At 67.6% G+C, this 57,281-nt stretch carries 48 protein-coding genes, 1 other RNA gene and 1 riboswitch (1 of these 50 running past the window's edge); of the genes, 35 read left to right on the forward strand and 14 right to left on the reverse strand.

What is annotated here, in order from left to right; all coding sequences use genetic code 11:
* Nucleotides 1–304 precede the first annotated feature (304 nt).
* The 10 genes from RTY46_RS02815 to bcsZ (RTY46_RS02860) all read left to right on the forward strand — a co-directional run bounded on the left by RTY46_RS02815 (nt 305) and on the right by bcsZ (RTY46_RS02860) (nt 15,646).
* The gene (locus tag RTY46_RS02815; protein WP_312706577.1) at nt 305–1,159 is read left to right on the forward strand and encodes a glycosyltransferase; all 855 of its coding nucleotides are present in this window, start codon (nt 305–307) and stop codon (nt 1,157–1,159) included.
* Entirely contained in the window at nt 1,156–1,995 is an 840-nt protein-coding gene (locus RTY46_RS02820) for a glycosyltransferase family 2 protein (protein ID WP_312706578.1), read from the forward strand. The genes RTY46_RS02815 and RTY46_RS02820 overlap by 4 nt, the downstream gene beginning before the upstream one ends.
* 69 nt (nt 1,996–2,064) lie before the next feature.
* Complete coding sequence (pncB, locus tag RTY46_RS02825; RefSeq protein ID WP_312706579.1) at nt 2,065–3,246, forward strand: nicotinate phosphoribosyltransferase; 1,182 nt, start codon at nt 2,065–2,067, stop codon at nt 3,244–3,246.
* Between the two features lie 215 nt (nt 3,247–3,461).
* A complete protein-coding gene (locus RTY46_RS02830; protein WP_312706580.1) occupies nt 3,462–3,920 on the forward strand; it encodes a cellulose synthase in 459 nt (152 codons plus the stop codon).
* A 39-nt stretch (nt 3,921–3,959) separates the two neighbouring features.
* Entirely contained in the window at nt 3,960–4,283 is a 324-nt protein-coding gene (locus RTY46_RS02835; RefSeq protein WP_312706581.1) for a hypothetical protein, read from the forward strand.
* Between the two features lie 87 nt (nt 4,284–4,370).
* Nucleotides 4,371–6,521, forward strand: a complete 2,151-nt coding sequence (gene bcsA, locus RTY46_RS02840) for a UDP-forming cellulose synthase catalytic subunit (RefSeq protein WP_312706582.1) — start codon at nt 4,371–4,373, stop codon at nt 6,519–6,521.
* Complete coding sequence (gene bcsB / locus RTY46_RS02845) at nt 6,518–8,842, forward strand: cellulose biosynthesis cyclic di-GMP-binding regulatory protein BcsB (protein WP_312706583.1); 2,325 nt, start codon at nt 6,518–6,520, stop codon at nt 8,840–8,842. The genes bcsA and bcsB overlap by 4 nt, the downstream gene beginning before the upstream one ends.
* Nucleotides 8,842–10,008, forward strand: a complete 1,167-nt coding sequence (gene bcsZ / locus RTY46_RS02850) for a cellulose synthase complex periplasmic endoglucanase BcsZ (protein ID WP_312706584.1) — start codon at nt 8,842–8,844, stop codon at nt 10,006–10,008. Before bcsB ends, bcsZ (RTY46_RS02850) begins: the two co-directional genes overlap by 1 nt.
* Nucleotides 9,990–14,417: a cellulose synthase subunit BcsC-related outer membrane protein gene (locus RTY46_RS02855; RefSeq protein WP_312706585.1), complete on the forward strand. Its 4,428-nt coding sequence runs from the start codon at nt 9,990–9,992 to the stop codon at nt 14,415–14,417. Before bcsZ (RTY46_RS02850) ends, RTY46_RS02855 begins: the two co-directional genes overlap by 19 nt.
* Before the next feature lie 95 nt (nt 14,418–14,512).
* Nucleotides 14,513–15,646 (forward strand): cellulose synthase complex periplasmic endoglucanase BcsZ, encoded by a 1,134-nt coding sequence (gene bcsZ, locus RTY46_RS02860; RefSeq protein WP_312706586.1) that lies wholly within the window; start codon nt 14,513–14,515, stop codon nt 15,644–15,646.
* Nucleotides 15,647–15,756: 110 nt separating this feature from the next.
* On the opposite strand, the gene RTY46_RS02865 is transcribed toward bcsZ (RTY46_RS02860), so the two are convergent.
* Both RTY46_RS02865 and ettA read right to left on the reverse strand, forming a co-directional pair.
* A complete protein-coding gene (locus tag RTY46_RS02865; protein WP_312706587.1) occupies nt 15,757–17,073 on the reverse strand; it encodes an NCS2 family permease in 1,317 nt (438 codons plus the stop codon).
* Between the two features lie 92 nt (nt 17,074–17,165).
* Nucleotides 17,166–18,830, reverse strand: a complete 1,665-nt coding sequence (gene ettA, locus RTY46_RS02870) for an energy-dependent translational throttle protein EttA (protein WP_108748493.1) — start codon at nt 18,828–18,830, stop codon at nt 17,166–17,168.
* A 254-nt stretch (nt 18,831–19,084) separates the two neighbouring features.
* On the opposite strand from ettA, the gene RTY46_RS02875 reads away from it, so the two are divergent.
* Nucleotides 19,085–19,567 carry an RcnB family protein gene (locus tag RTY46_RS02875; protein WP_312706588.1) on the forward strand — a complete coding sequence of 161 codons (483 nt, stop codon included), beginning with the start codon at nt 19,085–19,087 and terminating at the stop codon, nt 19,565–19,567.
* A 103-nt stretch (nt 19,568–19,670) separates the two neighbouring features.
* Here the strand turns inward: RTY46_RS02875 and RTY46_RS02880 are convergent, their stop codons facing one another.
* Nucleotides 19,671–23,243 (reverse strand): autotransporter domain-containing protein, encoded by a 3,573-nt coding sequence (locus RTY46_RS02880; RefSeq protein WP_312706589.1) that lies wholly within the window; start codon nt 23,241–23,243, stop codon nt 19,671–19,673.
* 285 nt (nt 23,244–23,528) lie between these two features.
* Here RTY46_RS02880 and glyA point away from each other — a divergent pair, with 285 nt between their 5' ends.
* From glyA to ribD, 5 genes are all read left to right on the forward strand, one after another.
* Nucleotides 23,529–24,782 (forward strand): serine hydroxymethyltransferase, encoded by a 1,254-nt coding sequence (gene glyA / locus RTY46_RS02885; protein WP_108748496.1) that lies wholly within the window; start codon nt 23,529–23,531, stop codon nt 24,780–24,782.
* A gap of 125 nt (nt 24,783–24,907) precedes the next feature.
* Complete coding sequence (locus RTY46_RS02890; RefSeq protein ID WP_312706590.1) at nt 24,908–25,375, forward strand: hypothetical protein; 468 nt, start codon at nt 24,908–24,910, stop codon at nt 25,373–25,375.
* Nucleotides 25,368–25,802, forward strand: coding sequence for a hypothetical protein (locus tag RTY46_RS02895; protein WP_312706591.1), 435 nt, complete (start codon nt 25,368–25,370; stop codon nt 25,800–25,802). The genes RTY46_RS02890 and RTY46_RS02895 overlap by 8 nt, the downstream gene beginning before the upstream one ends.
* Before the next feature lie 95 nt (nt 25,803–25,897).
* Nucleotides 25,898–26,419, forward strand: coding sequence for a transcriptional regulator NrdR (gene nrdR, locus RTY46_RS02900; protein WP_108748499.1), 522 nt, complete (start codon nt 25,898–25,900; stop codon nt 26,417–26,419).
* A gap of 96 nt (nt 26,420–26,515) precedes the next feature.
* On the forward strand, nt 26,516–27,601 hold the full coding sequence (ribD, locus tag RTY46_RS02905; RefSeq protein ID WP_312706592.1) for a bifunctional diaminohydroxyphosphoribosylaminopyrimidine deaminase/5-amino-6-(5-phosphoribosylamino)uracil reductase RibD: 1,086 nt from the start codon (nt 26,516–26,518) through the stop codon (nt 27,599–27,601).
* An 84-nt stretch (nt 27,602–27,685) separates the two neighbouring features.
* On the opposite strand, the gene RTY46_RS02910 is transcribed toward ribD, so the two are convergent.
* The 3 genes from RTY46_RS02910 to RTY46_RS02920 form a co-directional block, all read right to left on the reverse strand.
* Nucleotides 27,686–28,420 (reverse strand): hypothetical protein, encoded by a 735-nt coding sequence (locus tag RTY46_RS02910; RefSeq protein WP_312706593.1) that lies wholly within the window; start codon nt 28,418–28,420, stop codon nt 27,686–27,688.
* Nucleotides 28,421–28,932: 512 nt separating this feature from the next.
* A complete protein-coding gene (locus tag RTY46_RS02915) occupies nt 28,933–29,814 on the reverse strand; it encodes a hypothetical protein (RefSeq protein ID WP_312706594.1) in 882 nt (293 codons plus the stop codon).
* A 102-nt stretch (nt 29,815–29,916) separates the two neighbouring features.
* Entirely contained in the window at nt 29,917–30,540 is a 624-nt protein-coding gene (locus tag RTY46_RS02920) for an outer membrane beta-barrel protein (RefSeq protein ID WP_312706595.1), read from the reverse strand.
* Nucleotides 30,541–30,787: 247 nt separating this feature from the next.
* Nucleotides 30,788–30,932, forward strand: a riboswitch (FMN riboswitch).
* A 77-nt stretch (nt 30,933–31,009) separates the two neighbouring features.
* On the opposite strand from RTY46_RS02920, the gene RTY46_RS02925 reads away from it, so the two are divergent.
* The 6 genes from RTY46_RS02925 (at nt 31,010) to RTY46_RS02950 (ending at nt 36,042) form a co-directional block, all read left to right on the forward strand.
* A complete protein-coding gene (locus tag RTY46_RS02925) occupies nt 31,010–31,636 on the forward strand; it encodes a riboflavin synthase (RefSeq protein WP_312706596.1) in 627 nt (208 codons plus the stop codon).
* On the forward strand, nt 31,633–32,733 hold the full coding sequence (gene ribB, locus RTY46_RS02930) for a 3,4-dihydroxy-2-butanone-4-phosphate synthase (protein WP_312706597.1): 1,101 nt from the start codon (nt 31,633–31,635) through the stop codon (nt 32,731–32,733). The genes RTY46_RS02925 and ribB overlap by 4 nt, the downstream gene beginning before the upstream one ends.
* Before the next feature lie 146 nt (nt 32,734–32,879).
* Nucleotides 32,880–33,347, forward strand: coding sequence for a 6,7-dimethyl-8-ribityllumazine synthase (gene ribH, locus RTY46_RS02935; protein WP_004143439.1), 468 nt, complete (start codon nt 32,880–32,882; stop codon nt 33,345–33,347).
* A complete protein-coding gene (gene nusB, locus RTY46_RS02940; RefSeq protein WP_108748505.1) occupies nt 33,344–33,823 on the forward strand; it encodes a transcription antitermination factor NusB in 480 nt (159 codons plus the stop codon). The genes ribH and nusB overlap by 4 nt, the downstream gene beginning before the upstream one ends.
* 106 nt (nt 33,824–33,929) lie before the next feature.
* Nucleotides 33,930–34,886, forward strand: a complete 957-nt coding sequence (thiL, locus tag RTY46_RS02945; RefSeq protein ID WP_312706804.1) for a thiamine-phosphate kinase — start codon at nt 33,930–33,932, stop codon at nt 34,884–34,886.
* A gap of 187 nt (nt 34,887–35,073) precedes the next feature.
* Entirely contained in the window at nt 35,074–36,042 is a 969-nt protein-coding gene (locus RTY46_RS02950; protein WP_312706598.1) for a fimbrial protein, read from the forward strand.
* 62 nt (nt 36,043–36,104) lie between these two features.
* Here RTY46_RS02950 and RTY46_RS02955 read toward each other — a convergent pair whose 3' ends face one another.
* Together RTY46_RS02955 and RTY46_RS02960 are read right to left on the reverse strand one after the other, a co-directional pair.
* Nucleotides 36,105–36,812 carry a fimbria/pilus periplasmic chaperone gene (locus RTY46_RS02955; protein ID WP_312706805.1) on the reverse strand — a complete coding sequence of 236 codons (708 nt, stop codon included), beginning with the start codon at nt 36,810–36,812 and terminating at the stop codon, nt 36,105–36,107.
* Nucleotides 36,813–36,882: 70 nt separating this feature from the next.
* Entirely contained in the window at nt 36,883–37,392 is a 510-nt protein-coding gene (locus RTY46_RS02960) for a fimbrial protein (protein ID WP_312706599.1), read from the reverse strand.
* A gap of 254 nt (nt 37,393–37,646) precedes the next feature.
* Here RTY46_RS02960 and RTY46_RS02965 point away from each other — a divergent pair, with 254 nt between their 5' ends.
* Together RTY46_RS02965 and RTY46_RS02970 are read left to right on the forward strand one after the other, a co-directional pair.
* Complete coding sequence (locus tag RTY46_RS02965) at nt 37,647–40,091, forward strand: fimbria/pilus outer membrane usher protein (RefSeq protein ID WP_312706600.1); 2,445 nt, start codon at nt 37,647–37,649, stop codon at nt 40,089–40,091.
* Nucleotides 40,091–40,597, forward strand: a complete 507-nt coding sequence (locus RTY46_RS02970) for a fimbrial protein (protein WP_312706601.1) — start codon at nt 40,091–40,093, stop codon at nt 40,595–40,597. The genes RTY46_RS02965 and RTY46_RS02970 overlap by 1 nt, the downstream gene beginning before the upstream one ends.
* Before the next feature lie 61 nt (nt 40,598–40,658).
* Here the strand turns inward: RTY46_RS02970 and RTY46_RS02975 are convergent, their stop codons facing one another.
* The 5 genes from RTY46_RS02975 to RTY46_RS02995 form a co-directional block, all read right to left on the reverse strand.
* Nucleotides 40,659–41,081: a hypothetical protein gene (locus RTY46_RS02975; RefSeq protein WP_312706602.1), complete on the reverse strand. Its 423-nt coding sequence runs from the start codon at nt 41,079–41,081 to the stop codon at nt 40,659–40,661.
* A gap of 458 nt (nt 41,082–41,539) precedes the next feature.
* Nucleotides 41,540–42,925, reverse strand: coding sequence for an FAD-linked oxidase C-terminal domain-containing protein (locus RTY46_RS02980; protein WP_312706603.1), 1,386 nt, complete (start codon nt 42,923–42,925; stop codon nt 41,540–41,542).
* Entirely contained in the window at nt 42,922–43,530 is a 609-nt protein-coding gene (locus RTY46_RS02985; RefSeq protein WP_312706604.1) for a metal-dependent hydrolase, read from the reverse strand. Before RTY46_RS02985 ends, RTY46_RS02980 begins: the two co-directional genes overlap by 4 nt.
* A complete protein-coding gene (locus RTY46_RS02990) occupies nt 43,530–43,925 on the reverse strand; it encodes a YraN family protein (protein WP_312706605.1) in 396 nt (131 codons plus the stop codon). Before RTY46_RS02990 ends, RTY46_RS02985 begins: the two co-directional genes overlap by 1 nt.
* Nucleotides 43,888–45,609 carry a penicillin-binding protein activator gene (locus RTY46_RS02995; protein WP_312706606.1) on the reverse strand — a complete coding sequence of 574 codons (1,722 nt, stop codon included), beginning with the start codon at nt 45,607–45,609 and terminating at the stop codon, nt 43,888–43,890. The genes RTY46_RS02990 and RTY46_RS02995 overlap by 38 nt, the downstream gene beginning before the upstream one ends.
* Before the next feature lie 81 nt (nt 45,610–45,690).
* Here RTY46_RS02995 and rsmI point away from each other — a divergent pair, with 81 nt between their 5' ends.
* The 4 genes from rsmI to rnpB all read left to right on the forward strand — a co-directional run bounded on the left by rsmI (nt 45,691) and on the right by rnpB (nt 48,737).
* Complete coding sequence (rsmI, locus tag RTY46_RS03000) at nt 45,691–46,509, forward strand: 16S rRNA (cytidine(1402)-2'-O)-methyltransferase (RefSeq protein WP_199932236.1); 819 nt, start codon at nt 45,691–45,693, stop codon at nt 46,507–46,509.
* Between the two features lie 227 nt (nt 46,510–46,736).
* Entirely contained in the window at nt 46,737–47,372 is a 636-nt protein-coding gene (locus RTY46_RS03005; protein ID WP_312706607.1) for a DUF6058 family natural product biosynthesis protein, read from the forward strand.
* A gap of 119 nt (nt 47,373–47,491) precedes the next feature.
* Nucleotides 47,492–48,301, forward strand: coding sequence for a PDZ domain-containing protein (locus tag RTY46_RS03010; protein ID WP_312706608.1), 810 nt, complete (start codon nt 47,492–47,494; stop codon nt 48,299–48,301).
* A gap of 84 nt (nt 48,302–48,385) precedes the next feature.
* Nucleotides 48,386–48,737, forward strand: an RNA gene (gene rnpB / locus RTY46_RS03015) — RNase P RNA component class A.
* A 107-nt stretch (nt 48,738–48,844) separates the two neighbouring features.
* Here rnpB and RTY46_RS03020 read toward each other — a convergent pair.
* Complete coding sequence (locus tag RTY46_RS03020; protein WP_312706609.1) at nt 48,845–49,633, reverse strand: NRDE family protein; 789 nt, start codon at nt 49,631–49,633, stop codon at nt 48,845–48,847.
* Nucleotides 49,634–49,956: 323 nt separating this feature from the next.
* Between RTY46_RS03020 and mraZ the strand changes: the two genes are divergently transcribed.
* The 7 genes in view from mraZ to mraY are tightly spaced (at most 14 nt apart) and all read left to right on the forward strand, a layout consistent with a single transcriptional unit that may run on beyond the window.
* Entirely contained in the window at nt 49,957–50,403 is a 447-nt protein-coding gene (mraZ, locus tag RTY46_RS03025) for a division/cell wall cluster transcriptional repressor MraZ (RefSeq protein ID WP_004143635.1), read from the forward strand.
* Nucleotides 50,404–50,417: 14 nt separating this feature from the next.
* Nucleotides 50,418–51,386, forward strand: coding sequence for a 16S rRNA (cytosine(1402)-N(4))-methyltransferase RsmH (rsmH, locus tag RTY46_RS03030; protein WP_312706610.1), 969 nt, complete (start codon nt 50,418–50,420; stop codon nt 51,384–51,386).
* Nucleotides 51,383–51,646 (forward strand): cell division protein FtsL, encoded by a 264-nt coding sequence (gene ftsL / locus RTY46_RS03035; protein WP_312706611.1) that lies wholly within the window; start codon nt 51,383–51,385, stop codon nt 51,644–51,646. Before rsmH ends, ftsL begins: the two co-directional genes overlap by 4 nt.
* Nucleotides 51,643–53,490: a penicillin-binding protein 2 gene (locus RTY46_RS03040; RefSeq protein WP_312706612.1), complete on the forward strand. Its 1,848-nt coding sequence runs from the start codon at nt 51,643–51,645 to the stop codon at nt 53,488–53,490. The genes ftsL and RTY46_RS03040 overlap by 4 nt, the downstream gene beginning before the upstream one ends.
* Nucleotides 53,487–54,986, forward strand: a complete 1,500-nt coding sequence (locus RTY46_RS03045; protein ID WP_312706613.1) for a UDP-N-acetylmuramoyl-L-alanyl-D-glutamate--2,6-diaminopimelate ligase — start codon at nt 53,487–53,489, stop codon at nt 54,984–54,986. The genes RTY46_RS03040 and RTY46_RS03045 overlap by 4 nt, the downstream gene beginning before the upstream one ends.
* Entirely contained in the window at nt 54,983–56,377 is a 1,395-nt protein-coding gene (murF, locus tag RTY46_RS03050; RefSeq protein ID WP_312706614.1) for a UDP-N-acetylmuramoyl-tripeptide--D-alanyl-D-alanine ligase, read from the forward strand. Before RTY46_RS03045 ends, murF begins: the two co-directional genes overlap by 4 nt.
* A protein-coding gene (mraY, locus tag RTY46_RS03055; protein WP_108752178.1) for a phospho-N-acetylmuramoyl-pentapeptide-transferase crosses the window boundary here: on the forward strand, nt 56,367–57,281 show its 5' portion. 171 nt of this gene lie beyond the right edge of the window; the window shows 915 of its 1,086 coding nt (coding positions 1–915); the start codon lies at nt 56,367–56,369; the stop codon falls past the right edge of the window. Before murF ends, mraY begins: the two co-directional genes overlap by 11 nt.

Consider the following 57,281-nt stretch of genomic DNA (forward strand, 5'->3'; position numbering starts at 1 on the left):
ACGCCCAACCCCGGTCTTGCCGTGTGCGCAGGAAAGCGCACACGAGCAAGCCGCGGCCGAGCCTACAGGGGTGAGGGCGCTTTGCTGGCGAAGCACTGCTTCGCAAGCGCCCGAACGCACAGCCGCCAGCGGCTGGGCCGGGCCCCGGAGGGGGATTTACGGCGTCCCCCGCAACCGGACCCACCCCGCCAACCCCCAGCAACCCAGCTTCTGCTGTTGCTCCGGCTCCGGCTCTGGTTTCTGCGGGTGCCGGGTGCAACCCGGCCAGTGCTACCCTTCGCGCAACGACAACCACGGAGGCGGGATGGGGGCGATCGTGTTGTTGCCGCTGGGCGTGGACGATGCCGTGCTGGACCGCTGCCTGGCCGCGCTGGATGCCGGTACGGCACCCGGCACCGCCGTCTGGTTGGCCGACGATGCACAGGCCGGGCCGCGTGCGCAGGCCGTGGTTGAACACTGGTTGGCGCACACCCCGCTGCAGGCCGAATACACGCGCCGCGCGCGGCCACTGGGCGAGGTCGCCCACCTGGATGAAATGCTGCGTGCCTGCGAGGGCCTGGATGTGGCCGTGCTGGCCCCCGACTGCGTGCCGGCGCCGGGCTGGCTGCAGCAGCTGCAGGCCTGCTTCGCCCGCGATGCCGCTATCGCCACCGCTACGCCGTGGTGCAACGCCGGCGAAACCGCGGCGTGGCCGCGGCTGGGCGAGATCAACCCGGCGCCGCTCGATCCGGCAGTGTTGGCCCATACCTGTGCCACCCTGCCCAGCCTGCATCCGGAACTGCCTTCGGCCGTGACCCATGCGGTGCTGGTGCGTGGCAATGCCCGCCGCCGTGCCGGTGGCCTGGACGTGGACAGCTACCTGGGCTGGAACGCCGCGCTGGTGGACCTGAGCCTGCGCATGGCCGGCCTGGGGTGGCGCAACGTGCTGTGCGAGAACGCCTTTGTCAGTCGCGCCGGCGAAGCGCCCAGCCGCGAGGGGGACCTGGATGCACTGGCGACGCGCTGGCCCGGCTGGATGCCACGATTGGCCGACTTCCTGATGCATGACCCGCTGCACGCATTGCGCCAGGATCTGCAACAGCACCTGCAGCAGGCGATAATGCCGCGCGGGCAGGGTGATCTGTTCGCGCAGCCATCGCCGCCGGAGTCGCCCGCTTGAAGTCCGCCATCGCCGCCATCGTTGTGACCTACCAGAGCGGCAGCACCATCGACGCGTGCCTGTCGCGGCTTCGCCAGGCGCAGGACGTGGCCGAGATCCGGGTGATCGACAACGGCTCGCAGGACGACACGCTGGATATCATCCAGCGCCACGCCAGCCACGATGCGCGCGTGCGCTTCATCGGCAATCCGGACAACCCCGGGTTCGCTGCGGCCAACAACCAGGGCGTGGCCGATTCACACAGCCCCTGGCTGGCCTTCATCAACCCGGACCTGATGGTCGAGCCCGATACCCTGGCCGCCCTGCGCGAGCATGCCGCGGCTGTCGGTGATGCCCTGCTGGGCGTCGAACAAGTGGACGAGCAGGGCCACGCCGATGAAGCGGTGCGCCGGCGCGATCCCGACTTCCTGGCCATGCTGCGCTCGCCCGGCCGTGGTGGGCGGCTGGCCATCCCGCGCGATCGGCAGCAGACCCTGCAGCGGGTACCGGCGCTGTCTGGCGCGCTGCTGTTGATGCCGCGTTCCCTGTTCGACCGCATCGGTGGCTGGGATGCGGGATACCGCCTGCATGCCGAAGACCTGGACCTGTGCCGCCGCGTGCGCGATGCCGGCGGGGTAGTGGCCATCGCCAACGATCTGCAGGTCACCCATGTGCGTGGGGTCTCCAGCCGCTCGCGGCCGTTCTTCGTGGAATGGCACAAGCACCGCGGCCTGTGGCGTTACTTCAGCAAGTTCGAGGCGAAGCAGCGTTCGTGGCCGGTGCGGGTGATGGTATGGGGCGCGATCTGGGCGCATGCGCTGATGCTGGTGCCGAGGCTGCTGCGCAAGGCGTTGTGACCGCCGGGTTGGGGCGCGCTCCCCACGATACGGGAACGCGATTCACCCCATCGGGCGCATAATGGCGGCATGGCCATCATCCAGTCCCTGCTCGACACCGACCTGTACAAGTTCACCATGATGCAGGCGGTGCTGCACCAGTACCCCGGCGCCCAGGTGCAGTACCGGTTCAAGTGCCGCAACCCCGGCATCGACCTGGCGCGCTACATCGACCAGATCGACGAGGAAATCGACCACCTGTGCAGCCTGCGCTTCACCGATGCAGAGCTGGACTACATGCGTGGCCTGCGCTTCGTGAAGCCGGACTTCGCCGATTTCCTCGGCCTGTTCCACCTGGACCGCAAGTACATCCGGCTGCGGCCGTCGCAGACCGTGCCAGGCGAGATCGACCTGGACATCACCGGGCCCTGGCTGCACACCATCCTGTTTGAAGTGCCACTGCTGGCCATCATCAACGAAGTCTGGTTCCGCAACACCACCACCGCCGATTTCGCCGAGGGCGAGCGCCGCCTGCAGGCCAAGGCCGCGCTGTTGCGCGACACCCCGGGCTTCGAGCAGTGCCGCATTGCCGATTACGGCAGCCGACGCCGCTACTCGCGCGATTGGCATGCGCGCCTGCTGCCCTTGCTGCGCGATGCGCTGGGCCCGCAGCTGGTGGGCACCAGCAACGTGCACTTCGCCCGGCTGTACGGCATGACCCCGCACGGCACCATGGCCCACGAGTATCTGCAGGCATTCCAGGCACTGGGGCCGCGCCTGCGCGATTCGCAGGTGACCGCGCTGGAATCGTGGGCACGCGAGTACCGCGGGGACCTGGGCATCGCGCTCTCCGACGTGGTCGGCCTGGACGCGTTCCTGCGCGACTTCGACATGTACTTCTGCAAGCTGTTTGACGGCGTGCGCCATGACTCGGGTGACCCGTTCGACTGGGGCGACCGCATGCTGGCCCATTTCCAGCAGCGCCGCGTGGATGCGCGCAGCAAGGTACTGGTATTCAGCGATGGCCTGGATATCACCAAGGTCATGCGCCTGTACGACTACTTCCGCGGTCGCTGCCAGGTGGCGTTCGGGGTCGGTACGCACCTGACCAACGATCTTGGCCCGACCCCGCTCAACATCGTCATCAAGATGGTCCGCTGCAATGGCCAGCCGGTGGCCAAGCTCAGCGATTCACCGGGCAAGAGCATGTGCGACGACCCCGGTTACCTGGCCTATCTGCGCCAGGTGTTTGAGCTTCCCGCCGAGGCCTGAAAACAGCGGGCGACCAGTCAACCGTGAAAAGCATCACGATCCTATCAGTCCAAACTGTTTCAAAAATAGCCAATGAATCCATGGGGTTGCGGATTGCCCGACGGTGCAATCCCCCCCTTGATGTGCCACAATCAGTGAGGCATCGATCACACTTTTGACTGCTGGCAGGCCTGAACAGGCATCTGCCTGCGGCGCCTCGCTGTCCGGGAACATGCATGAGTGCACTTGAGTTGTTGGATCACTATCGCCTGCAGGCGTGTTCGTCCCAGTGGCGGGGGTTCGTGCTGGCCATGGCTGAAGAGTTCATGGAGGCCTTGCCCGAGGCCGACCTGGCCCGGCTGATGGCACGGATCGGCGAGCGTTTTGCGCGGGCTCACCCGTTGCCGCAGGCCGTCTCGCTGGAAGACCTGGAGACGTCTGCGAACGTGCTCTGGTCGACTCTGACCTGGGGCCAGGTGCGGTTCCAGGACCAGGGCGACGGCGTGCGCATCGAACACCTGGCCGCGCCGCTGACCGCACTGCTGGCGGGCCAGGCAGGCTGGGCGCCTGCGTTCCTGCAGGGGGTGTACCGCCAATGGTTCAGCCAGGCCGGCATGCTGCCTGCGCTGGATGTGCAACCTGCGGCGGGCGGGTCGGCCGACGTGTCCTGCTACGTGCTGGCACGGGTAAGTTGAGTTCGAAGTTCCTGTCCATGCTTTCAGAGAACCATTCCAATGCCTGTTGATTTTGCCGGCCACGACGATGTCGCCGGACTGTTCAAGCGGCTGGGCGCCAACGCCGGGTCGGGGAGTTACCACGATTTTTCCGAAGCGGTGGACGACCTCGCACCGCTGCCGGCGCCGCAGGCGCTGAATCCAGCCAGGGCGGTGGAGGTGCCGGTTCCGTCGGCGGCCATGCCAGACCCCGTTGCGCCGCCCGCGCCGGCGCAGGATGAGCTGGCCGCAACCACGCCGCTGCAGCAGTTGTTCCTGCGCCTGGCCCAGGTGCCGCTGCCCACTGCAACGGCAAGCCCATTGGCCCGCCTGCGCCAGCGCTGACCCCCGCCGCACGCCCCCCACCGGGCAGGGCGCCGCTGCTTCCTCCCCCCGTATGATGCCGCGCCCGCGCGGCTGGAATGAATCCGCATGAGCGCAGTTTCCGCAGTACCCCCGGGCCGCTTCCTGGCACGGCTGAGTCTGGCTGCGTTGGTGGCCGGCGCCGTGGCCCTGATGGCTTTCGTGGCGACCGTGCCCCTGGATGTGGTGCATCAGTTGCTGTTCTCTGCGGTGGTGTTCGGCATCGCGCTGTGCCTGCGCAACCGCGAAGGCCGCCTGGTGCCGCTGGTGCTCATGGGCCTGTCGCTGGTCATGTCCACCCGTTACATGTGGTGGCGGCTGACCGAGACGCTGGGTTTTGGCAATGTGGTCGATCTGGTGCTGGGGTCGGGTCTGGTACTGGCCGAGATCTACGCATACGTGGTGCTGGTGCTGGGCTATTTCCAGGTGGCGTGGCCGCTGAACCGCGCCCCGGTACCGCTGCCGGACAACCGCGCGCTGTGGCCAAGCGTGGATGTCTTCATTCCGACCTACAACGAGCCACTGTCGGTGGTGCGCACCACCGTGCTGGCGGCGACGGTGCTGGACTGGCCGGCTGACAAGCTCAACATCTATCTGCTTGATGACGGCCGCCGCGACGATTTCCGCGAGTTCTGTGAACAGGTCGGCGTGCACTACGTCACCCGTACCAACAACAACCACGCCAAGGCCGGCAACATCAATGCCGCGCTGAAAAAGACCCACGGCGAGTTCGTTGCTGTGTTCGATTGCGACCACGTTCCCACCCGGTCGTTCCTGCAGATGTCGATGGGGGGCTTCCTGCGCGATGCGAAGCTGGCGGTGGTGCAGACGCCGCACTATTTCTTCTCGGCCGACCCCTTCGAGCGCAACCTGGGCACGTTCGGCAAGGTGCCCAATGAAGGTGAGCTGTTCTACGGGCTGCTGCAGGATGGCAACGACCTGTGGGATGCCACGTTCTTCTGCGGCTCATGCACGGTGATCCGCCGCGCGCCGCTGGAAGCCATTGGCGGCGTGGCAGTGGAGACGGTGACCGAGGATGCGCACACGGCCATCCGCCTGCACAAGCAGGGCTGGCGCAGCGCCTACATTCCCATTCCGCAGGCGGCCGGCCTGGCCACCGAGAGCCTGTCGGCGCACGTCGGCCAGCGTATCCGCTGGGCACGTGGCATGGCGCAGATCCTGCGCGTGGACAACCCGATCCTGACCAAGGGCCTGCGGCTGGTGCAGCGCATCTGCTACACCAACGCGATGCTGCACTTCTTCTACGGCCTGCCGCGCATCATCTTCCTGACCGCACCGCTGGCCTATCTGTTCTTCGGCGCACATGTCATCCACGCCTCGGCGCTGATGATCCTTTCCTATGCACTGCCGCACATCCTCCAGGCCAACCTGACCAACGTGCGCGTGCAGGGCCGCCACCGCCACCTGCTGTGGAACGAGGTGTACGAAACCACCCTGGCCTGGTACATCCTGCGCCCCACGCTGATGGCGGTGATCAATCCGCGGCTGGGCAAGTTCAACGTCACCGCCAAGGGCGGCCTGGTCGAGCGCAGCTACTTCGACGCGCAGATCGCCCGTCCCTACCTGTTGCTGCTGCTGTTGAACATCATCGGCATCGCCGTGGGTGTGGTGCGCCTGGTGATGGCCGATACCGGTGGCGAGAGCAATACCATCTGGTTGAACCTGGGCTGGACGGCCTACAACACCATCATGCTTGGGGCGGTGATCGCCACGTCCGGCGAGCAGAAGCAGGTGCGGCGCTCGCACCGCGTGCCGCTGTCACTGCCGGTGGTGCTGCACCTGGCCGACGGGCGCGCGCTGCACAGCCGTACCCTGAATTTCTCGACCGGCGGCATGGCCATCCGCCTGGACCAGCCCGAACCCCTGCAACCGGGTACCGAGGCCGAAATCGAAATCAGCAACCGCAACCGCAGCAGGCGGCTGCCGGTGGTGATCCGGCACGACCGCGATGCACAAGGCGTCAGTCTGCAGTTCCTGCCGCTGGACCTGGAGCAGGAGCGGTGGCTGGTGACCTGCACCTTCGCGCGCGCCGATATCTGGGTGCAGCTGTGGGGCCGGCATGACCGCGACACCCTGCTGCGTTCATTCGGCGATGTTTTCAAGGCCAGCCTGCGCGGTTTCCACCGCCTGGGCCGGTTCATTACTACTGCCGGCCGTCGTACCGACGCCGCTGCCCCGCGTAACGGAGATTCCGCATGACCCGTCGTGTTCTCGGCCTTCGCCCCGGCGTTGCCGTTGCTGCCTTTGCTCTGGCGCTGCCGTGGATGGCGGTGCAGGCGCAGGATGTGCCGACGGCGCCCGCGCCGGTTGCACCCGGCACCGATGCGGCCATGGCAGGGCCGGCCCCCGTGGCGTCCCTGCTGCCGGCACCGGCCAGCCTGCGGCAGAGCCGGTCGACGCTGAAGCAGTTGGGCATCGACTACGAAGTCACGCTGCGTGGCGTGCAGGGAACGGCGGGCATCCCGTTTTCGGTGCGCAACGACCAGGTCGTTGACCGCGCCTCGCTGCACCTGAAGTACAGCTATTCGCCGGCGTTGCTGCCGGACCTGTCCCACCTGCGGGTCACGGTGAACGATGTGACCGTGGCGACGCTGCCGGTGGACACCGCACAGGCCGGGCGCCTGATCGAGCGCGACATCGACATCGATCCGCGGATGATCATCGATTACAACCGCATCAACCTGCAGTTGATCGGCCACTACACCCGTGAGTGCGAAGACCCCGACCACAGCAGCCTGTGGGCCAACATCGATGCGGGCAGCTACCTGCAGCTGGGCTGGCTGCCGCTGGAGCTGAACAACGATCTGTCGTTGCTGCCGGTGCCGTTCTTCGACGCGCGCGATACCCGGCGCCTTGAGCTGCCCTTTGTCTACGCGGGCCAGCCCTCGGCCGGTACGCTGCAGGCCGCTGGCATCGTGTCGTCGTGGTTCGGTGCCCTGGCCGGGTATCGGGGCGCGCGTTTCAGCGCCAGCCCGGACACGCTGCCACTGCAGGGCAATGCGGTGGTGATGGCCACCCGGGGTGCCAGCATTCCGGGCCTCAACCTGCCCGATGTCGCCGGCCCCACGGTGGCGGTGGTGAACCACCCCAGTGATCCGGGCAGCAAGCTGTTGCTGGTGCTGGGCCGTGACGACGCCGAGCTGCGCACGGCGGCCTCCGCGTTGGCCCTGGGGGCGCCGCTGTCCGGCGCCAGCGCGACCATCAGCAGCTTCAAGCCGGCTGCCACCCGCAAGCCCTATGACGCGCCGAACTGGATTCCCAGCGATCGTCCGGTGCGCATGGATGAACTGGTCAGCCGCAGCAGCGAACTGAATGTCACTGGCTACCATCCCGACCTGATCCGCATCGGCCTGCAGTTGCCGCCGGATCTGTTCGTCTGGCAGAAGCAGGGCATCCCGCTGAACCTGCGCTACCGCTACACCCTGCCCGAAGGCGCCGATCATTCGGCGCTGAACATCAACATCAACGACGCCTTCGTCACGACGCTGCCGCTGAATGGCCTGCCGCGTGCGGAAAGCACGCCGGGTCGCTTGTGGAACCAGTTGAAGACGCGCGGGCAGATGCCCATCGAGCAGCACGTGATGCTGCCGACCGGGCCGTTCTCCTCCACCAGCCAGCTGCGCTTCCACTTCTCGTTCGACCGCCCGCAGGCCGCCGAATGCAAGAGCACCTTCCCGGACGTCGCCGCGGCCATCGATGGCGATTCCACGATCGACCTTCGCGGCTTCCACCACTACATGGCGATGCCCAACCTGGCCGCCTTCGGCAATGCCGGCTTCCCATTCACGCGCATGGCCGACCTGTCCGAATCGGCGGTGGTGCTGCCCGACGGCTTCAGCGCCGACGATGTCAGCAACGCGTTGACCGTGCTGGGCCGCATGGGGGCCGCGACCGGGTATCCGGCGCTGGGCAACCGTTTCCTGCGTGCTTCCGAAGTAGCCGAACATTCCGATCTGGATCTGCTGGTGCTGGGCTCGCGCAACAACCAGCCGTTGTTCGGCCAGTGGGCGCAGCACATGCCCATCGGCGAGGGGGCGCAACAACGCACGTTCGCGCTGTCGGACTGGCTGTCGCGGCATCTGCCCAGCTTCCTGTCGCCCGACGCACGCCGGACCGATCTGCCGTCGGTAGCCGACGTTGGTCTGCGTCCGGACCCGGATGATGTGGTGCTGCTGGGGTTCCAGTCGCCGCTGCAGGCCGGTCGCAGCGTCGTGGCCATCGTGGCGGACAATCCCAGCCGGGTCGGGCGCCTGTTCGATGCCTGGTTCGAACCGGACACGCTGCGCAGCTTCCAGGGCAGTGCGGTGCTGCTGCACGGTACCAAGGTGCGCAGCATGGCCGGCAACCAGACCTACTATGTAGGCGAACTGCCGCCACTGACCTGGCTGCGCTGGTACTTCTCGCACAACCCGCTGTGGCTGGGCCTGCTGGTTGGCGTGGCGTGCCTGTTGCTGGCACTGCTGGCCCGTGTCCTGCTGCGTTGGCAGGCACGCCGGCGCCTGGCGCAGGGTGGCGGCTGATGAGCACGCCTGCTGCACAGGATCCCGGCCGCCGGCGTCTGCTGCACTGGCTTGCTGCCAGTGCCACGCTGGCGCTGCTGCCCACCGCCGCGCAGGCCGTCAACCTGCCGCGTTGCGCAGGTCCGTGGCGCGAGTGGCGCAGCTTCGTGCAGCGCCATATCCAGGCCGACGGGCGGGTGATCGATTTCCTCAATGCCGATCTGCGCAGTACGTCCGAATCGCAGTCCTATGCGTTGTTCTTCGCGCTGGCCGACAACGACCAGGTGCTGTTCGACCGTGTGCTGGGCTGGACCCGCCGCCACCTGAGCGGCGGACGTCCGGACCTGAACCTGCCCGCTTGGCTGTGGGGGCGTGATCCTTCGGGTGCCTATCGCGTGCTGGATGCCAACACGGCCTCCGACGGCGAGTTGTGGATCGCCTACGCGCTGCTGGAGGCTGGACGACTGTGGAAGCGTCCAGGCCTGCAGGCATCGGGCAAGCAGATCCTGACACTGATGCAGCAGGCCGAAGTGGCGGAGCTGCCCGGGTTTGGCAGCATGCTGATGCCGGCGCGCAGCGGTTTCATCGGCCAGGGGCGCTGGACGCTCAATGCCAGCTATCTGCCGCTGTTCGTGCTGCGCCGTTTCGCCGCGGTCGATCCGAAGGGACCCTGGGCGCGCATCGCCGAGCGCAGCGTGGCCATGCTCGAAGCTGGTGCGCCGCTGGGTTTCGCGCCGGATTGGCAGGCCTGGAACGGCAAGACCTTCGTGACCGCACCGGACAAGGGCGACATTGGCAGCTACGACGCGATCCGCTGCTACCTGTGGGCCGGCATGGTCGATCCGGCCGACCCGTTGCGGCGCCGCCTGCTGCAGACGCTGTCAGGACCGGCTGCGATGCTGCGTGCAGAAGGGCGTTTTGCCGAAAAGATCCAGGTCCGCAGTGGGGTGGGCAACGGCACCGCGCCGGTGGGTTTTGCCGCAGCGCTGCTGCCCTATCTGTCCGCCCTTGGGCAATCGGCAACCCTGCGCTCGCAACAGGCGCGCGTGGCTGCCGCGGGTGATCTGAACTACTACGAACGCGTGCTGGTCCTGTTCGGCAAAGGCTGGATGGACCGCCGTTTCCGCTTTTCCGCCGACGGGCGCCTGCTGCCTGCCTGGAGTACCCCATGTTCCGCAAACACCTGAAGCCGCTGTGCCTGGTCGGGCTGATCGATCTGTGCGTACTGACCACGCCGGCATGGGCGCAGAGCGCGTCGGTGCAGCAGCTGGTCAACCAGGGCAACTACTGGCACGACCAGGGCCGCGAGGACCTGGCCGCCGACACCTGGCGCAAGCTGTTGGCGACCGATGCCAGTCAGCCCGACGCGCTTCTTGGCCTGGGCATGATCGACCTCAACCAGGGCCGCCGTGCTGACGCGCAGAAGCGCCTGCAACAGTTGCAGCAGCGCCACCCGCAGGCACCGCAGACGGCCCGGCTGCGGCTGGCACTGGGCGGCGCCGCGGCGGGCGCCGACAACCCGCTGCAGGCGGCGCGCAGTGCCGCCGCTGCCGGGCGTTACGTGGAGGCCGTGCGCAGCTACGACCGCGCGTTTGCCGGTAGTGCGCCGCCGGATGATCTGGCGCTGGAGTATTACCAGGTTCTGGCCGGTACGCCGGACGGCTGGAGCCGGGCCCGCGACGGCCTGCAGAAACTGGTGGCCCGCAACGATTCACCGTCGGCCCGGCTGGCGCTGGGCCAGGTGCTGACCTACCGCGAACCCAGCCGCCGCCAGGGCATCGCCCAGCTCAGCGCGCTCAGCCAGCGCCAGGACACTGGCGGTCCCGCCCGCGCGGCGTGGCGGCAGGCGCTGCTGTGGCTCAATGGCGGGCCGGCCGACGCGCCGTTGTACCAGGCCTTCCTGGCCGCGCAGCCGAATGATCGCGAGGTGGCCGCCAAGGCCGCGCAGCTGCGCGAACAGGCCAGCACCGCTGCCGCGCCCGTTGATCCCAACCAGCGGCTGCTGGGCGAAGGCTTCCGTGCATTGGACAACAACCAGCTGGCGCAGGCGGAAAGCCGCTTCAGCCAAGTGCTGCGTGCGCGCCCGCGCGATGCCGGTGCGCTGGGGGGCCTGGGTTCGGTGCGGCTGCGCCAGGAGCGCTTCGAAGAAGCCAATGAGCTGCTGCGCCAGGCGGCCGCACGTGATGGCAAATGGCGCAGCGCCGCCGACAGTGCGCGCTACTGGCTGACCCTGCAGCAGGTACGGGGCCAGGCCGGTGCCGACGCCGTTGCACGTGTGCAGCAGGTGATCGCGCTGCAGCCGAAGGAACCTGCCGGCCATGTGGCACTGGCCCAGTTGCAGGAAGCCAGCGACCCGGCCGCGGCCGAACGCAACTATCGCAAGGCACTGGAACTGGATGCAGGCAACGCAGGTGCGCTGCAGGGCCTGGTGGGTCTGCTCGGCCGCCAGGGCCGTGCCGAAGAAGCCGCGGTCATGATGGAGCGGATGACGCCGGCACAGCAGGAAAAAGCGGGGGGGCGCGCGGTCCTGCGCGCCAACCTGGCCCGCGCCCGTGCCCAGGAAGCCATTGCCGGCGGCAGCCTGCAGATGGCGCAGGTGGAACTGGAAGACGCGTTGCTGGCCCAGCCCAGCGACCCTTGGCTGCGGTTGGAGCTGGCGCGCCTGTACCGGCGCATGGGGCAGCCCGCCGAGGCTGACCGGGTAATGGCCGAGCTGGCCGGGCAGGGCGATGCCGCGTCGGTGGAATCACTGCAGGCCCAGGCACTGTTCGCTCAGGAACGGCAGCAGTGGCCGCAGATGCTGGCGCTGCTGGACCAGGTGCCCGCCACTGCACGCACGCCCAGCATCGAGGCACTGCGCACCGTCGCGCTGGTGCAGGCGCAGGGGGCGCAGGCGCGCAGCCTGGCCCAGCGCCAACGCACCGGTGAAGCGCAGTTGCTCCTCGCACGCACCGAGGCCGCGCTGGGCAGCCAGGCGCAGAATCCGGAACTGGTGGCAGCACTGGCCGGTGCCTATGCGGATATCGGCAGCAGCGAACGCGCGATGAGTCTGGCGCGCACGTTGCTGCAGGGCGATCCGCCCAGCGCCGAAGCACGTCTGCAGTATGCATCGGTGCTGCTGCGCGCCGGCCGCGATGGCGAAGTGGCAGCGGTACTGCGGCAGCTCGGGCAGGTGCCGCTGGACGCCGCCCAGCAGGCCCGGCTGCAGGACCTGCGCGCGGGCTACGTGCTGCGCCAGGTGGACGCGCTGCGCGAACAGGGCAATCTGGAAGCCGCCTACAGCGTGCTGGCCCCGGCCCTGGCCGAGCACCCGGATGACCCGCGCAACATCGCAGCCTTGGCGCGCCTGTACGCCGCTGCCGGTGACCACGGGCAGGCGTTGGCGTTGTACCAGCAGCAACTGCAGCGCAGCCCGGGCGATGTCGATGCGCTGGTGGCCGCGGCCGGCAGTGCCGCATCGCTGCGCGACATGGATACCGCCGAAGCCTATCTGCAGCAGGCCCTGGCCAAGGCGCCGGATTCGCCGGAGGTCCTGGCCGGCGCCGGCCGCGTGTACCGTGCGGCCGGCAAGAACCGTCGTGCTGAAAGCTATTTCAAGGCATCGTTGGCGGCATCTGCTCGCCAGTCAGGCTACGCCGATGCGGGCATGCCGCGTTCGCGCAACGCCGCACTGGCCGGCGGCGCCGGCGCGTTCAATCCGTTCGCTGGCCTGAACCGTGGCGTTGGGACGCGTGCACTGCGAGGGGACGATGCCGCGCTGCCGCCATCGGTGGAAATGCTGGCCGCGGCGCCGTCCGGCACGCGCCTTTCCGGCGCCGCACACGAAGCGCTGTTCGATGCCTCGGGCCTGCCTGAGCCGGTGGCCGCGCGCGGCCAGGCCAGCGTCGAGACGTTGCCGGTGCCGGGCCAGTCCGTGCGCCCCCGACGTTCCGCATCGGCGGTCGCGAGTGCAGGCAACACGGGCGTGCTGGCGGAGCTGCGTGATCTGAAGGCGGAGAACAGCAGCAGCGTGGCGATCGGCGCCAGCTACCGCAGCCGCGACGGTGAGCCGGGCCTGGGTCAGCTGGACGACCTGCAGGTGCCGCTGGAAGCGCGTTTTGCCGTGGGCGATGGCAAGTTGATCGTGGCGGTCACCCCCACCGTGCTGGATGCGGGCCGACCGGATACGGACTACGCTTCGGGCAGCCGTTTCGGCGGGGGCCCGCAGGCTGCGCTGGCCGGTGCCCTGGCCGCTGATCGGACACCCGTGGATTCGCTGGTGGGATCGTCGCTGTACCAGACCCTACTGACCCGCGGCGAGAGCAATGCCACCCGCAACCTGATCGAAGAACGCGCGCTGGACAATGGCCGCTACCAGGAACTGTACAACCAGACCGATGGCGCGCTGACCGCCGCCGAGCGGCGGACGGCCGCCCTGGCGCTGCTGTTTGCCGATCCATTGCCGTCGTACCTGCTGTCGCGTGATGTCGCCAATACGCCGATCAGCCAGATCGCCAGCCAGCTGCTGAACAACGGCGGCCTGTCGCGCGGCCTGACCCCTGAGGAACAGGCACAGTTGAAGGCACTGGCCAGCGGTGCCAACGCCGGGCAGAGCCCCATCACCTTCCAGGACACGTTGTACGCGATGGTGGCCAATGCCGCCGGCGCACGCCGGCTGTCTGCGCAGGATGCAACCGGTGCGGGCATTTCCGTGGGTTACCAGCGCGGGGGCTTCCGTGCCGATATCGGCAGCTCGCCGCTGGGCTTCGACCAGAGCCAGGTGGTGGGTGGTGCGGGCTATGAGGGCCGCATCGGCGACACCTTTACCTGGTCGGGCGAAGCGTCGCGGCGCGCGGTCACCGACAGCGTGCTGGCGTTTTCCGGCGTGCAGGACGAACGTACCGGGCAGCGTTGGGGCGGGGTGACCGCCACCGGCGCCAAGCTGGGGGGCACGCTCGACAACGGATTGCTGGGCGGTTACGCCAGTGCGTCCTGGCACCGCCTGGAAGGCGAGAACGTAGCCAACAACGAGCGCAGTGAACTGGGCCTGGGCGTGTACGTACACGCGCTGGAAACCGACAACCAGTCGCTGACTGCCGGGTTGAACATCACCGCGCTGCAGTACAAGCGCAACCTCAGCGGCTTCACCTACGGCCACGGTGGCTACTTCAGCCCGCAGCGCTATGTCGATGTGGGTTTCCCGGTGCACTGGAACGGCCGCAACGAGCGCGCGCGTCTGGCTTGGCAGATCGACGGCAGCGTGGGTGTGCAGCACTTCGAAGAAAAGGCCGCCGATTACTTCCCGACCGATCCAGCACTGCAGCAGGCTGCCTACGACGCGGCGTCGATGGCGGCCCTGCTGGGCCTGACCGACGCATACGTGGCCCCGGTCTACGCCGGCCAGACCAAGACCGGTGTGTCCTACAACCTCAGTGCTGCCGCCGAATGGCAGTTGTCCAGCCAGCTCTTCCTGGGGGGGCGCATGGAGCTTAACAACGCACGCGATTACCAGCAGTTCGGCACCACGCTTTACCTGCGCTTCCTGCTGGATCGCCTGGGCGCAGGACTGGGTACCCGGCCGCAGGTGCTGCGCTCGCCCTACGCCAGCGGACTGTGAATCGCGGGTAGGCCGCGGCCGTGTGCTGTACACGGCCGCGGCGCGGGTTGCGGTATACCTGCCGTCACGCCAGCCCTGCACAGGAGCCGTTGTTGATGCCGCACCCTGCCGATCCCTCGCGCCGTCGCCTGCTGCAGACGGTGGCCGCGCTGCCGCTGCTGGGCCTGGCCGGTGCCGCACCCGCCGCAGCACCGCGCTGGCCGGCCTGGCAGCTGCTGCAGGCCAGCAGCCTGAGCGAAGACGGTCGCATGATCGACCGTAGCCATGACGACCAGCGCAGTACTTCGGAAGGGCAGTCCTACGCATTGTTCTTCGCCCTGGTGGACAACGACCCGGCCCTGTTCGATCGGGTGCTGGCCTGGACCCAGGACAATCTGGCAGGCGGGGACATGGCCGCACGCTTGCCGGCCTGGCTGTGGGGGCGCGATGGCAAGGGCGCCTGGCGCGTGCTGGACGACAACCCCGCCTCCGACTCGGATCTGTGGCTGGCCTACGCCCTGCTGGAAGCTGCGCGGCTGTGGCGGCGGCCGGCGCTGCAGGTGATCGGCCAAGGCATGCTGGCGCAGATCCGTGCGCGCGAAATCATTGAACTGGACGGGCTTGGACCGATGCTGTTGCCCGGCCCGCAGGGGTTCATTGAAAACGAGACAACGCGGGTCAATCCCAGCTATCTGCCGCTGCCGCTGCTGCGCCGCTTCGCCGCCGTGGACCGGCAGGGGCCGTGGCAGGTGTTGGCCAGCAACACCGTAGCACTGCTGCAGCAGTGCAGCCCGCACGGCTTCGTGCCGGACTGGGCGGCCTGGCGCAAGGGCGGGTTCGTGGTGGATCCAGTGCAGGGGCCGGTGGGCAGCTACGATGCCATCCGGTGTTATGCCTGGGCTGGCATGACAGCGCCGCGCGACCCATTGTTCCGGCCGCAGTTGCAGGCGTTGTCCGGCCCGTTGAAGCGCCTGCGCAGCGGCGCGGCGATGTGGGAAAAAGTGGATACGCGCAGTGGCGAGGGGCAGGGCGAGGGCAACGACGGCTTCCGTGCCGCGCTGCTGCCCTACCTGCAGGCACAGGGGGAATCACAACAGGCGCAGGCGCTGCTGGCCACCCTGCCCAGCGTCGAACAGCAGCGCGCGGCCAAACCGGTCTACTACACGCAGATGCTTACCCTGTTCGGCCGTGGCTGGATGGAAGGCCGCTGGCGCTTCGCCGCCGACGGCCGCCTGCAGCCGCGCGGGTAGGGGGCCCATGTGGGGTCAGAGCCCTTTGCGTTGCAAAGGGATCTGACCCCAACCGCAGCCACGGGGTCGGATCCCTTCGCAACGCAAAGGGCTCTGACCCCAGACAACGGTCATTCCAACGCGTAGCGCAGCACGAACAGCACTGCCACCAGCCACACCGCCGGGTGCACTTCGCGCCAGCGCCCGGTACCGGCCTTCAGCGCGGCATAGGCAATGAAACCAAACGCCAGGCCATTGGCGATGGAATAGGTGAACGGCATGGCCAGCGCACACAACGCCGCCGGCACCGATTCAGTCAGATCGCTCCAGTCCACTTCCACCAGCTCGCGCAGCATCAGCCCGGCCACGAACAGCAGGGCAGGGGCGGTGGCATAGCCGGGCACCATCGCCGCCAGCGGCGAGAACAGCAACGCGGCCAGGAACAGCGCCGACACCACCAGCGCGGTCAGCCCGGTGCGGCCGCCGACCTGCACGCCCGAGGCGCTCTCAGCGAAGGCGGTGGTGCTGCTGGTGCCCAGCAGTGAGCCCGCCACGATCGCCGTGCTGTCGGCCAGCAGGGCACGACCGAAGCGCTTCGGCGCGCCCGGCAGCTTCAGCAGGCCGGCACGGCCGACCACGCCGTACAGCGTGCCGGTGGCATCGAATACTTCCACCAGCACGAACACCAGCACCACCTGCAGCAGCACCGCGATCGGCGCGCCGCCGTCGTGGTGCAGCAGGCCGGGCAGGTCCAGCTGCAGGAAGGTCGGGGCCAGGCTGGGCGGCAGGGACACCAGCCCCTTGAACTGCACGTCGCCCAGCGCCCACGCGGCGGCGGTCACCGCCAGGATGCCGATCAGGATGGCGCCGCGCACGCGGCGTGCCTCCAGGATCGCGATCAACAGGAAGCCGCCCAGCGCCAGCAGCGGCGGCGCGGTGTTCAGCGGGCCCAGCGCCACCAGGGTGTCTTCGTTGGCAATGATCACGCCCGATTTCTGCAGCGCGATGATCGCCAGGAACAGTCCGATGCCGGCCACGATGGCCGAGCGCAGCGACGACGGAATGCCGGCCACCAGCCACGCACGCACGCCGGTCAGCGACAACACCAGGAACACCAGCCCGGAGATGAATACCGCGCCCAGTGCCTGCTGCCACGGCAGGCCTGCGGCACCGACCACCGTGAAGGCGAAGAACGCGTTCAGGCCCATGCCCGGCGCCATGCCCACCGGGAAGTTGGCCGCCAGCGCCATCACCGCCGAACCCAGCGCCGCGGCCAGGCAGGTGGCAACGAACACCGCGCCGGCATCCATGCCCGTGGTCCCCAGGATTTCCGGGTTGACGAAGACGATGTAGGACATCGTCAGGAAGGTGGTGACACCGGCCAGCAGCTCGGTGCGCACGGTGGTGCCGTGCTGCTGCAGCTGGAACAGGCGTTCGAACAGGGACATGGGGGTTCTCACGACAATTGGGTGTCACCACCAACGGTGGTGACCTACCAGAATGCAGAACGGCCGCGCAGAGCGCGGCCGTTCTTCCTTGCTTATTTCAGCGCCTTGAAGCGCAGGCGCTTGGGCGCGGCGTCGTCGCCCATGCGGCGGCGCTTGTCTTCTTCGTACTCGCGGTAGTTGCCCTGGAAGAACTCCACGTGCGAATCGCCTTCGAACGCCAGGATATGCGTGGCGATGCGGTCCAGGAACCAGCGGTCATGCGAAATGACGAAGGTGTTGCCCGGGAATTCCAGCAGCGCATCTTCCAGCGCACGCAGGGTTTCGATGTCCAGGTCGTTGGACGGTTCGTCGAGCAGCAGCACGTTGCCACCCTGCAGCAGGGTCTTGGCCATGTGCAGGCGGCCACGCTCACCACCGGACAGCGAACCGACCATCTTCTGCTGGTCCTGGCCCTTGAAGTTGAAGCGGCCGATGTAGGCCCGCGACTGGATCTCGATGCCGTTGATGTTGAGGATGTCCAGGCCGCCGGCGATCTCCTGGAAGACGTTGTGGTTGCCTTCCAGTGCGTCGCGGCTCTGGTCCACGTAGGACAGCTTCACGGTCGGGCCGACCACGATCTCGCCCGAATCCGGCTTTTCCTGGCCGGTGATCATCTTGAACAGGGTCGACTTACCGGCACCGTTGGGGCCGATGATGCCGACGATGGCGCCGGCCGGCACCAGGAAGCTCAGGTCGTCGAACAGCAGGCGGTCGCCGAACTTCTTGGAGACGTTCTTGAACTCCATCACCGCATTGCCCAGGCGCTCGCCCGGCGGGATGAAGATTTCATTGGTCTCGTTGCGCTTCTGGTAATCCACCGACTGCAGCTCTTCCAGGCGGGCCAGACGGGCCTTGCCCTTGGTGCGGCCGCCCTTGGCATTCTGGCGCGACCACTCCAGTTCCTTCTGGATCGCCTTCTGGCGAGCCTTTTCCTGATTGTCTTCCTGCTTCAGGCGCTCATCCTTCTGGGTCAGCCAGTCGGTGTAGTTGCCCTTCCACGGAATGCCGCGGCCGCGGTCCAGTTCCAGGATCCACTCGGCGGCGTTGTCCAGGAAGTAGCGATCATGGGTGACCGCCACCACGGTGCCGGTATAGCGCGCCAGGAACTGTTCCAGCCATTCCACCGACTCGGCGTCCAGGTGGTTGGTCGGTTCGTCGAGCAGCAGCATGTCCGGCTTCTGCAGCAGCAGGCGGCACAGTGCCACGCGGCGCTTTTCACCACCGGACAGCTTGCCCACGATCGCATCCCACGGCGGCAGGCGCAGCGCATCGGCGGCCACGTCCAGCTGGTTTTCCAGGGTATGTGCATCGCCGGCGGCCAGGATCGCCTCCAGGCGCTCCTGTTCCTTGGCCAGTGCGTCGAAGTCGGCGCCTTCCTCGGCGTAGGCGGCATACACCGCTTCCAGCGCGGCCTGGGCCTGCAGCACTTCGCCCACGCCTTCCTCCACCGCTTCACGCACGGTCTTGGTCGGGTCCAGTTCCGGTTCCTGTGCCAGGTAGCCGACCTTGATGCCCGGCTGCGGGCGGGCTTCGCCCTCGAAATCGGTGTCCACGCCGGCCATGATCTTCAGCACAGTGGACTTGCCGGCGCCGTTCAGGCCCAGCAGGCCGATCTTCGCGCCCGGGAAGAAGGACAGCGAGATGTCCTTGATGATCTGCCGCTTGGGCGGGACCACCTTGGACACGCGGTTCATGGTGTAGATGTATTGCGAGGACATGAGGTCTCCGTAAGGGCGCGGCCCTGCACCCGTCCGTCAGCGGGAAGATCCCGGACGACAGCGGGCACAGACTGAAATGGAATACCCCCAATTATAGCCGGAACCGCTTACCGCCCGCGCCGCCCCGAGCCCCGGGGCTGGCCGCTGCCTGAATACTGGGTCACATCCCGAGAATCGGAAGCGTTTCCAGCCAATTTCCGTTCAGACGCAATGCGCAAGATTGGCCTCACCACCCACCCAAGCAGAGGTTTCTCATGCGCATCAACCGAATCATGGCCGGAGCCGTGGCCTCTGTTCTGGCCCTTGGCGCGGTCGCCCCGGCGTTTGCCGACAACGACCACCGTGACCGCCGCGAGTGGCGCGAAGACCGCCGTGACGACCGTCGCGAGTACCGCCGCGACGTCCGCGAGGCCCGCCGCGACTACGAGCGTGACCGCCGCGATGCGCGCCGTGACTGGCACCGCGACCATGACCGCCGCTACTACCATCCGGCCCCCCCGCCGCCGCGCGTGGTGTACCGCCCCGGCTATGGTCCGGGCCCGGGCTACGGCTGGCAGCGTGGGCATCGCTACCGCGATTACTACCGTGGCCCGATCTACGTGGTGAACGACTACCCGCGCTACCACCTGCGCCGCCCGCCGTACGGCCACCACTGGATCCGCGACGACCGCGGCAACATGCTGCTGGTGGCCGTGGCCACCGGCATCATCGCCGACTACATCATCAACAACCGCTGATGCAGAGGCGGGGTCGGATCCCTTCCGCAAGGAAGGGCTCTGACCCCAACAGCACGGGGTCGGACCCTTTTCCAGCGGAAAAGGCTCCGACCCCTTCCAGTACTTAGAACGCCACCGACAGATCCAGCTGTGCGCCCACCTCGCGCTGCCCATCGCCGCGCTGCCCCTGCATCTGCAGTGACAGGCGGCTGTTGTCGGTCGGGCTGACCGCCACGCCCACCTGGGCCAGCGCGCTGCGGCGGGCCAGCGGTGCAGCGGCAATGCCGAAGTCCTGCGTACCGTCCACGAAGCGCGCCGCGACCTGCGGCAGGCGATCACCGCCGGCCACCTGCCAGCCCACGCGCGCGGTCAGCGCCGCACGGTCACGCTGGCCACCGCTGATGTCCCAGTCCGCGCGCAGCGCGGCCAGACCGGTGCGGTAGCGGGCGGCTTCGCCATCCAGCTGCAGCGCACTGTGGCCGCCGCGTTCCTGGGCGCCGTCGCTGCGCAGGCGCACCTGTGCCAGCTCCAGTTCCGGGGTCAGCTGCAGGCGCGGCCCACCGAAGGACCAGCCGGCACGCAGGAAGGCCGAGGTGCCGGTGGCGTCCTCGCGTGCGGCCAGGCCCTCGGACAGGGTGCTGCCGACCTGCGCGGTGCGGGTGCTGTCGGTGCGGTAGTCGGCGCGGCTGACGCCCGCACGCAGGCTCAGGCCCTGCCAGCGGTACTGCCCGTACACGCCGTACTCGGTGCTGTCGGTCTCGGCGCGTGCATCACGCTGGGCCAGGCGGCTGACCCGCTGCTGCTGGCCGGCGGCCATGCCCAGTTCCAGTGCATCGCCGAGCATCCAGCCGGCGCCGGCCATCAGTCCGTGCTGCGAGGTGCGCAGCCCGGCGTTCTGCGCGCTGGCGTCGCTGCGTCGCTGGCTGCTGCTGCCGGCCACCCAGGCGTGCACGCCCGGCGCAATCTGCCCGGCCATGGCCGCGCCGTCCAGGTGGCGGTCAATGCCATCGTGCAGGAAGCGGTTCTGCAGCAGGGCGCCGCGGTTGGCGGCATGGATCTCGCCAGACAGGCTGTCGAAGGCGGGCACGACATCGGCCACATCCAGTCGCACCACCGCGTCATACACCTGGTTGCCGCTGCCCAGCGCTTCCACGGCGCCGGCCACGGCCTTCTGGTTGCTGTTCACCACCACATCCGGGAACGCCAGGTCGATGTCCGGCATCGCGATGTCGTTGCGCCGCATGGTCAGGTAGACGTGGTTGGCGTCGTACTCCAGGGTCGGGTCAAGGAAGGCCAGGGTGCTGGCGGCGCCGCTGAAAACACCCGACACGCCGCCGTTGGCGGTCAGCACGGTATAGCGGGTCGAAGCCTGCCAGTCGCCGTCAGTGGCCACGGCCAGCGTGCTGGCATTGCCCAGCGTTGCAAGACCGGTCACCAGCGCGTGGTCACTGAGGCCGTTGGCGCTGACATCCACCCGGTACTGGCTGCTGCTGTCGAATGACAGATCCCCCTTGACCTGCAACTGCCCGATGCCACCGGCCGCCGCACTGCCCGGCGACAGCACGCTGCCGGACAGCAGCTGCACACCGCCCACGCTGCCACGGCCGGTCAGCCAGGCGCCCTGGTCCAGCTTGACCTGGCCACCCAGCAGACCCTCCACCTCCAGCTGGCCTTCGCTCACCCAGGCCGTGCCGCTGAAGGCGCTGCTGTCGCCGGTCAGGGCCAGGTAATGCCGACCCTGGCGCAGCACGCCACTGCCGCTCAGCTGGCCTGCATAGGTCAGTACACGGGTAGTGTCGGTCTGGAAGGTGCCTGCGCTGCCGATCTCGATATTGCCGGTGGGCAGCGCATTGCCCACCGCGCGCACGGTGCCGCCTGCCACGTGGACCTGGCCCGCGAACGGGCTGCTGCTCAGCACCAGCTCGCCGCTGCCATGCTTTTCCAGCACGGTGCTGGCCGTGCCACTCACGCCGCCGGCAAAGGTGACGCTGTCACTGCCGGCAATGTGTACGTCGGTGGTGCCCAGCAAGCGCACGCTGTTGGCAAGCGTGGTCATGTTGACCATGCCCAGCGAGGTGCCATCGGCGAAGATCAGGCGACCGTTGCCGGCGGCCTGGTTGCCGCCTAGGGACAGCGTGCCCTGGTTGATGGTCAGGTCGCCGGCAAAGGAATTGTCACCCTTGAGCATCAGCACGCCGGTCCCGGTCTTTGCCAGACCGCCACTGCCGCGGATGTTGCCCTGGATGTCCAGGTTGCCGATCGCATCCAATTGCGAATCGGAGGTCACCCGCATGTCGCTGGAAACCGTCAGCCAGCCCGGATTGCGAAGCACGCCGCCGGACAGCTGCAGTTCGCCGCTACCGGTGCCGGTGCTGATCGAGGTCAGCAGTGAGGTGCTGTCACCCACCACAAGCACGCCGTTGTTGCTTACCACCAGCTGGCCTTCGCTGCCGGCGGCCGATGCCAGCAGGATCGAACCGATGACGGTCGCCGAAGCGCCGTCAGTCACCGCGAAACGGCCGGTTCCGGCATCGCCCAGCGCCAACGCGTCGCTGATCCATTCACCGCTGGAGCCGCTCAGCTGCACCAGCCCCTGGCTGCCAGCAGCTTCGCCCAGGATCACATTGCTGGCGAAGAACCGGCTGGAGATAGTGGCCGTGGCTTGACCGTTGCGGCCGATCACAGTCTGCGCGCCGGTGGTGTTCATGCCGCCGTCGCTGCCGATGGTCAGGGTCGCAGTGCCGCCCTGTTCGGCCATCACCAGTCCGTTGGAATAGACGCCGGCCCCGTTGTAGACCGACAACTCGCCGGTACCGCCGCGTCCCAGGGTCAGCAGGCCATTGTTGTACCAACGCGAGGCCATGTTGTTGACGGTGACCGTGCCAGTGCCGCCGGCATCACCCACGATGGCCGAATCGCTGCTGACGATGCCGCCCCCCATCACCATCATCTCGCCCTGGCCGTGCACGCCAACACCCAGGCTGCCCGTCGTCAGCTGCGATCCGCCCTGCGCTACCTGCAGCAGTCCGTTGCTGTTGGCTGCACTGCCGATCAGCGTCCGGTTGCTGTTGACCTTGCCGCCATTGGTGATCTGTACGCGGCCCGTGCCCGCGTTGCCGATGTAGATCGCATCTGCGTCCCACAGCGAGCCGGCACCATCGGTCATCACGAAGCCATCGCTGCCCGCCATCGAGCCGACCCAGGCATTTTTCGTGTACAGGTAGGCGCCGCCCAGCACGGACAGCTCGCCGCTGCCGTTGTGTCCGACGCCGATGTCATAGTTGATCTTCCACGAAGCGTCCGTACCCTGGACGATGGCAATGCCCTTGTGGCCCGCGTTGACGCCCAGCGTGGCGGTGGCGGTGGTCAGGCCGCCCACACCCGAGATGCCGAACACGGCGTCGGCCGAGGTGCCGAGGTAGACGTGCCAGGACGTGGTGTCGGCTGTTGCCAGGTTGACGGTATGTCCGTCGATGTAGGCGTAGTTGTCGGAGTTGGTGTCATTGGGCACACCGGCACTCCAGAGTGACGCGTTGTACCAGTCACCGTCGCCGATGCGAACGGTGTTGACCGCCTGGGCTCCAGCGCTGATGGCCAGCCCGACGGCCAGCGCGAGCAAGGATGCACGACGTGCAGTGGCGGAGGTACGGCGCTGGGCCAGCGTCACTGCCGGCAAAGCCTGGAACGAATGGATCACGTGATTTTCCCCTGTTTGGACAGGGCGTATCGGCGGTGATCCCTCCGGCTTTAGGGTTGCTATCCTAAATCGTTCATGATTTCAGTGGCGCGAATCACAATTCATGAAGTTGGATGGGCATTCGTCAGGCTTTCGCAGCGCGTGTCCTGAGCAGGGCCGGCACGCAGCAGGGCCAGCACATCATGCCATGCGCGGCGCGCCAAGCCCCGTTGGCTGCGGTCGCCGCCGCCCCCCGGCGCGCTTACAATTGCAGGCCCGCTGTCCCCCTACTGCCTGGAGTGACCGATGTTCCCGCGTGACGTCCGCATCGAAACCTACGATCCCGAACTGGCCAAGGCCATCGCCGCCGAAACCCAGCGCCAGGAAGACCACGTCGAGCTGATCGCCAGCGAGAACTACACCAGCCCGGCCGTGATGGAAGCCCAGGGCAGCCAGCTGACCAACAAGTACGCCGAAGGCTACCCGGGCAAGCGCTACTACGGTGGCTGCGAATACGTGGACATCGCCGAGCAGCTGGCGATCGACCGCCTGAAGCAGCTGTTCGGCGCCGACTACGCCAACGTGCAGCCGCACAGCGGTTCGCAGGCCAACCAGGCCGTGTACTTCGCCCTGCTGCAGCCGGGTGACACCATCCTCGGCATGAGCCTGGCCCATGGCGGCCACCTCACCCACGGTGCCAAGGTCAATGCCTCGGGCAAGCTGTTCAATGCCGTACAGTACGGCGTGAACGACCAGGGCCTGATCGACTATGACGAAGTCGAGCGCCTTGCCCTGGAGCATAAGCCGAAGATGGTTGTAGCCGGTTTCTCGGCTTATTCGCAGGTGATCGACTGGGCGCGCTTCCGCGCCATCGCCGACAAGGTCGGTGCTTACCTGTTCGTGGACATGGCCCACGTGGCCGGTCTGGTTGCCGCCGGCGTGTACCCCAGCCCGCTGGAACACGCGCACGTGGTCACCTCCACCACTCACAAGACTCTGCGCGGACCGCGCGGCGGCATCATCGTGGCCAAGGGCGCTGACGAAGACCTGGTCAAGAAGCTGCAGTCGATCGTGTTCCCGGGCATCCAGGGCGGCCCGCTGATGCACGTCATCGCTGGCAAGGCCGTGGCCTTCAAGGAGGCGCTGGAGCCGGGCTTCAAGGCTTATCAGCAGCAGGTGGTGAAGAACGCCCAGGCGATGGCCACCACGCTCATCGCGCGCGGCTACAAGATCGTGTCCGGCGGCACCCAGAACCACCTGATGCTGGTGGACATGATCGGCAAGGACGTGTCCGGCAAGGACGCGGAAGCCGCGCTGGGCAAGGCGCACATCACCGTCAACAAGAATTCGGTGCCCAACGACCCGCGTTCGCCGTTCGTGACCTCGGGCCTGCGCCTGGGCACCCCGGCCGTCACCACCCGCGGTTATGTCGAACAGGACTGCGTGGACCTGGCCAACTGGATCGCCGATGTGCTCGACGCGCCGGCCGATGAAGCGGTCATCGCCCGCGTGCGCGATGCCGTCAGCGCGCAGTGCCGCAAGTACCCGGTCTACGGCTGATCGAAGCAGGGCAGGGGTCGGATCCCTTTCCACAAGGAAAGGGCTCTGTCCCCGCCAGCCGAACCCAGGGGTCGGATCCCTTTCCAAAGGAAAGGGCTCTGACCCCGCCAGCAGGACCCCCGCGCATGGATGAGCGTCACCTCAAGCGTCTTTACATTGCCCTGTCGGTGCCCTTTGGCCTGCCCAGCCTGCTGCTGGGCGGCGTGGGCGCCTTCATCGCGGCCATGATGGGCGTGTTCGCCTTCATCCGCGTGGATGCAGACAGCCTGCGCTTGGGCGGCGGGCTGTTGCTGTGGGGGCTGGCCGGGCTGTCGGGCCTGCTGGCCTGGGTGATGCTCAGTGCCTTCTGGTTGCGTGGTGGCTTCGCCGCACTGCGTGCCGCCTGGGTGGGCTGGTGGTGGTTGCTGGCCCTGGGCATGCTCGCCACGCTGCCCATGCTGGTCCTGGCACTGACCTACTTCTCCGAACTGGGCCTGACCGTATTGAACAGCCTGTTCGCCGGGCCCTCGCTGCTGGTGCCCGCCGCCCTGCTGTTCTGCCTGCGCTGGCTGGTGCCGGCGCCGCCTGCCACGCAGGGGCCCGATCATGGATGAGCGCGTCCACCGCCGCATCTACATCGCGCATGGCCTGCTGTTCGGGCTGCCCGCGCTGCTGGCCGGCGGGCTGGTGGCGGGCTTCGGGGTCTATACCTTCCTCACCCGCAGCGCCTTCATGCGCGGCGACGAGGGCGCCGTGCTGTTCCTGTGGTCGGCGGCCGGCCTGGCGGGCCTGGTTGGCTGGCTGTGGCTGAGCGTGCGCTACCTGCGGCAGGGGCGTGGGGCATTGCGCCACGCCCGCGCGCTGCCGTGGATCGGTTTGGCGCTGGGCGGGCTGGCCGCGTTGGGCGTGGTGGGGTACATCGGGTTCGCCTGGGCCACCGGCAGCCCGTGGCAGGTGCTGGGCTATCTCGTACTGGGGCCGCCGTTGCTGGTACCCGCCGCCCATCTGCTGTGGCTGCGCCGGGCCCCTGGCACGGCGTGACGTGGACAACCATTTGCCGCCCACCGCCTTCTCAGGTACCGTTGCGACGCTGCCATGACCATGGCCGTGAGTTTGCCCCCTGAGCCAGGCGTTCCATGCATTGCCCCTTCTGCCAACATGCCGATACCCGCGTCATCGATTCGCGCGTCTCTGAAGACGGCGCGACGATCCGCCGCCGGCGTGAGTGCGAGGCGTGCAACGAGCGTTTCAGCACGCTGGAAACCGTCGAACTGAAGCTGCCGGCCATCGTCAAGAGCGACGGCACGCGCGAGGCGTTCGACCAGCGCAAGGTCCGCGCCGGCTTCGACCGCGCGCTGCAGAAGCGCGCGGTGCCGGAAGAAAAGATCGAAGCGGCGGTGCGCGCGGTGGTGCATCAGCTGCGCATCAGCGGCGAACGCGAAGTGCCCTCGATCAAGGTGGGCGAGTTCGTGATGAACGAACTGCGCAAGCTCGATCACGTCGGCTACGTGCGCTTCGCCTCGGTCTACCGCAGCTTCGAGGACGTGGCCGATTTCCGCGAGGAGATCGAGAAGCTGGAACGCGACCTGCCGTCCAGCACCGAACAGCTGCAGCTGCTGGGCGATGTCATCGCCCTGACCAAGAAAAAGAAGGGCTGACGCCCCGGCAGATGCCAACCTTGGTTGGCACGGAGGCAGGCATCGCCGGTAGCGCCGGGCCATGCCCGGCGGGATCGACGGCGCTACCATGTCGCCATGACGACTTCGTTCTCCGCCCTCGACCACCTGCACATGGCCAACGCACTGCGTCTGGCCGAGCGTGCCGCCTACACCACCCGCCCCAACCCGATGGTCGGCTGCGTGATCGCCCACGGCGAGCGCGTGGTCGGGCAGGGCTGGCACCAGCGAGCCGGTGGCCCGCACGCCGAAGTGTTCGCGCTGCGCGAGGCCGGCAGCGAAGCGCGGGGCGCCACCGCCTACGTCACCCTGGAACCCTGTGCGCACTATGGGCGCACGCCGCCGTGCGCGCTGGCGCTCATTGAGGCGGGTGTGTCGCGCGTGGTCGCGGCGATGCGCGATCCGTTCCCGCAGGTCGATGGCGGTGGCTTCGATCTGCTGCGCGCGGCGGGCATCGAAGTGGCTGAAGGTCTGATGGCCGCGCAGGCCCGCGAACTCAACAAGGGCTTCCTGTCGCGCGTGGAGCGCAACCGCCCGTGGCTGCGGGTGAAGCTGGCCGCCAGCCTGGATGGCCGCACCGCGATGGCCGATGGAACGTCGAAGTGGATCACCAGCGCGGCCGCACGCGAAGACGTGCAGCACTGGCGCGCACGCGCGGGCGCCATCCTGACCGGTGCCGACACCGTGCTGGCCGACGACCCGATGCTGACCGTGCGATTGGCCGACACCGAGGTGCTGCCGCCGCTGCGCGTGGTGCTCGATTCGCGCCTGCGCTCGCTGGAATGCAGTCGCGTGCGCGAGGGTGGGGCGCCGACGCTGTACCTGCATGATGCAGCGGTGAGTGCACCGGACGCAGCCGATGCCGAATTCGCCAGTGTGGCCAGCGTGGACGGGCGGCTGGACCTGGCTGCGGTGCTGGCACTGCTGGCCGAGCGTGGCATCAACGAAGTGCACACCGAAGCCGGTGCCACCCTGGCCGGGGCGCTGCTGCGTGGCGGCTGGGCGGACGAGCTGCTGCTGTACCAGGCGCCTACCTTGCTGGGCGATAGCGGCCGCCCGCTGCTGGCCGGCCTGGGTATTGAAGCGATGGAGCAGCAGCGCCGGCTGCGCGTGGTCGACCAGCGCCAGGTGGGGGATGACCTGCGGATGCTGCTGCGCGCGTGATGCGGTGAGATCCATCAACGCATTGCGTGGTTGTACATTGCGTCGTTACTCGCGTACCTGTAGCGCACCGCCATTCTAGGGATATTATTCTTTGAATCCCAGCAATTCCGGGGTGACGCCTGCTTTCAGCACGCTGTCTTCAATCTCTTTGAAGTGCCGGATTTTAATCAGGTCACTCTTTTTGTTGCAGTATCTGAATAAGCTTGCCATGCGTGTGGATTCGGCCTTGATGTTTACACACGTGCCTTTTGGAATGCTGACCTCGCTTCTCTCGTCATCTGGGGCAGTGAAGATGAGCCCGGCCAGTACAGGAGTGTTGGTCACCAGCCAGTAAGTGTGAAAGCTTTCCCTGTCAGCAGGGAGATAGGAACTATCGGTCATCACAATCGACAGCTTTCCACTGAGATTGTTTGGTGTCAGCTCAACGTCGTTGAATTGCGATCCCGTGACGTAGAACACCCCTTGTGGATGGTCTACAGGCTTCGAAAAAGCGGTCTCAGAGCGTCCGCCCAAACCCCAGTTATTCATCATGAGAACAAGTTTCGCTCCATTCACATCAACAACTTCCGTGGTGATTGAGACCAGCTCCGTCAGCGTATTCTCACAGCTCTCGGGTGCTTTGCAGGCAACTACATGGGGTTTGATGGTTGAGCTTGCACTTTCGAGTGTGAAATCAATAGCGCCGAATCCTGCGAAACTGTTTTTGGCCGGCGCTTCCATTGTCAGTCCAGGCAACGTCACGCAGGCAAGCAGCACGATCAGACAGCGCCTCAGCATCATGGAATCCGTGCGGAACAAGGCGGGCAGCGTGGACCACACGCACCTGCGCTTCCATGCAATTATTTGTAAAAGAAGCAAGCCTTTCTAAACTGTGCTGATAACGTCAGTTGACCTCGCACAATGCCGGAACGTCTACCTCATCTTCGCCGGCGTCCCACGTGTCCAGTGGCATCAGCGCCATCAACACGGTGCGCGAACGCTGCTGCCCGCGCGCACGGCGTCCGAGGCTTCGTGGTTCCCCATAGCAGTCCGCTACCGGTATGCAATGTGTGCCATCCGGATCCCCCTGTAGGTAGACGCGGGCCTGCAGCGTGGATGCATCTGCCGGCGATGGCGGTGAACTGGCCGCGCTTGCCGATGATGCCAGCAGTGCCAGCTGCGCAAGGTTTCGCGTACGCGAGGGCCGGGCAAGGAAAGACCTAAACATGGCGATGTGAGGCGGCAAAGGGATCACGAAGCATCGCCATCGCAGCCATCGATCATTCATGCAATCCTTCCGGATTGTGCGGCTGGAAGGCCGCGCACATCGCGCGCGGCCCGCCGTTACCGTGTCACGCGCATTCGTCGGTCCACATCGCTTCAGCCACCGGGCGCAGTGCCTTGCACTCCTGCGTCATTGCCTCGGCCGACTGCACCTGCGCCTTTGCCTTCAGTTCTTCGGCCATCGCGTCCACGCCGCTGATCTGCTCCGGTGCGATCTTCGCTACGCAGCTGCGGTGCTGCAGCAGCAGCAGGTCACAGCCCGGTACGCCGGTCACCTTCGGCGCTTCGGCGGCGGCGGCATCCTGCATCCACGCGTCGAAGGGGGCCAGCGCGCCTACCACCGGGCCGATCAGGTCGTCGAAGTTGGCGCTGTACCAGTACGCGCCGTCCTTGGCGGTGTACAGCTTCAGGCTGCCGGTGATCGGCTGGCGCGGGCCGCTCTGCAGGGCCTGGGTGTAGGCCTCGGTGAAGCGGATGCGCGTGGCCGGCGTGCCTTCGGCCAGGCTTTCGGCGAACAGCGGGCGTACGGCGGTCAGATCCACCGCCAGGCAGCGGAACTGCACCGAGGCGATCTTCTGGTCGTCCACGTATTCGTTGTCCTCCACCTGGCTGCCGGTGGCACGGCACTGCGAGCCGTGCAGGGCCTTGGCGTACATCGCCTCGGCGGCGGCCGGGTCGGCCTTGGCGCCAGCACCGGCCAGCACCACCTGCCACGGTTCGGCCAGCGCCTTGGCCAGCGCACCGGCCGGCGGGCTCAGCGCGTCTTCGCCGTTGAAGGCCGGTTTCAGTGCTTCGTTCAAGCGTGCGGTGGCGGCCGTGTCATCTTCCAGCAGGGCACGCGCGTACAGGTCGAAGGTCTGTTCCGGGCTCAGTGCGGCCGGGGCGGCACTGGCCAGCAACGGGGCGCCGATCAACGCGGTGGCCAGCAGGGTGCGAAGGGGGGTCTTCATGACGGATTTCCTGTTCCAGAGGCGCGCAAGCCTAGTCGATCCGCATGAAAAAAAACGGGCCCCTTGCGGGGCCCGTTCGATTACACGACGAGGATCGAGCAATCAGAAGCTGGCGCGTACGCCGGCCGAGAACTGGGTGACGTCGCGGTAACCGGACACTTCGCCTACCAGGCCCCAGGTCTTGGTGAAGTTGATCTGGCCGCCGACCGAGCCGACCCAGGTGCCTTCGAAGTCATTGCCACCGTCCATGTAACCGGCCTTGATCCAGGCTTCGGTCATGCGCGACGGCTTGCCACGCAGGCCCATGGTGGCGCGCACCAGGTTGGTGTGGTCCTTGCTGCTCAGGCGGCCGAAGTCCACGTCCTTCACGGTCAGTTCGGCCTGCTGGCGCACCCAGGCGATGTCGGCGGTGTAATCCACGCGATCGCTGAAGGGCATGTGGTAACCGATACCCAGCTCCGGCTGGTTCAGTTCCAGCTTGAAGGTGCCGTAGGCATAGTCGTAGGACTTGCTGGCGTAGTTCCAGCCACCGAACACATGCACCTGCTCGGCCAGCGCGATCGAACCGCGCACGTAGCCACCGTCGATCTTCGGATCGTTCAGCTCATCGTCGCTGGTCTTGAACTGGGTCCAGCCACCTTCAACGTAGGTGTAGCTCAGGGCTTCGGCCTGGGCCGACAGCGGGGCAACGGCCAGCAGGGCGGCCACGATCAGGATCTTGCGCATGGAGGTTCCTGTAAGAAATTCAGTCCATTGGCGGGATACCGTCGTGGCAGCCCGTGGCGACGTCATGTCGTCCGAACCGGAAGTTTAATGAAAAATTTACAGATTGCGAGCGACGCCCGTCACAGCTGGGGCGGGCGAGCAGGGCGCGCCTGGGGTCAGAGCCCATTGCTGTGCAATGGGACCCGACCCCTTGGGCACCCCGTTCAGGCCGGGCTGGTACACTGGGCGCGCCGGTTCGCCGGTACACAAACGTCTTCAGGGCGGGGTGCGATTCCCCACCGGCGGTAGGTGCGCAAGCACGAGCCCGCGAGCGCCCCGGCCCACGGCCGGGGGTCAGCAGATCCGGTCCAATGCCGGAGCCGACGGTATAGTCCGGATGAAAGAAGACGGTGCCACAGGGCCTTCGCGGCCCTGCGCCCGCCTGTTTGCCTTGCGGCGTTTTTCGCTCACTTTCCGCGGAGAACGTTTCTTGTTTACTGGAATCATCGAAGGCGTCGGCCGTCTGGCCGCACGCGAAGCCATCGGCGGCGATGTCCGCTTCACCTTCAACGTCGGCAACCTGCCGTTCGACCACGTGCAGATGGGCGAGAGCATCGCCATCAACGGTGTCTGCCTCACCGTCATCGCATTCGACGCCAGCAGCTTCCAGGCCGATGCGTCCACCGAGACCCTGGGCCTGACCACGCTCGGCCAGCTGGCTGAAGGTGCGGTCATCAACCTCGAACGCGCCATGCGCCCGACCGACCGCCTTGGCGGCCATCTGGTCAGCGGCCACGTCGATGGCCTCGGCCAGGTCCTGTCCATCCACGAAGATGCACGCGCGCAGCGCTGGCGTTTCGCCGCGCCGGCCGCGCTGCGCCGCTACATCGCCAAGAAGGGCTCGATCTGCGTGGACGGCGTCAGCCTCACCGTCAACGAAGTGGACGACGAAGGTTTCGAAGTCGCCCTGATCCCGCACACCGTGGCCAACACCGGCTTCTCCGCCACCGGCGTTGGCAGCGCGGTCAATCTTGAAATCGATCTGGTCGCTCGTTACGTAGAGCGCTTGATCGGTGTGCCGGCCAACGGTCAGCACCCGCAGGGAGATGCCGCATGAATTTCGCCCCGATCCCCGAGATCCTCGAAGACATCCGCCAGGGCCGCATGGTCGTCATCGTCGATGACGAAGACCGCGAGAACGAAGGCGACCTGATCATGGCCGCCGAGCTGGTCAAGCCGTCGGACATCAATTTCATGGTCACCCACGGCCGTGGCCTGGTGTGCCTGCCCCTTACCCGCACGCGCGCGGCCGATCTGGGCCTGGCGCCGATGGTGCAGTCCAACACCGCGCAGTTCCAGACCAACTTCACCGTCAGCATCGAAGCGGCCGAAGGCGTGACCACCGGCATCTCCGCCCACGATCGCGCCCACACCATCCGCACCGCGGTGAAGCCCAATGCCAAGCCGGCCGACCTGCACCAGCCGGGCCACATCTTCCCGCTGATCGCCCAGCCCGGCGGCGTGCTGACCCGCGCCGGCCACACCGAAGCGGGCGTCGACCTGGCCATGCTGGCCGGGCTGGAGCCGGCCGGCGTGCTGGTGGAAATCCTGAACCCCGACGGCAGCATGGCGCGCCGCCCGGAACTGGAAGTATTCGCCCGCGAGCACGGTTTGAAGATGGGCTCCATCGCCGATCTGATCGCCTACCGCCTGGCCACCGAAAAGACCGTCGAGCGCGTGGACGAGCGCGACATCGACACCGAATTCGGCCCGTTCAAGCTGGTCACCTACCGCGACCGCATCGCCCACGACCTGCATTTCGCCCTGGTGCGCGGCACCCCCGATGCCGACACCCCGACCCTGGTGCGGGTGCAGGTGGAAAACCCGCTGGCCGACCTGCTGCACTGGCGCCGCGATGATTTCGGCGTGGCCGCCACCGATGCCCTGCGCGCGATTGCCGCTGAAGGCGCCGGCGTGATGGTGGTGCTGTCGGCCCCGCGCGACGGCGAGGCCCTGCTGGCCCGCCTGCGCCAGCAGCCGGCACCGGTGGTGCCGGGCAAGGACAAGGACGTGGGCCAGTGGCGCCGCAACGGTGCCGGCGCGCAGATCCTGTCCGACCTGGGCCTGGGCAAGCTGCGCGTGCTGGGCACCCCGCGCCGCCAGGTCGGCCTGTCCGGCTACGGCCTGGAAGTGGTGGAGACGGTGACCCTGTAACGGCCGCCCAATGGGGTCGGAGCCCGCGGCGCGGGATCCGACCCCGGTAGCGCCGGGCCATGCCCGGCGGATGCCAGACCCCGCCAACCACGGCCGGGGCCCATCCACGCTAGAATTACCCCCTTATCGAACCCCCCAAGCCGCATATGAGCCACTACGAAGGCGATCTTCGCACCCCCGAGTCGGCGCGCTTTGCCATCCTGGCCAGCCGCTGGAACGCCCGCATCACCGATACCCTGGTTGCTGGCGCCCGCCAGAGCCTGGCCGGCAACGGCATTGCCGAAGCCAACATCGACGTGATCCGCGTGCCGGGTGCCTGGGAACTGCCGCTGGTCGCCGCGCGCCTGGCCGCTGCCCATGAACACGCCGCCATCCTCACCCTGGGCTGCGTCATCCGTGGCGACACCCGCCACTACGAACACGTGGCCGACCGCTGCGCCGAAGGCCTGATGCGCGTGCAGCTGGATTTCGGCGTGCCGGTGCTGAACGGCGTGCTGGCGGTGGAACGCGCCGAGGATGCCGAGGCCCGCGCCGGTGGCAGCCATGGCAACAAGGGTGAAGAAGTCGCACTCGCCGCACTGGAAATGGTCAATCTGCTGGAGCAACTGCCATGAACAAGAACACCCAGGGCAAGCCCTCCGGTAAACCCGTCCGCCGCGATGGCATCGACCCGGTGCTGCGTTCGCGCGCCCGTCGTCGCGCCGTGCAGGCGCTCTACGCGTGGCAGATCTCCGGTGGCAACGGCCAGTCGCTGATCGCCCAGTTCGCCCACGAGCAGGCCCGCGAAATCGCCGATCTGGCCTATTTCGAAGCCTTGGTGCATGGCGTGCTGGACAACCGTCGTGACATCGACGAAGCCTTGGCGCCGTACCTGGACCGTGGCATCGAAGAAGTGGATGCCATCGAACGCGCCGTGCTGCGCCTGGCCGGCTACGAGCTGCGCTACCGCTTGGACGTGCCGTACCGCGTGGTCATCAACGAAGCCATCGAATCGGCCAAGCGTTTCGGCTCCGAGCATGGCCACACCTACGTCAACGGCGTGCTGGATCGCGCCGCCGTGGAATGGCGCAAGGTCGAATCGGGTCACTGACCCGTTTCTGCCTCTGGCGGATGCCCTGACACCGCCTCTGGTAGGTGCCAACCTTGGTTGGCACCGATGCCTGATACCGCCATTACCTCGGGAGCGCCCCATGTCCCTGGCCGAATTCGCCCTCATCGACCGTATCCGCGCACGTACCACCGAGCGCGACGACATCCCGCTCGGCATTGGCGATGACGCGGCACTGCTGCAGCCGCGTGCGAATGAGCAACTGGTGGTCACCGCCGATACGCTCAACAGCGGCGTGCACTTCCCGGCCGAAACCCCGGCCTACGACATTGGCTGGAAGACCCTGGCGGTCAACCTGTCCGATCTGGCAGCGATGGGCGCGCGCCCGGCGTGGTGCACGCTGGCGCTGTCGCTGCCGGACACCAGTGAAGAGTGGATCGACGCGTTTGCCGAAGGCTTCTTCGCCCTGGCCGACCAGCACGACATCGCGCTGATCGGTGGCGACACCACGCGTGGCCCGCTGTCGCTGGCCGTGACTGCGATGGGCCAGGTCGGCCGTGGCCAGGCCCTGCGCCGCGACCGCGCCCAGGTCGGCGACGACGTCTGGGTGAGTGGCACGATCGGCGATGCCGCCGGTGCACTGAAGCTGTGGCAGCAGGGTGCGCTGGACGTGGCCACGGCCACCCTGCTGGGTGACTACGAAACCCTGCGCCTGCGCCTGCTGCGTCCCACCCCGCGCGTCACCCTCGGCCTGCGCCTGCGTGCCTTCGCGCATGCCGCGGTGGATCTGTCCGATGGGCTGGTGGCCGACCTCGGCCATATCGCCACGCGTAGTGGCGTGGCGGCACATATCGATGCGGACGTGCTGCCGATCTCGCCGGAGCTGCGTGGCCTGCTGGGCCGCGACGGTGCCCGCGAGTGCGCGCTGCGCGGTGGTGATGATTACGAACTGTGTTTCACCGCCGCCGCCGACCAGCGCGACGCGCTGCTGTACCTGTCCGAATCGCTGGATGTGCCGCTGACCCGCGTCGGTCGCATCACCGAAGGGCAGGGCGTGCAGGTGGATGGTGAAGTCGCCAGCGGCGGTTACCAGCACTTCGCCTGACATGCCGGCGCGGGGTCGGATCCCTTTGCAACGCAAAGGGCTGACCCCAGCCTCGATCCCGGCCTGTCATTTTGCAAGCTTTTGCATGGGCGTCCGCAGCGGCCCCGCCTAGACTCTGTGATCTCCCCCCTATGCGTGGCAGCGCAGGCGCGTGTGCGCTGCGGCCGCTGCGCAGGAGTCGCGCAACATGCATTGCTTTCGTTCGCTGGCGCGCCACGCGCTGCCCTGCACCCTGTTGCCGCTGCTGGCCATTGCGCCGGCCATGGCCTGTCAGCGTCAGTCTCCAGGTGACCAGGTGCTGGATGACAATCGCACCGTACCCAACCTGGACCTGCCTGACCGCTACTTCGCCGGTACCGGTGGCTACCTCGCCAGCGCCTATCGCTGCCCTGCGGGCGTGTCCGAATTCGTGATCAACGCGCCGTTGGCCGGACTCACCTATGTGCGTGACATCGTCTACGACGGGAATACCTATGCCGCGTATGGATTCAGCGACCGCTCGCCGTTGATCGGCATGCTCTACCAGATGGGCGATGACGCGCCGCATACCATTCGCGTCGGGACAGCGCAGACCGTGCGCGGTCCGTCACGTCCCGCAGAAGGCAGCGTCGACGCCGGGGTGATGATCCGCTACTTCCTGCGCGGTGGCGCCATGGAAAGCGTGCCGTACCGGCACCTGGGCAGCGTGGAGGCATGGCCGGTGGCCGATCCCACGCAGCGGCTGCAGACGCCGATCTCCCTGGGGTTCAACGTGCCGCCGGTCACCTGTGCACTGACGGACCACACCTTGGTGCTCGATGAGGTGATCGCCAATGAACTGGCCAGCCCGGGCGACAACGCCAAAGGCGTGGACTTCGACGTACTGATGGCCTGCCCGAGTGCGAACGTGGATGTGAGTTTCAGCATGGCCGATGCCAATGACCCGGCCAATACCGGCAGTCTGCTGGCGCCTGCGGCCGGCTCCGATGCAACGGGCGTGCGGGTGCAGATACTGCGCGGCGGTGTGCCGCTGTCGTTCGGGCAGGCGTGGTCGCATGGCTGGTCGGCAAAGGGCAGCCAGCCGATCGGCTTTCACGCCCGCTATCTGCGCACGGCCGATGCGCTGGCCCCAGGGGCCATCATCGGCGAAGCGGTGTTGACCGCGACCTATCGTTGACGTGTTGAACCCAGTGGGGTCAGAGCCCTTTGCGTTGCAAAGGGATCCGACCCCAACCGCGCTCAGCGCGCAAGCGTGGCCTCGGCATCGCGCGGGGTGCCGTAATCATCCAGCCACTGGAAGCGCAGCGTTGCCGGCACGGCGCCGCCCGCCGGCAACGGGAACCGTGCCGTGGCGCCCGGTGCCACCATGTCCACGTCCACCTTGCGGCCATCGGCCAGTGTCGCGGTGCTCAGTGTTACGTGGTACGCGCTGGGGTTGTGCACCTGCAGTGCGTCGCCGTCGGCGCGCCACTGCAGCAGGCCGGCCGCATCGCGCGCCTCACCGGCCAGGCCGGCCGGGCGGTGGAACAGCTTCACCCGCGTGCGCACGGCAAACTGCAGCAGATTCCTGTCGGCCGCATCGGTTGGCTTGGGTGGGATGTCCAGCAGGTTGAAGTAGAACACCGACTCACGGTCGGCAGGCAGCACGTCCTCCGACGGACGTGGCGCATAGGTCAGCCGGTAGGCCTGGCTCTGCTGCGGCTGCAGCAGGCGGGGCTCGGCCGGGGTCAGGCGGAATGGGGTGCGTGCATCTTCCGGCCGCGCGTGGCTGTCGCCCGCGTCAATCCAGACTTGAGTCATGGCCGGGTGCTGGCCGGTGTTGCTGGCGCGCACCGTCACATCGCGGCCCTTGCTGGCGTCGTGCACGATGCGCGTACCCTGCAGGGTCACGGCCGCCGAGGCCGGCAGCGCAACGAGCGCCAGCACAAGCGCGTGCATCCACGGCATGGCGTGGCATTTCATGGTTCACCTCATTGGAGGGCACCGGCCCGGCGCGCAGGCAGGGCCGGTGCGGGGCTTACTTGTAGAGCACGACGAAATCGCCAGAGGCGTTGGCGGTGCCGGCGGTCGCGTTCTTCGCGGGCGAGGCATACCAGGCGCTGTAGTCCAGCTGGCCGCTGCCGCCGGCCGGGATGGTCACCCATTGGCTGGGATCCTCACCGATCTTCTGGTGGTTGCCGCCGGCGTCGTACAGCGCTACGCCCACATTGCCTGCCGTGGAGGCGGCCGTGAGGGCGAGGTTGCCGGTGGCGCCATCGACGGTGCCGCCGAAGCGCACGCCAACTTCCTGTGCAGCACCCGAAGCGGTGCAGTCCAGCAGGATGGAAAAGTTCTTCTGGCCGGCACGGGTGTCGGCATTCACCGATACCAGGTCGACCTTGCCCATCGGCACGGTGACGGCACCGCCGGTGGAGGCGACCGAGCAGGTCGAGGCCAGCAGTTCGCCGGTGATTTCCAGCTTCTCGGCAAAGGCTGACGGAGCTGCAAGCAGCAGGGACAGGGCGAGCGCTGCGGGTTTCAATTGCATGGGAGTGGGTCTCCAGGAAAAGGGGCGTGCCATGGAACGGCACCGCCGGAAGTCTCGGCGTGACGCGTGCGCGCCGGAATGAAAGAAGTTGCAAATCGCAGGGATCTGCGCGCTTTTGCAACGAATTGCATGTGCTCGCCCGCACGCACCCCCTAGTCTCCTCATTCCCCTGCATCACGCCCGCAGTCTGCTGCGGGTCTTCCGTCATGAGACTTGCACCCTGCGTTGGGCGCCACCGTGTGCTACCTGCGGCCGTGGCCCTGTCGCTCGCTTCGCCTGCGCTTGCCGCGCCCGAGTCAACGCTGGAGTTCAGCGATGGCTTCCTGCTGGGTGGGCAGGCCATCGACATGACGCGCTACGCCAATGGCAATCCGGTGGCTGCCGGCATCCACGCGGTGGATGTGTACGTGAACGACCAGTTCCTGCAGTCGCGCGATCTCCGCTTCGAGCCAGGCCCAGACCCGCACATCGCCCAGCCCTGCCTGCCATTGGACCTCCTGCAGCTGCTGCCATTGAAGGCGCAGTACCTGCAGGCCCTGCAGGCAGGTTCGGGCTGCGTGGATCTTGCCGCGCAGGTGGAAGGTGCCACGGTCGCGTTCGACAGCGGCACGCTCCGCCTGTCGATCAGCGTGCCACAGGCGGCCCAGGCGCAGGCCGCGCGCGGCTACGTGGCACCGGCGCAACGCGATGCCGGCATTACCGCTGCCTTCATCGACTACAGCGCCAACCACCAGCGCAGCAACGGCACCGACAGCAGCTATCTTGGTGTGCATGCCGGGCTCAACGTGGGTGGCTGGCGGCTGCGCCACCGCACCTCGTTCAGCCGTACCGACGCCGGTACCCGGCAGAACGTCATCAGCAGCCAGCTGCAGCATGATCTGCCGGGCTGGAACAGCCAGCTGCTGCTGGGCCAGGGCCACACCGGCGGTGAACTGTTCGACAGTGTGGCATTCACCGGTGTGAGGGTGGCCAGCGATGAACGCATGCTGCCCGATTCGCTGCGCGGCTTCGCGCCGGTGGTGCGCGGTATTGCCGAAAGCAATGCACGGGTGAGCATCCTGCAGAACGGCGTGCTCATCCATGAAGTGAACGTGCAGCCGGGTCCGTTTTCCATCGAAGATCTGTACCCCACCCATTTCGGTGGTGACCTGCAGGTCACGGTCACCGAGGCCGATGGCCGCCAGCAGCAGTTCACGGTGAATTTCTCGGCGGTACCCCAGGCGCTGCGCGCGGGTGCATCACGGCTGAGCGCGACGGCCGGCCAGTTGCGCGATACCGGTATCGCCATCGAATCGTTGCAATTTGCCGAGGGCACCTATGCGCGTGGCATCAGCAATCACCTGACTCTGCTGGGTGGCGCGCAGATCGCACAGGACTACCACGCGGTGCTGGCAGGTGCGGCAGTCAATACCCGTGTGGGTGCGTTCGGCGCCGACATCACCCACTCGCGCGTGCGCCTGCATGGCCAGGCGGTCACTGCGGGCAACAGCTACCGGCTGAACTACCAGCGCTACCTCGCGCGTACCGGCAGCAACTTCGGCCTGGCGGCCTACCGCTACAGCACCCAGGGCTTCCTCAGCCTGCACGATGCCGCGCGTGCGCAGGCCGACGATTGGGGCGCGATGGGCCGTGCCCGCCAGCGCTACCAGGTCAATTTCACCCAACGGTTGGGGGCGCGCAGTTCGCTGTACCTCAGTGGCGGCCACGTCGCCTACTGGAACAGCACGCGCAGGCAGAACGATTTCCAGCTGGGGTTCCAGAGCGTGGCTGGCCGGGTCAACTATGGGCTGTCCGCGCAGCGCTACCGACGGGGCGAAGGTGGTCTGGATACACGCTATGCGTTCACCCTGAGCGTACCGCTGGGGCGCGCGGATACGGCACCACGGTTGAGCAGCCAGGTCAGCCATGCGGGCAGCGGCAGCCAGACGCAGGTGGGTGTGAACGGCGTACTGGGTGAGCGTCGCGCGCTGAGCTACGGGCTGTCCGCATCCACCGGCAGCGGCGACACGGGGACACGCAGCCACGGTGCGTATGCCAGCTACCTGGGCCCGCGTGCCCATCTCAACGCCAGCTACAGCCGCTTGGGCCAGTACCGCAGCCAGAGCCTCGGCGCTTCCGGCAGCCTGGTGCTGCACGGCGGCGGCGTGTTGGCCGGGCCGCCGGTGGGCGAGGGTTTCGCACTGGTGCATGCCGCCTGCGCTGAGGGCGCACAGGTGGGCGGCACTGCCGATGTCCGCATCGGCCGCAATGGCTACGCGCTGCTTCCGCATGTCAGCCCCTACCGCTGGAACCGCATTGAACTGGATCCCTCAGGCCTGCCGATGGAAGTGGAACTGATGCGCACCTCCTACCAGGTGGCGCCCACCGCCGGCAGCATTGTGCGGGTGCCATTCGAGGTACGCCGCCAGCGCACGTTGTTCATCGATGCCACCGACGCGCTGGGTCAACCGCTGCCGTTTGCCGCCGAGGTGACGACTGCCAGCGGCGCACCGGCCGGTGCGGTCGGGCAGGGCGGGGTGATCCAACTGCGCGGCGCGGACGACCGCGGCGAGCTGCTGATCGACCCGGCGGGCACGCACGCCTGCCGCCTGCAGTACCAGATGCCCGACGCACCGGACAGCTATGGCCTGTACTGGACCCACGCCCGCTGCCAGCCCTTGGTGACCGGCCTTCCATCCACTTCCAAGAGGATTCCCTGATGTTGCTTGTCCTGCGCGCCGCCACCCTGTTGGGTCTGGCGGCCTTTGCTCCGGCCGCCCTGGCCGACACCGCCACCCTGACCATCAGCGGCCGCGTGCTGCCCGGTACCTGCACCCTGGCTGCGCCCGCCATCGACCTTGACCCGATCAAGGCCGACGCGCTGGTGGTGGGCGACAACGGCCTGAAGGCGGGCACGCTCAACTTCACCGGCTGCGTGGGCGTGGCCCGGGCCAAACTGAGCTTTGCCGGTACCGCTGCAACCGGTGATGCGCAGCGCTGGCAGAACACCGCAGCCACCGATCCGGCCAGTGGTGTCACCGTAGCCCTGAAGCAGGGTGCCACCGGCAACACCTACCTGAAGAATGGCGACACCGGCATCACCGTTACTGTCAGCGGTGCGACGGCGAGCTTCCCGCTGCGCGCCGGCTACTACGTACCGGCGCTGGCGGCAGCCAGAGGCGGTGTGGTGGCGGCGGAGATCACCGTGACGGCGACCTACGAATGAGTCGGCGCAGGGCCGGATCCCTTTGCAACGCAAAGCGCTCTGACCCCTTGTATGTGTCCCCTCACGCCGCGCGCAGCTGCACATCCACGTATTCGGCCAACGCACGGCAAGCAAACAGCAGCCCTTCGCGTGTGCCATCACCCACCTGTTCCGCTTCGTCGCCATCCACGCGCGTGCGTTCGATGGCGTGCAGCAGTTCCAGCAGGAAGGTCTGCCCGGCATTGGCGCGGTCGATGCGGGCCAGCGCCATGCTCTGGCCGGGCGTGTGGCCATCGTTCGGCCACGGCTGGCCGTTGGCCGCTTCCACCTGGCGGATGCGCCGCAGGCAGTTCAGAACGGTGATGCTCTCGGGCGTGCGTTCGGGGGCGTTGGCGGCATCGGTGGCGGCCAGCGTGCTTTCCAGCGTGCGCGCCAGATCGTCGGGCAGGCGCGCGGCGGCGTCGCCCAGGGTGGCGAACAGGAAGGGGTACTTGGTCGTGGTCATCTGGGCGTCCTTGTGCATGAAGCAGGACGCCACCCGCGCGGGAAGGCGAGGGTGGCGGACGGTGCGTGGTTCCAATACCGGGAAAGTGTTGTCAAACACCGGCGGGCACGAGGCCCCCACGCACCGCCCGCCATGGAGGCGCGGACGGATTGTCTGCCGGCGCCACGCACAGGGGATGCGCGACGCCGACAGACAAGCGTAAACAACACTATTCGAACGGGATTGGAAGCCCGTGCCACCCGTTGTCGGTGGCCTGCTCATCGTGGATGGCAAACGCCTGCCGCCCAATGAGAAAAGTTGGAAAGGTAGAAGAATTACGAATGTTTGCAGCGGGGCGGCAGCGGTCGCACGAGCGTGCAGATCGCGACAGCTGTTGTAGAGCTGAGCCCATGCTCGGCTGCGTTTTGCGCGGGCGCGCCAGCCGAGCGTGGGCTCGGCTCTACAGGATTGCGGGCGGGCTATGCCGCTGGCAGCACCTTGCTCGGGTTGAGAATGCCGTCTGGGTCCAGCGCGGCCTTGATCGCGCGCATCGTCGCCAGCGTGGCCGGGGTGAACGCCTGCGCCATGAAATCGCGCTTGGCCAGGCCGATGCCATGCTCGCCTGACAACGTGCCACCCAGCGCCAGCGTCAGTTCGAAGATCTTCGGCAGCGCCGCATGTGCGCGCGCGTTTTCGTCGGCGTCTTCCGGGTGGTAGAGGATGTTGACGTGCAGGTTGCCGTTACCGGCATGGCCGAAGGTGACGATGGTCAGCGTGTACTCGCGCGCCAGTGCCTGCACCCCGGCTACCAGGTCGGGAATGCGCGAGACAGGCACCACCACGTCTTCGTTGATCTTGCCCGGTGCAACGCTGCGCAGTGCAGGCGACAGCGCCTTGCGCGCGGCCCACAGCTGGTCGCGGGCGCGGCCTTCCATCGCCACGTCCAGTTCGATCATGCCGTCGCCCTCGGCGGCGGTTGCGAGCGCCTGCAGCAGGTAGGGCAGGGTGTCGTGGTCACCATCGGCTTCGACCAGCAGCATCGCGCCAGCCTCAGGCACCTCGGCTCCATTGAGGCGCAGCAGCTCCAGGCTGCGGGCATCCATGAATTCCAGTCGCGTGGGCACCACCGGTTGCGACATCAGGCGCGACACCGCTGCAGCGGCTGCATCGGCATCGCGGTACAGCACGCGCAGGCCGGCCTGGCTGACCGGCAGCGGGGTCAGCTTGAGGGTGGCCTCCACGATCAATGCCAGCGTGCCTTCGCTGCCCACCAGCAGGTGGGTCAGGTCGTACCCGGTGGCGTCCTTGGTGTAGGCGCCGCCACAGCGGATGACTTCACCGGTGCCGGTGACGGCGACCAGGCCCAGCACGTTGTCGCGGCTGGTGCCGTATTTCACCGCGCGCGGGCCGCCGGCGTTGCAGGCCAGGTTGCCGCCCACGCTGCAGATCTCGGCACTGGACGGGTCCGGTGCCCAGAACAGGCCGTGCGGCGCCAGTGCCTGCTGCAGCGTGCCGTTCAACACGCCCGGCTGCACCACCGCGCAGCGGTCGCCGGCGCGGATCTCGACGATGCGGTCCATGCGGGTGAAGGACAGCACGATGCTGCCCGGCTGCGGCACCGCCGCGCCGGTGGTGCCGGTGCCGGCGCCACGCGCGACCAGGGCCACGCCGTGCGTGCGGCAGGCGCGCACCAGCGCCTGCACCTGTTCGATGTCGGCCGGCAGCGCCACGGCTTCCGGGCGCTGCCGGCGCCAGGAATTGTCCTGCGCGTTGGCCTCCAGCGCACCGTCATCCATGCGCCAGCCCTCCGTGCCCAGCAGGGTGGACAGTTCGGCAACGAGGGCGGCAGGCAGGGCAGTGCTCATGAGGGGTTCCGGGGGACGGCAGGGGCGGGTTGGATCAGTTTCCAGGCAACCACGGCGGTGGCCAGCGGCAGCCATACCCAGCGCAGCTCGGACAGCAGCGTGGCCAGGCCGCGCGCGCTGAAGAACTGCGGGGCAAACGGTGAAACGCGGATCGGCCGCCAGGGTGCAAAGAAGCGATGCTCGCTCCACGGCCAGGCCAGGGCGACGCCCAGCCCGCCGGAGGTCATTGCATCCAGCAGCGGATGGCTGGCTGCGCAGATGAAGACGAATACCGCCGCCTGCACGGTGGACGCCACCGTTGGCCGCGCCGTGGCAGGTGCCAACCTTGGTTGGCACGAAACCGCCGACCAAGGTCGGCGACTACCAAAGAACGCCGCCAACGCTGCCAGCGCCGCCAACACCCCGGCAAACAACAACGAATGACTGGCCCCGCGATGCCCGAAGGCATCGGCATAGGGAATGTGCAGTGCGAACGCCAGCACATCGGCATCGGGCAGCATTGCGGCGACCACGCCAGCGCCCAGCAGCCACGGTGGAATGCGGCCGCGATCGGCAGCACACCACAACGCCAGTGGCACGGCAGCGTGGGTCATGATCGAAGGCATCAGCAATCGTCCAGACGGAAGGCGTCGCGCAGCCACTGCAACTGTGGGGGCTCGCCCGTGGCTTCCACCACATCGAAACGGCAGGGCGCGTTGGCCAGGGCAGGATGGTCCTGCAGGTACAGCTGCGCGGCATGGGCCAGGCGGCGGCACTTGCGCGCGTCCACCGAGGCGGCGCCGCCACCGAAGTCCGAACGCGCGCGGTAGCGCACTTCCACGAACACCACGGTGCCCGCATCGTCCATCACCAGGTCCAGTTCACCGCCGCGGTAGCGCACGTTGCGTGCGCGCGGCTGCAATCCGGCCTGTTGCAGGTACTGCTCGGCGGCGGCTTCCACCGCCGAGCCCCGTTGCAGATGCTCAGCGACCACCGGCGATCGGCATCGGGCGGCCACCACTGAAGGTGGACCACGCCGGCTGGCGCAGGATGTTGCCATTGCTGTCCAGGTACAGCGTGCCGGTGGCGCCATCCAGGCCGCCTTCGTTGGACAGCTTTTCCAGGTAGGCGCTGATTTTCCAGGCATCGGCGCCGAAGGCGAACAGGCGGCTGGCCGCACCGCGCGCGCTGGGCAGCGTCTGCGCCACCTGGGCGGCCGAGGGCAGGCCGGACACGCTGCGCACGTTCCAGGCTTCGTTGGGGTAGATGATGCCGTCCAGCGCCACGTCTTCTTCCACCTTGCCGCTGCCGGTGGTCAGCTGCGAGGTGCCAACGCGGGTGGCGCCGCCGGCACCGGCCAGGGCCAGCTGCGGGGCCAGCAGGCGGGCCTGCGGTGCACGCACGGCCAGGAACACGGCATCGACCTGGCCCGCGTTGCGGACCTGGGCGCCCACATCACCCACCGCGTCGCTGATGCTGACAGTGGCGGCAACCGTGCCACCGCGCTGGGCAAAGCGCTGCGCGAAGGCGGCGGCGGCGCGGCGGCCGGTGTCGTCACTGCTGTTGATCACCAGCGCCTTGCTGCGCTCGCGGCCACGCAGGTATTCGGCGGCGACGATGCCATCGTCCTCCGGCGCCAGCGAGAACCCGGCGCTGCCGGCCGGCGGCGCGTCCTTGCCGCGGTTCAGGCCGAGCACCGGAACCGGCAGCTGCGCGCGGCCGTACACCGCGTCCACTTCGTCGCGGCCCAGCGGGCCGACCACGAAATCGACGCCCGAAGCGACCGCCTTGTCATAGGCGGCCAGGGCGCCGGCCGGGGTGCCGGCGGTATCGAAGAAGTTGATGTCCGGGCGGCGCCGGCTTTCGCCGTAGTACGCCGCCAGCAGGCCATCACGCACCGGCTGTGCCGCGGTGGCCAGGCGGCCGCTGAGCGGCAGCAGCACGGCCATCTTCGCCGGCGGGCGGTAGCCATCGCTCATGGCCGGCGGGCGCTTGCTGGTGTCGAACTGGGCCGCGCCGTCGCGGTCGAACGGGCGCGGCAGCGGCAGGCCGCGCGCAATCAGGGCGCGACCGGCGAAGTTGTACAGCGGGTCGTTGGCCGGCAGTGCGGCGGCGCGGCTGCGCAGCGTGGCATCGTCCAGCGTGCCCAGCAGACCGGCGATAGCGGCCTGGTTCTCGTTGCGGGCGGTGCCGGTCAGACCGGCATGGGCGCGGGCACGCTCGGTGGCGGCGGCGAAGCTGTCACCGCTGGCCTGCAGGGCGCTGGCGCGGGCCAGATACCAACGGGTACGCAGGCTGGGGTGCACGCTATCGCCGTGCTCCTTCAACAGGGCCAAGGCCTGCGCCGGCTGCTTGTCGGCCAGGGCCAGCTCGGCGCTGGCCAGCTGGAAGCGCTGCAGGCTGGCACCGCTCAGCTGGCGGGCGGTCAGCTGGCCCAGCAGGCTGCGCGCGCGGGCGCTGTCACCGGCCAGGTGCCAGGCCCAGGCCGCATCGGCCAGGGTATTGCTGCGGGCGGTGCCGCGCAGGGTCGCGGCCTGCGCTTCCAGCTGCAGGGCGGCCTCGCGCGGCTTGCCCTGATCGATCAGCGCCAGCGCCTGGCTCTGGGCCGGCGATTCAGGGGCGCTGGTCAGGCTGGTGGTGGCACAACCGGCCAGCAGCATCAGCGAGAGCGACAGGGCGGAGATCCGTGCGGCGGGCTTGTTCATGATCGGGTCCATGCGATGAGGGCAGCGGCCTTGGCCAGGTACACGCTACGATTCTACCCTTGCCCCGTGAGTACCGCTGAAATGAGTGTGCCAACCCTGTACGTCGTCGCCACGCCGATCGGCAACCTGGCCGATCTGAGCCCGCGCGCGCAGGAGGTGCTGCGCTCGGTGGCGGCCATCTGTGCCGAAGACACCCGCCGCAGCGGCCAGCTGCTGTCCCATTTCGGCATCCAGCAGCCGCTGGTGGCCCTGCACGAACACAATGAAGAGGCCTTGGCGCAGCGCCTGGTGTCGCGGCTGCAGGCCGGCGAGTCGCTGGCGCTGGTGAGCGATGCCGGCACCCCGCTGGTCAGCGACCCCGGCTTCCGCCTGGTACGCGCGGCCCGCGCGGCCGGCATCAAGGTCAGCCCCATTCCCGGCGCCTGCGCCGCCATTGCCGCGCTCAGCGTGGCCGGCCTGCCCAGCGACCGCTTCAGTTTCGAGGGTTTCCTGCCGGCCAAGGCCAGCGGTCGCCGCGACCGCCTGCAGGCGCTGGCCGGTGAGGTGCGCACGATGGTGTTCTATGAATCCTCTCACCGCATCGCCGAATCGCTGGCCGACATGGCCGCGATCTTCGGCGGCGAGCGCCCGGCGGTGCTGGCGCGCGAACTGACCAAGCTGTTTGAGACCGTGCTCGATGGCGATCTGGCCAACCTGCTGGCGCGGGTGGAAGCCGACGACAACCAGCGCAAGGGCGAGTTTGTGGTGATGGTGCAGGGCGCCGGCGATGATGAAGAAGCCAAGCTGGCGGAGGGGCGCCGGGTGTACGCCAAGCTGAGCGAGCACCTGCCGCCGTCCACCGCCGCCAAGCTGGCCGCCGAGCTGACCGGCGCCCCGCGCAAGGCGTTGTACGGCCGGTAGCGCCGGGCCATGCCCGGCGAGCGCGTAGCGCGGCGGGAATGCAAGGATGTCGCGATCGGCATCAATGCCCGATCGGCGTCAGGTCATCAGAGCCCCGCAACGCCGGGCATCGCCGGGCGTCCTGTAGAACGAGGTTGAGGTCCGTTGAGTGTGTGCGGATACTCCTGCGCCGCAAGCGTGTTGGTGACGCGCTTCATTCCCCTACGTTCAGGGAGCGACTGTCCCAGATGTCGTTGAGTGCCTATCTGCAAGCGCATTTCATGCCAAAGGCCGTGTTCGCCGCGTTCTGCAACGTGTCAGAAGATCGGCTCAGCCGCCTGGTTTCAATGGGGGCGGTGCCGGAGCCGACCTACACCTGCGGGGACGGCGCCATCCGATCTGCGGTTTTCGGCGCCATTGCCATCCGTGAGCCCCTTGCCGGGGAGTACTTCCGAACCGAGTGCGCGCGCTGGACGCGCATCGCCGACAGTGCGCCACCTGGGGCTGAGCGGGCGACCGTGACGTCCGTACTTCTGCAGGAGCTCGCAGACTACATGTCAGGCATGCCTGGAGGTGCTGACAGGGCGCGCGAAAAGGCCGAACTGCTGCTCCCGCACTTCTTCAACGGCACCTTCGGTCTGTGTGTCGCCGACCCGTCTACCGGAGGCGGTATTGCCAGAAAGGAACTGCTGCAGGAACAACTGCTCGCACTCCTCAGTGATGAACGCACGGCTCTGGACGCACGTGTCGACAGGCACGCGCTGCTGGCACTGATCGACGCGTACGCGCAGGCGTCGATGCCATTCTCGCCTGCCGAGTACGATCGCAGCAGTCGAAAACGATTGGTGGATGATCTCCGGCGGGAGCTGCGCACGCCGTCCTGAGTGGCGTGCACGGCTGCGCAGCACATTCCCAGGGCGTGTATTGGAACGCGGGCCGATCTGCGGAATGATGGGGCGAAAAGGGCAGACGCCCCGTAATTCGCTTCATGGAGGAAAGGAACATGTTGGCAACCACACTGCCGCTGCTATTGGCGCTGGCTGGCGTGCCCGCCCAGGCCGTCGCTGGCGGCGACACCGAGCCCCTCACCGAGGCCGCCCTGGGCCCGGACTACGTGGGCTATCAGCTGTTCGATCCCGGGCTGGTGGAGTTCAGACGGTTGCCGTCGGCAGGCGATTACGGCACCTACCTGATCTACCGGACGGCACGCGAAGCGCTGGAAAACTACGACGCGTGTCTGCAGTCGGCCACCGACAACCGCGAACAGGTCGAGGCCGCCTACCAGCAGTTGGTGGGCGGCCAGCAGCGCTACGTCAGCGCGGCGCAGTGGCGCGAGCTGCAGCGGGCCCTGCGCGCGGGGCGCACGCAGGTGCCTGAGCGTGCGCCGTGGCAATGTGCCGCGTTCGTGGGCAACGCGCCCTATTTCGATGCGGGGCTGGACGATGCCCTGTTGGGCGCCGCTGAGCTGGCGCGCGAACGGGCGGGGGAAGGGGATACGCGCAGCGACGCGCTGCGTCCGGTCCTCGGCGTTCAGATGGGTGGGCCGGCCTTGATCGAGTCCGAGCCTGGCCCAGGCCCGGCCCGCCGGGCGGGGCTTCGCAAGGGTGATGAAGTGTTGGTGGTGGCAGGCACCCGGGTGAAAACCGTGTTCGGTGTCGGCCAGGCGTTGAAAGCCCACGCGCCGGGTGACCGTGTGGAGGTGCGCGTGCGGCGTACGGAGTGGAACGGTTCGCAGCCGCAGGTGCGCGAACTGACGGTAGTGGTGGTGCTGGAGTCACGGGCGGCAGTACTGGTTCAGGAAAAGGGCCAGTAGCTCTACGCCATGCGTGAATGCAAGCGTCGCGTGCCGCGATCAACCCGGCAGGAAGGCCGCGCGTAAGCTAGACTATGCGCTGGCGGAGCCGGCCAGACAGTCGCGTCATCCCTTCGGGGGTGCCGAGGAAAGTCCGGGCTCCATAGGGCAAGGTGCCAGGTAACGCCTGGGCGGCGCAAGCCGACGGAAAGTGCAACAGAAAGATACCGCCTACGTCTTCTTCGGAAGGCCGGTAAGGGTGAAATGGTGCGGTAAGAGCGCACCGCGAGTCTGGTAACAGACCGGCACGGCAAACCCCACCTGGAGCAAGACCAAATAGGGATCCTTTGGCGCGGCCCGCGTTGGATCCGGGTAGGTTGCTTGAGCGTTGCGGTGACGTAACGCCTAGAGGAATGACTGTCCACGACAGAACCCGGCTTATCGGCCGGCTCCGCCACCTTTTTCGAGCCAGGCACGCTCACGCATGGTGCAGCTCCTGCGTAGAGTCGAGCTTGCTCGACTGCATTGCCCCGCGTAAAGACAGTCGAGCAAGCTCGACTCTACCTAGAATGTGACGCGGCTTTCGCCGAGGAACGCGCCCTGCGCGCCGAAGCGGCGCTCGTGCATCTGGCCATGACCGTCGTGGTCGATCAGCAGCAGGGTGCTGGCGCGGGTGCCGTAGTCGTCACCGCGGATGAAGGCCGGGCTCAGCCAGCGTTCGCGCTCCAGGCCGATGCCGGTGTCGGGCAGGTCGCTGTCGGCCGGGCGGTGTTCGTCTGCCAGGGCATCCCAGAGTGGGGCCGGATCCGGGGTCAGAGCCCTTTCGCTTTGCGAAAGGGATCCGACCCCGTCGGCGTCCAGCCAGGCCGAGAGCGCGGCCATCAGCCGGCGGGTCTTTGGCCAGGGGGCATCCAGCGCGCCGTTGGACATGCCATGCACGCCGGCCCCCAGGGTCTGCCGTTCGGCGGGGTGGTTGCCCAGGTATTCCAGGGTGGTGCCGTCGGCCAGCAGCAGGTTGAACGGTGCGTACGCGCTGGCCACGGCGGCCAACCGGTCCATGTGCACGCCGGCGGGGTCCTGCCCGCGCAGGAAATCGGCCACCAGCGCGCCACGCGACGGGCCGTTCTGTGCCGCCAGCGGGTCGCGCACGTTGGTGACCACCGCCATGCGGCCCGCCGCGCCTACCGCTGCCCAGCCACCGCCCGAGCGCAGGTCGCGCCCGCCGATGATCGCCGGTTCGTTGTCCCAGGGGGCCAGCGCCGCCGTGGGGCGGGCGTGGAACTCATCGCGGTTGCCGGCCATCACCAACCGCCAGCGCGGGTGCTGAAGCCAGCCAAGAGCAAGCAGGCACATGGCGTCATTGTGCCCGGTTTGCGCAGTCTGGCGTCGCTTTCAGCGCGTTCCGGATGAATGCGCGGTCAATGTTTCACGCCGTCTACACGCCCCTGAACTTCGGTTCAATCTCAAAAATTGAGACGGATCAGCAACTTGTGGATAAGCCTTGAACAATTCTCTAAACATTGCTGCAAGCCATTGATGCGGCAGGCGATTTCCCTGCTGAAAAGGTGTTGACAACCCTTGGCCCGCTGCTAAGGTGGGCATCAGAGGGAAATCCGGGTGTTTTGTGGGTTTTCGTGGTTCAATGTTTCACCGGGCGAAGGAAGGGTGCACGCGTCGTGTTCCAGGGCGAGACGGCCATCACAGTTGACGACAAAGGACGCATGGCGGTTCCCACCGCCTATCGCGACCTGGTCGCGCGTGCCAGCAACAACCGTCTTGTCCTGACCTACAACCCGTTCGAAGCCGGCTGCCTGTGGCTGTACGCAGAGTCGGAATGGGAACGGGTCCGCGACGATGTGATGTCCAAGCCCAACACCCAGCGCGTCGTGCGCCTGTTGCAGCAGAAGCTGGTCGGCTCGGCCGCCCACCTCGAGCTCGACGGCAACGGTCGTATCAGCATTCCCGCCAGCCACCGCGGTGCGGTGGGCATTGAAAAGAAGGCGGTATTGCTCGGTATGGGCGACAAGTTTGAATTGTGGAGCGAGCAGGCACATCGGGCCCTGATCCAGCAGACATTGTCTGACGAGGATCTGGGTGATGGGCTTCTCGACCTGAAGTTGTGAGCCGGGGTGCCCGGATGCGCCCAGAAGCGCAGACCGGTCACCTTCCGGTGTCGCAGTCGCCGGCGGTGCACCTGCCGGTCCTGTACACCCAGGTCATTGAAGGCCTGAGGGTGATCGAAAACGGACGTTATCTGGATGGCACGTTCGGTCGTGGCGGTCATGCCCGTGGCGTGCTTACCCAGCTCGGTCCCGAGGGGCGCCTGCTGGTCATGGACAAGGATCCGGAAGCCATTGCCGTAGCCGAGCGCGATTTCGCGCCGGACCCGCGCGTGTCCATCTTCCGTGGCAGCTTCGCCCAGCTGCTGCAGTGGAACGAGACGGCCGAGGGACTGGATGGCGTGCTGTTCGACCTCGGCGTGTCTTCGCCGCAGCTGGACGTGGCCGAGCGTGGATTCAGCTTCGGCAAGGATGGCCCGCTGGACATGCGCATGGACCCGGACAGCGGCGAAAGCGCGGCGCAGTGGATCAACCGCGTAGAAGACCGCGAGATCGCCGACGTGCTGTGGACCTACGGCGAAGAGCGGCAGAGCCGCCGCATCGCCCGGGCCATCGTCGCCCGTCGCGAGAAGCAGCCCTTCACCCGTACTGGCGAACTGGCCGAGCTGATCGCCTCGGTGATGCCGCGTGGCAAGGACAAGATTCACCCGGCCACGCGCAGCTTCCAGGCCATCCGCATCCACATCAACCGCGAGCTGGCCGATCTGGAAGCCGGCCTGGATGCGGCCGTGGAACGGCTCAAGCCCGGCGGCCGTCTGGCGGTGATCAGCTTCCATTCGCTGGAAGACCGCATCGTCAAGCAGTACATGAACCGCCTGGCCAAGGCGCCGCCGGCCAACCGCCGCCTGCCCGAAGCAGAGGTGTTCGTGCCGACCCTGGATTTGATCGGCGGCGCCATCAAGGCCACCGACGAAGAACTGGCCGCCAACCCGCGTGCCCGCAGCGCCGTGCTGCGCGTGGCCCAGAAGCGGGAGGCCGATGCATGAGCCGGCTGCTGCTGATCATCCTGTTGGCCTGCACCGTGGCCTCGGCGATCGGCGTCGTGTTCGTGCGTCACCGTCACCGGCAGACGTTCATCGAGCTGTCGCGCGCTGAGCGCGCACGCGATGACATCAATCTGGAATTTGGCCGCCTGCAGCTGGAACAGGCCACCCTGGCCGAAGCCAACCGGGTGGACCGCATCGCGCGCGAAAAGCTGGGCATGAAGTTTCCTGAAGCCGCCGACGTGGTGGTGGTGCGCCCATGAGCAAGGCCGGCCGCAACCGCCCGCGCAATACCTTCAACCTGCGCCAGCGCCTGCGCTGGGTCGCGCTGGCACTGGGCCTGTGCTCGGTCTCGCTGGTCGGTCGCGCGGCCTACGTGCAGATCGTCAACGCCGATTTCTACCAGCGCCAGGGCGAAGCGCGTTACCTGCGCGAGCTGCCGATCAAGACCTCGCGCGGCATGATCACCGACCGCAACGGCGAGCCGCTGGCGGTGTCCACTCCGGTCGCCTCGATCTGGGTGAACCCGCAGGACCTGCTGCGTGCGCCCGAGCGCATCCCCGAGCTGGCCCAGGCGGTCGGCATGTCGGTGGACGAGCTGAGCAGCCGCCTGTCGCAGAAGTCGGACAAGGAATTCATGTACCTGCGCCGCCGGATCAATCCGGACGATGCAGAGAAGGTGGTCGCGCTGAAGATTCCGGGCGTGGCCGCGCAGCGCGAGTTCCGCCGCTTCTACCCGCAGGGTGAGGCGATGGCGCACGTGCTGGGTTTCACCAACATCGACGACCGCGGCCAGGAAGGGCTGGAGCTGGCCTTCGACGAATGGCTGCGTGGCAAGGCCGGCGCCAAGCGGGTGATCCGCAACCGCAAGGGCGAGACGGTGGAGAGCGACCTGCTGCGCGCCGCCGAGCCGGGCAAGGACCTGACCCTCAGCATCGACCGCCGCATCCAGTACCTGGCCTTCAAGGAACTGCGCAACGCGCTGGTGGCCAACAAGGCGGCCGGCGGTTCGATGGTGATCATGGACGTGGCCACCGGCGAGATCCTGGCCATGGTCAACCTGCCCACCTACAACCCGAATTCGCTGAACGGTGCGGTGCCGGACACGCGCCGCAACCGCGCCGTGACCGACCTGGTCGAGCCGGGCTCGACGATGAAGCCGCTGACCATCGCCACGGCGCTGCAGGCCGGGGTGGTGACCAAGGACACCATCATCGACACCAACCCGGGTTACATGACCCTGGGCCGCTTCACCATCCGCGACGTGCCGCGCAACAACGGCGTGCTGAACGTGACCGGCGTGATCACCCGCAGTTCGAACGTGGGCGCTGCCAAGGTTGCGGCCAAGCTGCCCGACCAGACCTTCTACGATTCGATCCGCAGCTTCGGCTACGGTTCGGTGCCGCACAGCGGTTTCCCGGGTGAATCCGGTGGCGTGGTGCTGCGACCGGCGCGCTGGTCGGGTACGTCCAAGACCACCATGTCCTACGGCTACGGTCTGAATGTCACCCCGCTGCAGATCGCCACGGCCTATTCGGCCCTGGCCAACGGCGGCAAGCTGATCGCCCCGACCTTCGTGAAGGGCCAGCGCAACGAAGGCAAGCAGATCATCGATCCGGCCGTGGCCAAGGAAGTGGTGGCCATGATGGAAACGGTGGTGACCCAGGGCGGCGCCAAGCAGGCCGCCGTGCTGGGCTACCACGTGGCCGGCAAGACCGGCACCGCGCGCAAGGCCGGCCCCGGCGGTTACGAGCGTGGCCACTACAACTCGCTGTTTGCCGGCGTGGTGCCCGCCACCAACCCGCGTTTCGCCACCGTCATCGTCATCAACGATCCGCAGGGCGGCAAGTTCTACGGCGGCCTGGTGTCGGCGCCGGTGTACCACAACGTGATGGAAGGCACCCTGCGCCTGATGGACGTCCCGCTGGACGACCTGCAGTCGTGGCTGGCTGCCCAGCAGTCCGGAAAGATGGGGCATTCGGCCTCCATCCTGCCGGCGCCGCCGGCCGAGGCCGCGCTGCCGGCCGATGCCGCCGCCGAATTCGACGCCGCGCTGCCCAGCGCGCAGAACCCTGTGCCGGCCCCGCCCGCGGGAGGCACGCAATGAGTCCTTCGATGTTGCTTTCGCAGTTGCTTCCGGATGTTGCCCTGGCGGGCAACGATCCCGTTCTGACCGGCCTGGTGCTGGACAGCCGTGCCGTGCGCCCCGGCAATGCCTTCGTCGCCATCGCCGGTTTCGGCGCGCATGGCCTCGGCTTTGTCGAACAGGCCCGCGCCGCCGGTGCCAGCGCCATCCTGTTTGAACCGCCGGCCCCGGTCGAGCTGCCGGCGCCGGCCGATGCCATCGCCGTGCCCGGCCTGCGCGCACGCCTCGGCGCCATGGCCGACCAGTTCCATGGTGCGCCCTCGCGTGCGATGACGATGGTGGGCGTGACCGGTACCAACGGCAAAACATCCACCGTGCAGCTGCTGGCCCAGGCCTGGCACCTGCTCGGTACGCCCAGTGGCAGTATCGGCACGTTGGGCGCCGGACTTTATGGTGCGGTCGAGCCGACCGGCTTCACCACCCCGCTGGTGCTGCAGATGCATGCGCTGCTGGCGCAGCTGCGCAACGACGGCGCACGTGCGGTGGCGATGGAAGTCAGCTCGCACGCGCTGGACCAGGGCCGCGTGGATGCCGTGCACTACGACGTGGCGGTGTTCACCAACCTCACCCGCGACCATCTGGATTACCACGGCGACATGGCCAGCTACGGTGCAGCCAAGGCGCGGCTGTTCCATCGCCCGGGCCTGAAGGCCGCGGTGGTGAACCTGGATGATGCGTTCGGTCGTGAACTGTTCGCGGGCCTGCCGGCCAGCGTGCAGGCCATCGGCCTGAGCTCGCGCGGTGCCACCGGTGCCAGTGTGCGTGCCGAAGGCCTGCAGCTGGATGGCCGCGGCATCGGCTTCGAACTGGTCATCGACGGCGCGCGCGCTGCGGTGCAGTCGCCGCTGCTGGGCCGCTTCAACGTGGACAACCTGTTGGCGGTGGCCGGCAGCCTGCATGCGCTGGGCCAGCCGCCGCAGCGCATTGCCGCCGTGCTGTCCGCGCTGCAGCCGATCCGTGGCCGCATGAACCGTCTGGGCGGCGAGAACGGCCTGCCCACCGTGGTGGTTGATTACGCACACACCCCGGATGCGCTGGAACAGGCGCTGGACAGCCTGCACGGCCACCTGCAGGGCACGCTGTACTGCGTGTTCGGCTGCGGTGGCGAGCGCGATACCGGCAAGCGCCCGCAGATGGCCGCCATTGCCGAGCGCCTGGCCAACCAGGTCATCGTGACCGATGACAACCCGCGTGGCGAAGACGGCGACGTGATCGTGGCCGATATCCTGGCGGGGTTCACCGATGCTTCGGCCGTGACCGTGCAGCGCAGCCGCGCGCGGGCGATCGGCCTGGCGGTGAAGCGCGCCGGTGCCGGCGACATCATCCTGATCGCCGGCAAGGGCCACGAGCCCTACCAGGAAGTCAACGGCGTGCGCCACGACTTCGACGACACCGAAGTGTCGGCGGCCGCGCTGGCTGCCAAGGCCGGTGTGCTGGCAGGCGAGGGCGCGGCATGAAGCGCACCCTGCTTTCGCTGATCGCGCACTGGGCCGGTGGCGAGATCCACGGCGACGACGTGGCCATCGACGCGGTCAGCAATGACACCCGCAGCCTGGGCAATGGCAGCCTGTACGTCGCCCTGCGCGGCGAGCGTTTCGACGGCCACGACTTCGCCGCCGATGCGCACGCACGCGGCGCCAGCGCGCTGCTGGTCGAGCGCTTGCTGCCGCTGGACGTGCCGCAGGTGCTGGTGGCCGACAGCGAACTGGCCCTGGCGAAGATCGCTGCAGGCATGCAGCGCGATCGTGGCACCGAGGTGTTCGCGATCACCGGCAGCAATGGCAAGACCAGCGTGAAGAGCCTGCTGCTGTCGATCCTGCAGCAGGTGGCCGCGCACGCCCACAAAGTGGTGTACGCCAACCCCGGCAACCGCAACAACGAGATCGGCCTGCCGCTGGCGGTGATCGATGCACCGGAAGATGCCGACTACGCCGTCTACGAGATGGGCGCCGGCAAGCCGGGCGACATCGCCTACCTGACCGACATCGCTCGCCCGCGCTACGCGCTGGTGAACAACATCGCACCGGCGCACCTTGAACGCATGGGCAGCCTGCTCGGCGTTGCGGTCACCAAGGGCGCGATCTACGCAGCGCTGCCGGCCGATGGCGTGGCGGTGATCAACGTGGACGATGCCTACGGTCGCTGGTTCGAACAGCATTTCATCGGTACCCCGGCCCGTTGCCGGGTGCTGCGCTATGGCCTGGAACACAGCGCCGAGGTGACCGCGCGCGATATCCGCGCCGGTGCGCAGGGCAGCCAGTTCACCCTGGTGTCGCCGCAGGGCGAGGTGGGCGTGGTGCTGGGTCTGCCGGGCCGCCACAACCTCAGCAATGCACTGGCCGCTGCCAGCCTGGCACTGGGTGCAGGCATCGGCCTGGACCTGGTGGCCGCGGGCCTGGCCGCCGCGCAGCCGGTACCGGGCCGCCAGATCGCCCACACCCTGCACAGTGGTGCGGTGCTGGTCGATGACAGCTACAACGCCAACCCCGGTTCGCTGGCCGCGGCCATCGATGCCCTGGCCGCTGCGCCGGAAGAGGGTTGGCTGGTGCTGGGTGACATGCGCGAGCTGGGCCCCGATGCCGAGGCCCTGCACGCGCAGGCCGGCTTGCGCGCCCGCGCGGCCGGTCTGAAGCGTCTGTACGCGCTGGGCCCGCTCAGCGCCGCCGCCGCGGTTGCCTTCGGTGAAGGTGGCCGCCATTTCGCCACCCATGATGCGCTGTCAAAGGCGCTGCAGGACGAGTTGCACGCTGGTGTGCGCTGCCTGGTCAAGGGTTCCCGTGGCAGTGCCATGGACCTGATCGTCAAAGCGCTGCTGGCGCAAGGAGAGGAATCCCCGCATGTTGTATGAACTGGCTCGATGGTTGCAGCAGTTGGAGAGCCTGTTCGGGCTGTTCAACTACCAGACCTTCCGCGCGATCCTGGCCGCGCTGACGGCGCTGTTCCTGTCGCTGTGGCTTGGCCCGGCGGTGATCCGCCGGCTGGCCCAGTTCAAGGGCGGCCAGCCGATCCGTACCGACGGCCCGCAGACCCATTTCTCCAAGGCCGGCACGCCCACCATGGGCGGTTCGCTGATCCTGCTCACCGTCACCCTGTCGGTGCTGATGTGGGCCGACCTGCGCAACCGCTACGTGTGGCTGGTACTGGCGGTCATGCTGTGCTTCGGTGCCATCGGCTGGTATGACGACTGGATCAAGATCGTGCGCCGCGACCCGAACGGTCTGAAGTCGCGCTGGAAGTACCTGCTGCAGTCGATCTTCGGTCTGGCCGCGGGCATCTTCCTGTTCCAGACCGCCGACGTGCCGGCAGCGCTGACCTTCTACATCCCGATGTTCAAATCGGTGGCGCTGCCGCTGGCCGGCATCGGCTTCGTGGCCATCGCCTACTTCTGGATCGTCGGCTTCTCCAATGCGGTGAACCTGACCGACGGCCTGGACGGCCTGGCGATCATGCCCACGGTGCTGGTGGCCTGCGCGCTGGGCGTGTTCGCCTATGCCTCGGGCAACGTGGTGTTCGCCAACTACCTGCAGATTCCGCAGATTCCCGGCGCCGGTGAGCTGGTCATCATCTGCGCGGCCATCGCCGGCGCGGGCCTGGGCTTCCTCTGGTTCAACACCTATCCGGCCATGGTGTTCATGGGCGATATCGGCGCGCTGTCGCTGGGCGCGGTGCTGGGCACGATTGCAGTGATCACCCGCCAGGAGCTGGTGCTGGTGATCATGGGCGGCGTGTTCGTCATCGAAACGCTGTCGGTG

The sequence above is a fragment of the Stenotrophomonas sp. genome, from assembly GCF_032056425.1.
In the GTDB taxonomy this organism is placed as follows: domain Bacteria; phylum Pseudomonadota; class Gammaproteobacteria; order Xanthomonadales; family Xanthomonadaceae; genus Stenotrophomonas.

Excerpts from the sequence above, each read along its gene's own strand:
- pncB (WP_312706579.1), top strand. The coding sequence starts at position 2,065 with ATGGCCATCATCCAGTCCCTGCTCGACACCGACCTGTACAAGTTCACC.
- RTY46_RS02960 (WP_312706599.1), bottom strand. The coding sequence starts at position 37,392 with ATGCAATTGAAACCCGCAGCGCTCGCCCTGTCCCTGCTGCTTGCAGCT.
- RTY46_RS02920 (WP_312706595.1), bottom strand. The coding sequence starts at position 30,540 with ATGCGCAAGATCCTGATCGTGGCCGCCCTGCTGGCCGTTGCCCCGCTG.
- RTY46_RS02995 (WP_312706606.1), bottom strand. The coding sequence starts at position 45,609 with ATGAACAAGCCCGCCGCACGGATCTCCGCCCTGTCGCTCTCGCTGATG.
- RTY46_RS02815 (WP_312706577.1), top strand. The coding sequence starts at position 305 with ATGGGGGCGATCGTGTTGTTGCCGCTGGGCGTGGACGATGCCGTGCTG.
- ftsL (WP_312706611.1), top strand. The coding sequence starts at position 51,383 with ATGAGCCGGCTGCTGCTGATCATCCTGTTGGCCTGCACCGTGGCCTCG.
- RTY46_RS03020 (WP_312706609.1), bottom strand. The coding sequence starts at position 49,633 with ATGTGCCTGCTTGCTCTTGGCTGGCTTCAGCACCCGCGCTGGCGGTTG.
- ettA (WP_108748493.1), bottom strand. The coding sequence starts at position 18,830 with ATGTCCTCGCAATACATCTACACCATGAACCGCGTGTCCAAGGTGGTC.
- nusB (WP_108748505.1), top strand. The coding sequence starts at position 33,344 with ATGAACAAGAACACCCAGGGCAAGCCCTCCGGTAAACCCGTCCGCCGC.
- bcsZ (WP_312706586.1), top strand. The coding sequence starts at position 14,513 with ATGCCGCACCCTGCCGATCCCTCGCGCCGTCGCCTGCTGCAGACGGTG.
- RTY46_RS02890 (WP_312706590.1), top strand. The coding sequence starts at position 24,908 with ATGGATGAGCGTCACCTCAAGCGTCTTTACATTGCCCTGTCGGTGCCC.
- rsmI (WP_199932236.1), top strand. The coding sequence starts at position 45,691 with ATGAGTGTGCCAACCCTGTACGTCGTCGCCACGCCGATCGGCAACCTG.
- RTY46_RS02985 (WP_312706604.1), bottom strand. The coding sequence starts at position 43,530 with ATGCCTTCGATCATGACCCACGCTGCCGTGCCACTGGCGTTGTGGTGT.
- nrdR (WP_108748499.1), top strand. The coding sequence starts at position 25,898 with ATGCATTGCCCCTTCTGCCAACATGCCGATACCCGCGTCATCGATTCG.
- RTY46_RS03010 (WP_312706608.1), top strand. The coding sequence starts at position 47,492 with ATGTTGGCAACCACACTGCCGCTGCTATTGGCGCTGGCTGGCGTGCCC.
- bcsA (WP_312706582.1), top strand. The coding sequence starts at position 4,371 with ATGAGCGCAGTTTCCGCAGTACCCCCGGGCCGCTTCCTGGCACGGCTG.
- ribD (WP_312706592.1), top strand. The coding sequence starts at position 26,516 with ATGACGACTTCGTTCTCCGCCCTCGACCACCTGCACATGGCCAACGCA.
- murF (WP_312706614.1), top strand. The coding sequence starts at position 54,983 with ATGAAGCGCACCCTGCTTTCGCTGATCGCGCACTGGGCCGGTGGCGAG.
- RTY46_RS02835 (WP_312706581.1), top strand. The coding sequence starts at position 3,960 with ATGCCTGTTGATTTTGCCGGCCACGACGATGTCGCCGGACTGTTCAAG.
- RTY46_RS02855 (WP_312706585.1), top strand. The coding sequence starts at position 9,990 with ATGTTCCGCAAACACCTGAAGCCGCTGTGCCTGGTCGGGCTGATCGAT.
- glyA (WP_108748496.1), top strand. The coding sequence starts at position 23,529 with ATGTTCCCGCGTGACGTCCGCATCGAAACCTACGATCCCGAACTGGCC.
- RTY46_RS02865 (WP_312706587.1), bottom strand. The coding sequence starts at position 17,073 with ATGTCCCTGTTCGAACGCCTGTTCCAGCTGCAGCAGCACGGCACCACC.
- bcsZ (WP_312706584.1), top strand. The coding sequence starts at position 8,842 with ATGAGCACGCCTGCTGCACAGGATCCCGGCCGCCGGCGTCTGCTGCAC.
- RTY46_RS02980 (WP_312706603.1), bottom strand. The coding sequence starts at position 42,925 with ATGAGCACTGCCCTGCCTGCCGCCCTCGTTGCCGAACTGTCCACCCTG.
- RTY46_RS02875 (WP_312706588.1), top strand. The coding sequence starts at position 19,085 with ATGCGCATCAACCGAATCATGGCCGGAGCCGTGGCCTCTGTTCTGGCC.
- RTY46_RS02970 (WP_312706601.1), top strand. The coding sequence starts at position 40,091 with ATGTTGCTTGTCCTGCGCGCCGCCACCCTGTTGGGTCTGGCGGCCTTT.
- rsmH (WP_312706610.1), top strand. The coding sequence starts at position 50,418 with ATGCGCCCAGAAGCGCAGACCGGTCACCTTCCGGTGTCGCAGTCGCCG.
- RTY46_RS02830 (WP_312706580.1), top strand. The coding sequence starts at position 3,462 with ATGAGTGCACTTGAGTTGTTGGATCACTATCGCCTGCAGGCGTGTTCG.
- RTY46_RS03005 (WP_312706607.1), top strand. The coding sequence starts at position 46,737 with ATGTCGTTGAGTGCCTATCTGCAAGCGCATTTCATGCCAAAGGCCGTG.
- ribH (WP_004143439.1), top strand. The coding sequence starts at position 32,880 with ATGAGCCACTACGAAGGCGATCTTCGCACCCCCGAGTCGGCGCGCTTT.
- RTY46_RS02950 (WP_312706598.1), top strand. The coding sequence starts at position 35,074 with ATGCATTGCTTTCGTTCGCTGGCGCGCCACGCGCTGCCCTGCACCCTG.
- bcsB (WP_312706583.1), top strand. The coding sequence starts at position 6,518 with ATGACCCGTCGTGTTCTCGGCCTTCGCCCCGGCGTTGCCGTTGCTGCC.
- RTY46_RS02975 (WP_312706602.1), bottom strand. The coding sequence starts at position 41,081 with ATGACCACGACCAAGTACCCCTTCCTGTTCGCCACCCTGGGCGACGCC.
- ribB (WP_312706597.1), top strand. The coding sequence starts at position 31,633 with ATGAATTTCGCCCCGATCCCCGAGATCCTCGAAGACATCCGCCAGGGC.
- RTY46_RS02955 (WP_312706805.1), bottom strand. The coding sequence starts at position 36,812 with ATGCCGTGGATGCACGCGCTTGTGCTGGCGCTCGTTGCGCTGCCGGCC.
- RTY46_RS02895 (WP_312706591.1), top strand. The coding sequence starts at position 25,368 with ATGGATGAGCGCGTCCACCGCCGCATCTACATCGCGCATGGCCTGCTG.
- RTY46_RS03045 (WP_312706613.1), top strand. The coding sequence starts at position 53,487 with ATGAGTCCTTCGATGTTGCTTTCGCAGTTGCTTCCGGATGTTGCCCTG.
- RTY46_RS02915 (WP_312706594.1), bottom strand. The coding sequence starts at position 29,814 with ATGAAGACCCCCCTTCGCACCCTGCTGGCCACCGCGTTGATCGGCGCC.
- RTY46_RS03040 (WP_312706612.1), top strand. The coding sequence starts at position 51,643 with ATGAGCAAGGCCGGCCGCAACCGCCCGCGCAATACCTTCAACCTGCGC.